The organism is Flavobacterium sp. CECT 9288, assembly GCF_918731615.1.
Lineage (GTDB): Bacteria > Bacteroidota > Bacteroidia > Flavobacteriales > Flavobacteriaceae > Flavobacterium.
In genome coordinates this window covers 2,047,501-2,105,171 of the sequence record NZ_OU957226.1, presented here as the reverse complement: position 1 = coordinate 2,105,171, position 57,671 = coordinate 2,047,501, and the positions used below count along the sequence as shown (strand labels likewise).

General features: G+C 34.1%; 46 protein-coding genes, 1 tRNA gene and 1 rRNA gene (1 of these 48 running past the window's edge). 18 read left to right on the top strand and 30 right to left on the bottom strand.

Annotated elements, in window-relative coordinates:
* On the bottom strand, positions 1-39 hold the 5' portion of the coding sequence (locus LQ189_RS09260) for a D-alanine--D-alanine ligase (RefSeq protein WP_230156074.1). Its footprint begins 930 nt before the window's first position; only the first 39 of its 969 coding nucleotides appear in the window; its start codon is at positions 37-39; its stop codon lies beyond the left edge, outside the window.
* A 241-nt stretch (positions 40-280) separates the two neighbouring features.
* Between LQ189_RS09260 and LQ189_RS09255 the strand changes: the two genes are divergently transcribed.
* Positions 281-904: a PASTA domain-containing protein gene (locus LQ189_RS09255; RefSeq protein WP_221917290.1), complete on the top strand. Its 624-nt coding sequence runs from the start codon at positions 281-283 to the stop codon at positions 902-904.
* A complete protein-coding gene (locus LQ189_RS09250; protein WP_230156072.1) occupies positions 894-1,937 on the top strand; it encodes an RluA family pseudouridine synthase in 1,044 nt (347 codons plus the stop codon). The genes LQ189_RS09255 and LQ189_RS09250 overlap by 11 nt, the downstream gene beginning before the upstream one ends.
* Positions 1,938-1,998: 61 nt before the next feature.
* On the opposite strand, the gene LQ189_RS09245 is transcribed toward LQ189_RS09250, so the two are convergent.
* The 3 genes from LQ189_RS09245 to LQ189_RS09235 form a co-directional block, all read right to left on the bottom strand.
* Positions 1,999-3,213, bottom strand: a complete 1,215-nt coding sequence (locus LQ189_RS09245) for an RsmB/NOP family class I SAM-dependent RNA methyltransferase (RefSeq protein ID WP_086453753.1) — start codon at positions 3,211-3,213, stop codon at positions 1,999-2,001.
* 132 nt (positions 3,214-3,345) lie between these two features.
* Positions 3,346-5,307 carry a KUP/HAK/KT family potassium transporter gene (locus tag LQ189_RS09240; protein WP_230156070.1) on the bottom strand — a complete coding sequence of 654 codons (1,962 nt, stop codon included), beginning with the start codon at positions 5,305-5,307 and terminating at the stop codon, positions 3,346-3,348.
* Between the two features lie 115 nt (positions 5,308-5,422).
* Complete coding sequence (locus tag LQ189_RS09235; RefSeq protein ID WP_230156067.1) at positions 5,423-6,694, bottom strand: hypothetical protein; 1,272 nt, start codon at positions 6,692-6,694, stop codon at positions 5,423-5,425.
* A 109-nt stretch (positions 6,695-6,803) separates the two neighbouring features.
* Between LQ189_RS09235 and LQ189_RS09230 the strand changes: the two genes are divergently transcribed.
* Complete coding sequence (locus LQ189_RS09230) at positions 6,804-7,868, top strand: oxidoreductase (protein WP_230156058.1); 1,065 nt, start codon at positions 6,804-6,806, stop codon at positions 7,866-7,868.
* A 63-nt stretch (positions 7,869-7,931) separates the two neighbouring features.
* Here LQ189_RS09230 and LQ189_RS09225 read toward each other — a convergent pair whose 3' ends face one another.
* From LQ189_RS09225 to LQ189_RS09210, 4 genes are all read right to left on the bottom strand, one after another.
* The gene (locus tag LQ189_RS09225; protein ID WP_230156055.1) at positions 7,932-8,393 is read right to left on the bottom strand and encodes a sensor of ECF-type sigma factor; all 462 of its coding nucleotides are present in this window, start codon (positions 8,391-8,393) and stop codon (positions 7,932-7,934) included.
* Positions 8,394-8,412: 19 nt separating this feature from the next.
* Positions 8,413-8,832, bottom strand: a complete 420-nt coding sequence (locus LQ189_RS09220; protein ID WP_230156053.1) for a hypothetical protein — start codon at positions 8,830-8,832, stop codon at positions 8,413-8,415.
* A 33-nt stretch (positions 8,833-8,865) separates the two neighbouring features.
* The gene (locus LQ189_RS09215; RefSeq protein ID WP_230156051.1) at positions 8,866-9,408 is read right to left on the bottom strand and encodes an RNA polymerase sigma factor; all 543 of its coding nucleotides are present in this window, start codon (positions 9,406-9,408) and stop codon (positions 8,866-8,868) included.
* A 62-nt stretch (positions 9,409-9,470) separates the two neighbouring features.
* Positions 9,471-10,547 (bottom strand): SRPBCC family protein, encoded by a 1,077-nt coding sequence (locus tag LQ189_RS09210; RefSeq protein WP_230156049.1) that lies wholly within the window; start codon positions 10,545-10,547, stop codon positions 9,471-9,473.
* 529 nt (positions 10,548-11,076) lie between these two features.
* Between LQ189_RS09210 and LQ189_RS09200 the strand changes: the two genes are divergently transcribed.
* Entirely contained in the window at positions 11,077-11,466 is a 390-nt protein-coding gene (locus LQ189_RS09200; protein WP_230156045.1) for a nucleoside triphosphate pyrophosphohydrolase family protein, read from the top strand.
* A 55-nt stretch (positions 11,467-11,521) separates the two neighbouring features.
* On the opposite strand, the gene LQ189_RS09195 is transcribed toward LQ189_RS09200, so the two are convergent.
* Positions 11,522-12,589 carry a branched-chain amino acid aminotransferase gene (locus LQ189_RS09195; protein ID WP_230156043.1) on the bottom strand — a complete coding sequence of 356 codons (1,068 nt, stop codon included), beginning with the start codon at positions 12,587-12,589 and terminating at the stop codon, positions 11,522-11,524.
* Between the two features lie 301 nt (positions 12,590-12,890).
* Between LQ189_RS09195 and mnmD the strand changes: the two genes are divergently transcribed.
* On the top strand, positions 12,891-13,553 hold the full coding sequence (gene mnmD, locus LQ189_RS09190; protein WP_230156040.1) for a tRNA (5-methylaminomethyl-2-thiouridine)(34)-methyltransferase MnmD: 663 nt from the start codon (positions 12,891-12,893) through the stop codon (positions 13,551-13,553).
* Positions 13,554-13,677: 124 nt separating this feature from the next.
* A complete protein-coding gene (locus LQ189_RS09185; protein ID WP_086455287.1) occupies positions 13,678-13,875 on the top strand; it encodes a hypothetical protein in 198 nt (65 codons plus the stop codon).
* A 25-nt stretch (positions 13,876-13,900) separates the two neighbouring features.
* Here the strand turns inward: LQ189_RS09185 and LQ189_RS09180 are convergent, their stop codons facing one another.
* Positions 13,901-14,842 carry a LysR substrate-binding domain-containing protein gene (locus LQ189_RS09180; protein WP_230156037.1) on the bottom strand — a complete coding sequence of 314 codons (942 nt, stop codon included), beginning with the start codon at positions 14,840-14,842 and terminating at the stop codon, positions 13,901-13,903.
* Between the two features lie 139 nt (positions 14,843-14,981).
* Between LQ189_RS09180 and LQ189_RS09175 the strand changes: the two genes are divergently transcribed.
* The 3 genes from LQ189_RS09175 to can all read left to right on the top strand — a co-directional run bounded on the left by LQ189_RS09175 (position 14,982) and on the right by can (position 17,944).
* Positions 14,982-15,353 carry a hypothetical protein gene (locus tag LQ189_RS09175; protein ID WP_086455102.1) on the top strand — a complete coding sequence of 124 codons (372 nt, stop codon included), beginning with the start codon at positions 14,982-14,984 and terminating at the stop codon, positions 15,351-15,353.
* Between the two features lie 73 nt (positions 15,354-15,426).
* Positions 15,427-17,253, top strand: a complete 1,827-nt coding sequence (locus tag LQ189_RS09170; protein WP_230156034.1) for a SulP family inorganic anion transporter — start codon at positions 15,427-15,429, stop codon at positions 17,251-17,253.
* Between the two features lie 55 nt (positions 17,254-17,308).
* Positions 17,309-17,944: a carbonate dehydratase gene (gene can / locus LQ189_RS09165; protein ID WP_086455101.1), complete on the top strand. Its 636-nt coding sequence runs from the start codon at positions 17,309-17,311 to the stop codon at positions 17,942-17,944.
* A 41-nt stretch (positions 17,945-17,985) separates the two neighbouring features.
* On the opposite strand, the gene LQ189_RS09160 is transcribed toward can, so the two are convergent.
* Together LQ189_RS09160 and LQ189_RS09155 are read right to left on the bottom strand one after the other, a co-directional pair.
* Positions 17,986-19,185, bottom strand: coding sequence for an LETM1-related biofilm-associated protein (locus LQ189_RS09160; RefSeq protein WP_230156031.1), 1,200 nt, complete (start codon positions 19,183-19,185; stop codon positions 17,986-17,988).
* A 341-nt stretch (positions 19,186-19,526) separates the two neighbouring features.
* Positions 19,527-20,168: a superoxide dismutase gene (locus LQ189_RS09155; protein WP_230158653.1), complete on the bottom strand. Its 642-nt coding sequence runs from the start codon at positions 20,166-20,168 to the stop codon at positions 19,527-19,529.
* A 394-nt stretch (positions 20,169-20,562) separates the two neighbouring features.
* On the opposite strand from LQ189_RS09155, the gene LQ189_RS09150 reads away from it, so the two are divergent.
* Positions 20,563-21,483: a YihY/virulence factor BrkB family protein gene (locus LQ189_RS09150; protein ID WP_230156029.1), complete on the top strand. Its 921-nt coding sequence runs from the start codon at positions 20,563-20,565 to the stop codon at positions 21,481-21,483.
* A gap of 147 nt (positions 21,484-21,630) precedes the next feature.
* Here the strand turns inward: LQ189_RS09150 and LQ189_RS09145 are convergent, their stop codons facing one another.
* The 5 genes from LQ189_RS09145 to LQ189_RS09125 form a co-directional block, all read right to left on the bottom strand.
* Complete coding sequence (locus LQ189_RS09145; RefSeq protein WP_158729445.1) at positions 21,631-23,436, bottom strand: acyl-CoA dehydrogenase family protein; 1,806 nt, start codon at positions 23,434-23,436, stop codon at positions 21,631-21,633.
* 40 nt (positions 23,437-23,476) lie between these two features.
* Complete coding sequence (locus LQ189_RS09140; protein ID WP_230156027.1) at positions 23,477-24,658, bottom strand: acetyl-CoA C-acyltransferase; 1,182 nt, start codon at positions 24,656-24,658, stop codon at positions 23,477-23,479.
* An 81-nt stretch (positions 24,659-24,739) separates the two neighbouring features.
* Positions 24,740-27,130 carry a 3-hydroxyacyl-CoA dehydrogenase/enoyl-CoA hydratase family protein gene (locus LQ189_RS09135; RefSeq protein WP_230156025.1) on the bottom strand — a complete coding sequence of 797 codons (2,391 nt, stop codon included), beginning with the start codon at positions 27,128-27,130 and terminating at the stop codon, positions 24,740-24,742.
* A gap of 48 nt (positions 27,131-27,178) precedes the next feature.
* Positions 27,179-27,685 (bottom strand): MarR family winged helix-turn-helix transcriptional regulator, encoded by a 507-nt coding sequence (locus LQ189_RS09130; protein WP_230156015.1) that lies wholly within the window; start codon positions 27,683-27,685, stop codon positions 27,179-27,181.
* Positions 27,686-27,964: 279 nt separating this feature from the next.
* A complete protein-coding gene (locus tag LQ189_RS09125; RefSeq protein WP_230156012.1) occupies positions 27,965-29,740 on the bottom strand; it encodes a long-chain fatty acid--CoA ligase in 1,776 nt (591 codons plus the stop codon).
* 478 nt (positions 29,741-30,218) lie between these two features.
* Here LQ189_RS09125 and LQ189_RS09120 point away from each other — a divergent pair, with 478 nt between their 5' ends.
* Positions 30,219-31,142: a LysR family transcriptional regulator gene (locus LQ189_RS09120; RefSeq protein WP_230156011.1), complete on the top strand. Its 924-nt coding sequence runs from the start codon at positions 30,219-30,221 to the stop codon at positions 31,140-31,142.
* An 83-nt stretch (positions 31,143-31,225) separates the two neighbouring features.
* Here the strand turns inward: LQ189_RS09120 and LQ189_RS09115 are convergent, their stop codons facing one another.
* The 6 genes from LQ189_RS09115 to LQ189_RS09090 all read right to left on the bottom strand — a co-directional run bounded on the left by LQ189_RS09115 (position 31,226) and on the right by LQ189_RS09090 (position 42,951).
* Positions 31,226-32,185, bottom strand: coding sequence for a fasciclin domain-containing protein (locus tag LQ189_RS09115; RefSeq protein ID WP_144892562.1), 960 nt, complete (start codon positions 32,183-32,185; stop codon positions 31,226-31,228).
* 18 nt (positions 32,186-32,203) lie between these two features.
* On the bottom strand, positions 32,204-33,088 hold the full coding sequence (locus LQ189_RS09110) for a hypothetical protein (protein WP_230156009.1): 885 nt from the start codon (positions 33,086-33,088) through the stop codon (positions 32,204-32,206).
* A 376-nt stretch (positions 33,089-33,464) separates the two neighbouring features.
* On the bottom strand, positions 33,465-37,127 hold the full coding sequence (gene purL, locus LQ189_RS09105; protein ID WP_230156007.1) for a phosphoribosylformylglycinamidine synthase: 3,663 nt from the start codon (positions 37,125-37,127) through the stop codon (positions 33,465-33,467).
* 92 nt (positions 37,128-37,219) lie between these two features.
* Positions 37,220-39,061 (bottom strand): endonuclease, encoded by a 1,842-nt coding sequence (locus tag LQ189_RS09100; protein WP_230156005.1) that lies wholly within the window; start codon positions 39,059-39,061, stop codon positions 37,220-37,222.
* Between the two features lie 386 nt (positions 39,062-39,447).
* On the bottom strand, positions 39,448-41,286 hold the full coding sequence (locus LQ189_RS09095) for an endonuclease (RefSeq protein ID WP_230156002.1): 1,839 nt from the start codon (positions 41,284-41,286) through the stop codon (positions 39,448-39,450).
* A 138-nt stretch (positions 41,287-41,424) separates the two neighbouring features.
* Positions 41,425-42,951: a hypothetical protein gene (locus LQ189_RS09090; RefSeq protein WP_230156000.1), complete on the bottom strand. Its 1,527-nt coding sequence runs from the start codon at positions 42,949-42,951 to the stop codon at positions 41,425-41,427.
* Positions 42,952-43,063: 112 nt separating this feature from the next.
* On the opposite strand from LQ189_RS09090, the gene LQ189_RS09085 reads away from it, so the two are divergent.
* The 4 genes from LQ189_RS09085 to LQ189_RS09070 all read left to right on the top strand — a co-directional run bounded on the left by LQ189_RS09085 (position 43,064) and on the right by LQ189_RS09070 (position 45,503).
* A complete protein-coding gene (locus tag LQ189_RS09085) occupies positions 43,064-43,501 on the top strand; it encodes a PaaI family thioesterase (RefSeq protein WP_230155998.1) in 438 nt (145 codons plus the stop codon).
* Positions 43,502-43,509: 8 nt separating this feature from the next.
* Complete coding sequence (locus LQ189_RS09080; protein ID WP_230155996.1) at positions 43,510-44,592, top strand: chorismate-binding protein; 1,083 nt, start codon at positions 43,510-43,512, stop codon at positions 44,590-44,592.
* Between the two features lie 34 nt (positions 44,593-44,626).
* Positions 44,627-45,343, top strand: a complete 717-nt coding sequence (bshB1, locus tag LQ189_RS09075) for a bacillithiol biosynthesis deacetylase BshB1 (protein WP_230155994.1) — start codon at positions 44,627-44,629, stop codon at positions 45,341-45,343.
* A gap of 86 nt (positions 45,344-45,429) precedes the next feature.
* Positions 45,430-45,503, top strand: a tRNA-His gene (locus LQ189_RS09070).
* A 418-nt stretch (positions 45,504-45,921) separates the two neighbouring features.
* Here LQ189_RS09070 and LQ189_RS09065 read toward each other — a convergent pair.
* From LQ189_RS09065 to LQ189_RS09050, 4 genes are all read right to left on the bottom strand, one after another.
* Positions 45,922-46,935: a M28 family metallopeptidase gene (locus LQ189_RS09065; RefSeq protein ID WP_230155992.1), complete on the bottom strand. Its 1,014-nt coding sequence runs from the start codon at positions 46,933-46,935 to the stop codon at positions 45,922-45,924.
* A 303-nt stretch (positions 46,936-47,238) separates the two neighbouring features.
* Entirely contained in the window at positions 47,239-48,009 is a 771-nt protein-coding gene (locus LQ189_RS09060; protein WP_230155991.1) for a dienelactone hydrolase family protein, read from the bottom strand.
* Positions 48,010-48,123: 114 nt separating this feature from the next.
* On the bottom strand, positions 48,124-50,322 hold the full coding sequence (locus tag LQ189_RS09055) for a penicillin acylase family protein (protein WP_230155989.1): 2,199 nt from the start codon (positions 50,320-50,322) through the stop codon (positions 48,124-48,126).
* 11 nt (positions 50,323-50,333) lie between these two features.
* Positions 50,334-50,786: an Lrp/AsnC family transcriptional regulator gene (locus LQ189_RS09050; RefSeq protein WP_086453832.1), complete on the bottom strand. Its 453-nt coding sequence runs from the start codon at positions 50,784-50,786 to the stop codon at positions 50,334-50,336.
* A gap of 231 nt (positions 50,787-51,017) precedes the next feature.
* Between LQ189_RS09050 and rocD the strand changes: the two genes are divergently transcribed.
* Both rocD and LQ189_RS09040 read left to right on the top strand, forming a co-directional pair.
* On the top strand, positions 51,018-52,301 hold the full coding sequence (gene rocD, locus LQ189_RS09045) for an ornithine--oxo-acid transaminase (protein ID WP_230155986.1): 1,284 nt from the start codon (positions 51,018-51,020) through the stop codon (positions 52,299-52,301).
* A gap of 11 nt (positions 52,302-52,312) precedes the next feature.
* Positions 52,313-53,275, top strand: a complete 963-nt coding sequence (locus LQ189_RS09040) for an arginase (protein WP_230155979.1) — start codon at positions 52,313-52,315, stop codon at positions 53,273-53,275.
* 222 nt (positions 53,276-53,497) lie between these two features.
* Here the strand turns inward: LQ189_RS09040 and LQ189_RS09035 are convergent, their stop codons facing one another.
* Genes LQ189_RS09035 through LQ189_RS09025 form a run of 3 tightly spaced genes read right to left on the bottom strand, consistent with a single transcriptional unit; the run spans position 53,498 to position 54,965 of the window.
* The gene (locus LQ189_RS09035; RefSeq protein WP_230155976.1) at positions 53,498-54,130 is read right to left on the bottom strand and encodes a low molecular weight phosphatase family protein; all 633 of its coding nucleotides are present in this window, start codon (positions 54,128-54,130) and stop codon (positions 53,498-53,500) included.
* A gap of 15 nt (positions 54,131-54,145) precedes the next feature.
* A complete protein-coding gene (locus LQ189_RS09030; RefSeq protein ID WP_230155974.1) occupies positions 54,146-54,616 on the bottom strand; it encodes a DUF6428 family protein in 471 nt (156 codons plus the stop codon).
* A gap of 16 nt (positions 54,617-54,632) precedes the next feature.
* Positions 54,633-54,965 (bottom strand): helix-turn-helix transcriptional regulator, encoded by a 333-nt coding sequence (locus LQ189_RS09025; protein WP_086455458.1) that lies wholly within the window; start codon positions 54,963-54,965, stop codon positions 54,633-54,635.
* Between the two features lie 1,149 nt (positions 54,966-56,114).
* Here LQ189_RS09025 and LQ189_RS09020 point away from each other — a divergent pair.
* Positions 56,115-57,628: ribosomal RNA gene (locus LQ189_RS09020) — 16S ribosomal RNA — on the top strand.
* Positions 57,629-57,671: the final 43 nt, after the last annotated feature.

Here is a 57,671-nt window from a genome sequence, read left to right as displayed (position 1 = left end):
ACTAGAATATCCGCCCATGATGATGGCAATATTTTTCATTTTATTCAGTTTTAAGTGATGTTTTTTTTGTTTAAAAAAGGTAAGGCAGCTTATGATTTGTTTTAGCCCCGATAGCAGCGGTATCCTTTGTTTTTTTTCTTTAAAAAAGCAAAGATACAAGCGGATAGCGGGAATAAGCTCCAAAAAATTAACGCGTATAATTCCTAAAAACGATTAAACAAAATTATCATTTTTTTTGAAACGAAATAGCTTTATCTTTGCCACAATTAAAAATTATTTTATGAGTTTACGTAAGTATCTTACCAGTCGTGTTTTTGTAGTTCAAGTAATTTTAGCACTTGGGATTATTGTTGCTTTAGTGTATTTATTCATGCATTGGCTTACATTTACCACAGATCACGGTAATGAAATTTCGGTTCCAGATTTAAGAAAATTAACAGAGGAGCAAGTAGAAGAAAAACTCGATGAGCTTGATCTAGACTATGAACTATTAGACAGTGTTGATTATAGAAGTGATTTTCCTCAGTTTAGTGTTGTAGAACAAGATCCTACACCAGGTACTAAGGTGAAAGTAGGTAGAAAAATTTATATAAAAATAAATACCTCAGGATATTCATCTGTACGAATTCCTGATTTAGTTAATAAAACGTACCGCGAAGCTGTTCCTACTTTAAAAGCACTTGGACTTGATGAAGGAACTGTTACTTATGTGCCAAACTTAGGGAAAGATATGGTGCTAGAGATGCGTTATAAAGGAAGGAATTTAAAAGCAGGTGATAGAGTGCTTAAATCGTCCAAAATTGACTTGGTCTTGGGAGATGGAAAAATGAGTTTTGAAGAAGAAGAAAGCGCTGCAGATACCCTTGCGGCACCAATAGAAGAAATACCAGTTGATGAACAATAATATAGATACAATAGATTTAGAAGACGAATTATTTGAACATTTTAGGTTTGAAGTTCCTAAAGGGCAAGCCTCTTTAAGAATTGACAAATACTTGATGGGTTTAATACAAAATGCAACCCGAAATAAAATTCAAACTGCAGCCAGTGAAGGGAATATTTTTGTAAATGATGCCACGGTTAAGTCAAATTACAAAGTTAAGGCACATGATATAGTGCGAGTTATGCTTTCACATCCTCCGTATGAAAATCATATTATTCCAGAGGATATTCCGCTTGATATTGTTTATGAAGATGATACTTTATTGTTGATCAATAAATTACCTGGAATGGTAGTGCATCCTGGTCATGGGAATTATACTGGAACCTTAGTTCATGCGTTAGCCCATCATTTTGATAATTTGCCTATGAATAGTAGTGAACGTCCTGGACTTGTTCACCGAATTGATAAAGACACATCAGGCTTGTTAGTCATTGCAAAGACCGAGGCTGCCATGACGCATCTTGCCAAACAATTTGAAGCAAAAACATCAGAAAGAGAGTATGTTGCTCTTGTTTGGGGCAATGTGGCAGAGGATAGCGGTACTATAGAAGGAAATTTAGCTAGACATTTGAAAGATCGAATGCAAATGGCTGTTTTTGCTGATCCTGAAATAGGGAAACCTGCTGTAACACATTATAAAGTTTTAGAACGTTTTGGGTATGTTACTTTAATATCGTGTCAGCTAGAGACTGGACGAACACATCAAATTCGGGCCCATATGAAACACATTGGGCATCCTTTATTTAATGATGAGCGTTATGGAGGTCACTTGATCTTGAAAGGAACTACATTTACAAAATACAAACAGTTTATTGACAACTGTTTTAAAGCGTTACCAAGGCAAGCACTTCACGCAAAAACACTCGGATTCATACATCCTACTACTGGTGAAATGATGCGTTTTGATACTGAGTTGCCTCAAGATTTTCAAGATTGTATTGAAAAATGGCGTGGTTACTCTAAATCACACATGACTGACGAAGAGAATCAATAAAAAAAAAACTCCAATTTCTAATTTAGAAATTGGAGTTTTTTTTTGTAGTTACCTTTTAATCTTATTCTTTACGTTCTAAAAGTGCCATGTAAAAGCCATCAAAGCCTGACTCTGACGCTAGGATTTTATGATCTTTAACGAAAGTAAATTGTTTTCCAATTTCGGTAGTTAAAAAACGTTTCACTTGATCTTGGTTTTCAGATGGTAAAATAGAGCAAGTTGCATACACTAATTTTCCTCCTGGTTTTACAATTTTTGAATAACTTTCAAGTACTTCAGATTGTACTTTACGAATGTTATCAATAAACTCTGGTTTTAATTTCCATTTAGCATCAGGATTTCTTTTTAAAACTCCTAAACCACTACATGGAGCATCAATTAAAACTCTGTCAGCTCTCTCGTGTAATTTTTTTATAACTTTAGTAGAGTCGATAATACGGTACTCAATATTGAAAGCACCATCTCTTTTGGCTCTAATTTTTAATTGCTTTAATTTACTTTCATATAAATCCATTGCAATTAATTGTCCTTTATTTTCCATCAAAGAGGCAATGTGCAATGTTTTTCCGCCTGCACCTGCACACGTATCAACTACTCTCATTCCTGGTTTTACGTCTAAAAATGCTGCAACTAGTTGAGAATTTGCATCTTGAACCTCAAAAAAGCCTTGTTTAAAAGCATCTGTCAAGAAAACATTAGCTCTTTCTCTTAAAACAAGTGCATCTGGTTGGTCTTTTAAAACGTCTGTTTCAATGTTTAAATCCATTAAAATAGCACGCAAAGCTTCTCGAGTTGTTTTTAAGGTATTTACTCTAAGGATTACTTTTGCAGGTTGGTTTTGGGCTGTGATTTCTTTAGACCAAACTTTTTCACCAAGTTCGCTTACGCCAAGTTCATCCATCCAATCAGGTATAGATTCTTTCAGAGCTCTTACTTTTGATAATTCATCAAAACGACCTTTTATTTTTCGTTCAGGAGTACCTTCAAGCTGGCGCCAATCAGGGATTGGGTAGCCTCTTAAAACAGCCCATACAGAGAACATTCTCCATAAATTATCTCTATCATATGGCTCTTTAACCTCTGCAATTTCAGAGTATAATCGTTTCCAGCGCACAATTTCATAAATGGTTTCGGCTACAAACTTCCTGTCTGAACTTCCCCAGCGTTTGTCTTTTTTTAAGGATCTTGCTACTACTTTATCGGCATATTCACCTTCATTAAAAATAGCATTTAAAGCATCTATTGTTGTGTAAACTAAATTTCTGTGTAATCTCATTTTAAATAATTGAGGTGCAAAGGTACTATTAATTGATTTGAATGTTAAATTTTAGTACTGAATGTTGTTTAAAAATTTTTCATAAAAAAAAGCACTGTATTGCTACAATGCTTTTTTTAAAGGATTCTTAATTTATTTTACTCGCGTGAGCCCTATGTTTTCTGGTGCATGAAGTACCATTGGGAATTTTTCAATTTTAACAGAACTACTGTCTAAACCAAAAGCGCGTTCTTCGGAAAGACTTAGTTTTTTGATAAAGAAGTATGAATTCATGATTAATTTTTCATGCCATCTTAAATCACTATCGTTTGAAAGGAATTTTTCGGATAATACAAATTTAAAATCTCCAATGATATTGTTTTTGTTTAGAGATTCATATCTACTAGTAATATCTACTTCACCTTTTTTCACCATGTCACGAATTACTTCACGGAACATGAGATTGATTTTAGTAGGTTCTCTAAAACCTAGGTTAAAGTCAACACGGTATAAATCGTCTTTTACAATTTCGGTAACTTTGTATTCAGTTTTGTATGGTTCTGTAAGTATGTTTACATGAACAAACCAGTATATATCAGCTCTTTTAGGTCTTTTTTGTAAGATAGAGTACATTACCTTTTCCTCAATTTCATCAACTCGTCCAGCATTAGTCATGTATACTAAGTGAGTGGCGTATTTTGGTATAGATAAATCGGCACTTAATTCAACAAGTACTTTTTTATAGTCTTCAATTTTAACCAATTTGGTGTAACTTTTATTAATTTTCTTAGCCAAATACCAAATAGTCATTACTGATATTAACGATATTGCAATTAAAAGTGTTACGTATCCTCCTTCGGCAAATTTTGTAATATTAGCAGCTAAAAAACTGAATTCAATTCCTAGATAAATGGTTATTAAAGGAATTATAAAGTACAATTTAACCCTTTTCATAATCAAGTAATAATTCAATAAAATGGTAGTCATGATCATACAAAGTATAATAGCTAGTCCGTAAGCATGCTCCATGTTGCTGGACTCTTCAAAATGCAATACAATACCAACACACCCTATAAACAACAACCAGTTGATTGACGGAATGTACAATTGTCCCTTTAATTCTGTAGGATATTTGATTTTAACTTTTGGCCAAAAGTTAAGCCTCATAGCTTCATTTATTAAGGTAAAAGAACCACTAATCAAAGCTTGAGAGGCAATAACAGCAGCAAGTGTAGCTATTACAATTCCTATTGGTTGAAACCAATCAGGCATGATTAAGTAAAACGGATTTCCATTTTTTCCACCAATACTTTGTAATGTTTCACCTTCATGTTTTAAAAGGTATGCGGCTTGTCCAAAATAGTTTAGTACCAATGCTAGTTTTACAAATACCCAACTAATTCGGATATTTTTACGCCCGCAATGTCCCATGTCAGAGTACAATGCCTCAGCACCAGTTGTACACAAGAAAACAAAACCTAATACAAAAAATCCTTCAGGATGTATAGATAATAAGTGGTAAGCATAGTAAGGGTTTACAGCTTTTAAAACTTCGGTATTTTGAGTAATTTGTGATATACCTAGGATAGCAAGCATTGCAAACCAAATAAGCATCATGGGAGCAAAGAATTTACCCACAAGTTTTGTCCCAAATTGTTGGATCATAAACAATATGAAAAGTATTGTTATTACAATTGGAATGGTATTAATTTCAGGGTAGTATGTCCTTATTCCCTCAACAGCTGAAGAAACCGATATAGGAGGCGTAATGATACCATCAGCTAATAAAGCGCTTCCTCCAATAATTGCGGGTACAATTAGCCATTGAATTTTAGTTTTCTTGACTAGTGCGTACAATGCAAATATTCCGCCTTCACCGTGATTGTCTGCACTAAGTGTGATAATCACATATTTAATGGTTGTTTGTAGTGTAAGCGTCCAAAATACACAAGAGATGCCACCTAAAACGATATCAGCTTCTATAAAATGAGTGCCTAAAATGGCTTTCATCACATACAAAGGTGAGGTACCTATATCTCCGTAAATGATTCCTAATGAAATTAATAACCCGCCTAATGTCCATTTAGTATGGAGGTCTTTGTGTGAAGCGTTCATGAAATTTTTTTTAAAAACGTTTCAAATTTACACTTTTAAAATATATTAGAAGCTTTTTGTCTAAAAAAAAACACGACTATTAATGTCGTGTTTTTCTGTTATTTTTAAATTTTAATTAAGATCTTCTATTTTCTGATCTTTCAGAACTTCCTCTTTGATTGCTATTGCTTCTTGTTTCAGAACCTCTTCCAGAATTACCTCTAGAACTTGATTCTTGTCTTTGTGGCGCAGCTTGTGGTGCTGAACTTGATCTGTTTTGCGAATAATCTCTAGGTGTACTTTCTCTTCTTGAAGGTAAACTGTTTTCAGAATTTGATCTGCTTGAGCTATTAGCACGAGGGGATTCACTTCTTTGCGATTCTCTTTCGGTAGTTGTTGTACCTCTATTTTGCGAGTAGCTTCTATCAGATCGTCCGTTAGCAGTGGTTGTCTCTCCACTAGTTCTTGTACTGTATCTGTTATTTTCAGTTCTTGTAGCTGTTCTATTTGAGTTAGTAGCATTTTCTGAACGAGTTCTGCCTTGCGATTCATATCTGCCAGAATTAGAGGTTTGCGCTGTACGACTTCCTCTTGTGTTATCTGTAGCAGATCGGTTATTGCCATCTGAAGTACGTCTTCCAGCACTGGTTTCAACTCTAGAGCTTGTTCTTCTTTGTTCTAGTTCATATCGGTTTGATACTGCAACATTACGTCTTGAAAAAGCATAATCAGGATATAATCTTTCATAACCGTTGCTGCGTCTTGAATTGTAAAGGACAACTGCTCTATTACTTCGTCTTAAGTTTACATAGTTGTAACTGTTGTAACTATTTAAACAGATAGAGATATTATTTCTATATCTAAACACAGGGAAAGGATTCCAGGTATAGTAGTATGATGGGTAGTATCCCCAGTTCCATCTAGAGGTATACGCACGGTATGAAGGTCTCCAAAAAGAGGCATAAATCACAGGAGTAGTATAGTAAACAGGCTCATAAATATAATTATCGCCATACATAAACACATCACCAATAACTTGTACTTGAACATTATTATTTCGGTCTCTTTCTACATCAATTGTAGCTACGTCTTGATATACGTCTCTGTCCAGTACAGCTTGAACAACAATTAGGTGTGTGTTGCTCTCTACCGATTCTACAACTCTTAAATAATCAACCTGATTGTCGTTGTTTAAATCTAGATTAGATATTTGCGCTTTTGGGTCGTTTAATCTTCTTTCAAAATCTTCAAGATCTCTGGAATCACCAAAAATAGATGCAATTGCTCTTAAATCTAGATTATCACTTATTTCTGAATTCATAGCGCTCACAGAGGTTCTATCTTGTGCCTGCGTTGTGGTGACTAATAGGGTAGTCATTACGCTGAATAGTAGTAGTTTAGTTTTCATATTATTTCGATTTAGTTTCACACGAAAGTTATATCCAATTACTGTGCCAGTATTTTTTTAGTGAATAACTGTTGATTTATAATTGTATATTAGCATAAATTATTTGTGTATGAATTGTCGTTTTTCCTTTATTTTATGGGTGCTTTTTATCGTTTCTTGTAAAAGTCAAGTTAATGCTAATAAAACGGGGATAGAAAGCTCTGTTTTTAAGAATGTAAGTATTGATACCTTATTTGAAGATAAAATAAGCATTAGATCTTTAGTGATTGATGGAACTAAAATTTGGTATGTAGCTGATAAAAATCGATATGGCTACTTTGATTTGGTAACCAATAAAAAAACCGAACGCAAGATTATCAAGGATACGTTGCAACTAGAGTTTAGAAGTAATGCACAAACTAGAGAATATGTTTATGCTTTAAGTGTATCGAATCCTGCTTTGTTATATCAAATTTCAAAAAAAGATTTAACTGCTAAATTGGTCTATCAAGAAAATCATGAAAAGGTTTTTTTTGATAGTATGCAATTTTGGAATAATAAAGAAGGTATAGCCATGGGAGACCCTGTTTCTACTGGTTTAAATGTTATCATTACTCGTGATGGCGGAGCTTCATGGAAAAAAGTTCCTGACATGCTCATGCCTACAACAAGTGCTGGAGAGGCTGCTTTTGCAGCAAGCAACACTAATATTATAGTAAAAGGTTCTTCTACTTGGATTGTTTCTGGGGGAGTTAAGTCAAGAGTTTTTTATTCGCCAAATAAAGGAAAGTCTTGGACAGTTTATGAAACGCCTATTGTACAGGGTAAAAGTATGACAGGAATATTTACTGCCGATTTTTATGATGAAAAAATAGGGTTTGTATCTGGTGGAGATTATGAAAATAGAAATCAAAATCATTCTAATAAAGCCATAACTGTAGATGGAGGAAAAACTTGGAACCTAGTAGCTGAGAATACGGCTTTTGGTTATGCATCTTGTGCGCAATACGTGCCTAATAGTAAAGGGAAAGGTATCGTTACGGTGGGTTACTCTGGAATATTTTATTCTGGGGATGGTTGCGTTTCTTGGAAGCAATTAGCAACAGATTCAAAACTGAATACCATTCGCTTTATTAATGAAACTACGGCTATTGCTGCTGGTCAAAACAAAATGATTCGGTTGCAATTTAATTAAAAGAAAAAATACCCTCAGTATGCTAGACTCTGAGGGTAGTTCTTGAATTAATAAAAAAGGAAATTAATTTTTTTGTCCGTTATTACGGTATTGTTGGAGTAATTTTTTATTGAAATCTTCTTCAGCCTTTTTTAATTTTACAATCTTTACAGCAGGTAAAAACGTTCTCAAATTTTGTAAAAAGCGTTTGCGAACTAAGAATAATTCTTCTTCTGTGCCCTCAATTTGAGCTAAAAAAAGTTTAGCTTCTTTCTCGTTAATTTTATCAAGAGAGCCATCGCTCATTCGTTTTACATAGGATTTCATTTTTTGATGTCTTAACTCAAATTGTTTATCATCATAAGTATTGTAAACAGGCCAAAACTTTTCGGCTTCGGTGGTTGTAAATCCTATTTCTGTGGTGAAAAAAGCAGCTTTCAAAACTTTTATTTGCTCTCTTTTTTCTTTCATGCTTTCGCCTTGAGCGTAAAAATTAAAAGAAACAAATAATAAAGCAAGGAGGAGTATTATTTTTGAATTATTCATTGTATTTTTTTTTAATCTATTATTCTAAAATTAAATTTTCTAGGTTGGTATTTGTTGAAAAATGTTCTTCAATTGCCTCATCTTCTAGAGCAATTGGAGTTTTCATATTTTCAATTTCTTCATAATTCAAACCATTAATTAAATCGTATTGATTTACATTTGTTTGATAAGTAATATAATTTTCTAATGCAGCTGTTTCTAGCTCATTTTCTTTATTGTTTTGTTGTTGTACCACTAAAGGAACCATCAGTGCTAAAACTAATAGGGCAGCTACAGCAGAGAATATTAAAGTTTTCTTTCGTTGAAAAATAGAAATAACGGGCGGCTCATTTTGCTCTAATTGCTGCATCATCTTTGCAGAAAAAGTGTCAAAATAATGGTCTGGAACTTTAAATCCAGATTCTATTTTTGGTTCGTTATCTAATTTAAATGTCTTCATAATAGTGTTTAGACAATGTTATTACTAAAAGGTTTAAGTGGAAGAAACAAAAGCTTCAATTTTTTTTACGGCTAGGTGATAGGAGGCTTTTAACCCGCCTACTGTGGTGCCTAAAATTTCTGATATTTCTTCATATTTAAGTTCTTGAAAGTATTTCATTTTAAAAACTAGTTGCTGTTTTTCTGGTAAAGCGGCTATTGCGCGTTGCAGTTTTAATTGCATTTCATTTCCGTCAAAAAAAACATCGGCTTCTAGATTGTCAAGTGTTTTATTTTGTAAAGCTTCAGATGAGATATTATTAGCACGGGCTTTTTGTTTTAAGAAAGTCAAGGCCTCATTTGTGGCAATACGGTACATCCAAGAAAAAAGTTTGCTGTCTCCTTTAAAACCTTTAAGATGTTGAAAAATTTTAATGAAACAATTTTGCAAAACATCATCTGTATCATCATGATTTAAAACAATGGTACGAATGTGGTTGTATAAAGGTTTTTGATATTCCAATAGCAACCTCTGAAACGCTTGATTCTGCGTTTTGGGGTTTAATAATTGGTTTATAAATTCCTGTTCTTCCTGCACAATGTTTTTTTAGTCTAAGATGATTTTTGAATAATAAGGTTTAATACCAGAAGGTATTTTTTTTAAAATTCAGAATCTTCTTCTTTGATTTCTGTTGGAGCGGGTGGGTTGCTAGTCGTTACAGGCGCAATTGTAGCAGGTTTTACAGGAGCAGTTACGGGAATCACTTTTGGCGGAAGCGGCACATAAACCTCAGTTTCCCATTTTGATGGATTTTTAATGTCGATTTTATTAATTTTAAAAACTTCTAAATGGCTAAAATTAGGACTTACAACTACTTTATTTTTAGCTATGTAGGCGTTGGACTGTTGTATAGCCTTGCTTATGTGAGTATAATCGCCTGTTAAAGTTGTTTTTATGGCTTCAAATGGCTCTAATGTACCTGATAAAATATCACTACCTGAACTGGTCAAAATTCGGTTTTTAGTAGGAATACAAAAAGAAATTTGTGCTAATCCTGTTGTTGCATTGTAATTGTGAAACAATAAAAATGGTTTTCCATTTGTTTCTACGCCATTATTGGTACAAAAAGCAGTTAATTTATTAAATACGATATTAGCATTTTTAGAAACGCTAGTAAGCTTGCTTGTAAAGGTTTGTTTTAAGTAATTTGTTCCTGATTTTGTGCTTAGACCAATGACTTTTATATTGAAAGTATTGGTTTCAAAAACCAATGTTTTTTCGAGTTTCTCTAAACTTTTTTCGTAAACGCGACCCATTATTTTATCTATTCCGCCTTGCATTGCAGCCATTACTTTCATGGTAAAGCTCATTTTTCCTTGAGATTTCCAAGTCACTTTAGTTCCATTTAAAGTGTCTTTAAAACGCAATACTACTGATGATTCACTGCCATCAAAATCCATTTTTTGTGAAATACTATCGTTTTCTTGTGTTGAAAGTGTTGCAATTGATCCTGAACTTGTTTGGTTATCCCAAGTCATTGTAGCTCCGTTGCCTATTGATTTTTCTGAAAAAGCAAGGTTTGAAGCTGCATCTTTAGATATCCAAGTTGCAAAATCTTCCCAGTTTCTTAAATCATTAACAAATTGGTATACAGTATTCTTAGGCGCTTTGATAATATGGCTTCTTTCTACAGTGAAATCTCCTTTTTGAGTGGCAATAAATATAGTCAAAGCCACAAGGCTTAGTAGAAGTAGAAGGAAAATATATTTTAAAATTCGCATAACGGGTTAGTTTCTTGATTTTGTAAAGTTATAGATTTTATTTAAAAGTTTTTCAATGCTCAAATTTTTATAAATTGTTCTTGAAATCCTGTATTGTAAAATTGTAAATAACTGATTAGTATTGATGTTGTTTTTTGTGATTGTTTTATTTACCGCGTGTACGGATATAAAAGCAAATAAAAAAGCCCACAAGAAGTGGACTAATAATCAGTTAAAAACTACCTTTTGAAAAAAACTTTTATCAAAAAAAGAATAGCAATAAAACCAATAAATCCCAGTAGGATTTTATAATTGCCCTTATAAAATGTTTTATGAATTTGAATGTCTTTTCTATAGGAGTATACTGCGGCTATAACAAAAGCGATAAAAAATAAGATACCAAAAATGATTTGACCTTGACTAAACATGTTTTACAATTTTTTGTAAATTTAATCAATTGTTTAGAAATAGTTGCTATTTTGGTGTCTCAATTAAAAAAAAGAATATGAAGAAACAAATTGACGCTGTAAAGCAATTTCATTCTGCTTTTAACTTAGGATTTCATGATGCGCCTGTTGTTAATCTGGGCGAAAAGAAGCACCTGCTTCGTTATAATTTGATGAAAGAGGAAAATGAAGAATATCTTGAAGCAGTGCAAAATAATGATTTGGTTGAAATAGCAGATGCACTTGGCGATATGATGTATATCTTGTGTGGAACCATAATAGCGCATGGTTTACAAGATAAGATGGAAGCTGTATTTGATGCTATACAGCTTAGTAACATGAGTAAATTAAATACTGATGGGACACCTATTTATAGAGAAGATGGTAAAGTTATGAAGGGACCTAATTATTTTAAACCCGATTTTTCAAACATATTTAACGAAAAATAAAAAAAGTGATTTTCTCAGTAGAAAATCACTTTTTAAAATTCAGGTTTTGAAAAAATTATACTTTAACTGTCCAGCCAAAAGTATCTTCATCAAGTTTATTTTGAATGTTTGTTAATTTTTCTTTTAATTGAATGGCAATTGAATGATCAACCTTTGGAAGATCATAATATACATCTTGGAAAGAAAATCCTGAAATAGGACTAATTACAGCAGCTGTTCCGGCACCAAATATTTCTTTTAGAGTACCATTTTTTGCTGCTTCAACTAATTCTGAAACCAATACAGGACGAACTTCAACTGCAATACCTTCGCTTTTTGCCAAGTCAATAAGTGTTTTTCTAGTTACACCATCAAGAATACGTTCACTCACAGGAGCTGTGAATAAGGTATCGTTGATTCTAAAAAACACATTCATAGTTCCCGCTTCTTCAAGTTTAGTGTGGGTAGCATCGTCTGTCCAAATAACTTGTTGAAAACCTTCTTTATTTGCTAAAGTTGTAGGGTAAAATTGTGCAGCATAGTTACCTGCAGCTTTTGCAGCACCTATACCTCCATTTGCAGCTCTACTGTAGTGTTCAGCAATAAGAACCTTAACATCTCCAGCATAATAAGAGGTAACTGGAGATAAGATAATCATGAATTTATATTCGTTAGAAGGGTTTGCAATCACACCCGTTCCAGTAGCAATCATAAAGGGTCTTATGTACATCGAGTTTCCATTCCCTTTTTTAATCCAAGCTTCGTCTAGTTGTAATAATTGGTGTAATCCAGACATAAAAATAGCTTCTGGAACCTCTGGCATTGCCATACGAACCGCTGATTTATTAAATCGGTTGTAATTTTCATCAGGTCTAAAGAGCCAAATATCATCATTTGTATCTTTGTAAGCCTTCATTCCTTCAAATATTGCTTGGCCGTAATGGAATACTCTTGTTGATGGATCAATTAAAAAAGGCGCGTATGGTTTGATGGTTGGAGTTTGCCATTCACCGTCTTTAAAATCACATTCAAATAAATGATCTGTAAAAACAGAACCAAAGCTTAAGTTTTCAAAATCTACATCTTGTATTTTTGATGTAGTGGCTTTTATGGTTTCAATCTTGGTAGTTAGAGTATTACTCATAATAGTGTACTGTTTGTTGATTTTTTGGTTCAAACAAAATGTAATTCCTGAAAATCAAGACTTATTTTTTGTTTAATGCGTGCAAAATTAAATAAAAAACAATGAATACTTTTATTCATTTCGTTTAATTGTGTTTTTAATGTGTTATTTGTTGGTAATTTAAAAAAATACCCTTCAGATGTTTGATTTTGATACTAAAAATCAAAAAAATACTTGTTGATGCTCTGTGAAAATTGTGTTTTTCACTATTTTTGGTTCAAATCTAAAAATTAAAATTAATTTATAACGACTTATACCAATTGTGAAAAGAGAAATAATTCAAACTCTAGATGGTTCTACAACGATTCATTTACCAGAATGGGATGAGTGTTACCATTCTAAACACGGTGCCATACAAGAGGCTGAACATGTTTTTATAAAAAATGGTCTAGCACTTTTTCCAAATACTAATGTTTCTATTTTAGAAATTGGTTTTGGAACAGGGCTTAATGCATTCATTACTTTTTTAGAGTCTATCAAAAGAAGTCAAACTATTAATTATGTAGGAGTAGAGGCATACCCAGTATCTGCGCTGGAAGTGTTGGCTATGAATTATGTAGCTGAACTTGATGCAGAACAACACAAAGCTATTTTTGAGACGATGCACACCAGCAATTGGGAAGAAAAAATAATTCTTGCTCCCCATTTTGAAATCACAAAAAGGAAACAGTTTTTTGAACAAATTGAGGATGTTGACGCCTTTGATTTGATTTATTTTGACGCTTTTGGATATAGGGTGCAACCTGATTTGTGGAGTACAGAAATTTTCGAAAGAATGTATAAAGCTCTTAAAAAAGATGGTGTTTTAGTAACTTATGCCGCAAGAGGCGTTGTTAAACGTAGTATGATTGAAGTTGGTTTTACAGTAGAAAAATTAGCCGGGCCACCAGGAAAACGAGAAATGTTTAGAGCCTTTAAAAAATAATTTTTTTAATAGTCTTTCAACCCTTTGTTTTGGTTTGAAAACAAAAAACTAAGTTAAATAATAGTGAAACATTTTTATTTTTATTTTAAATTTACAGTGTTCCAAACAAAAAATAAATTGCACTATGTCGAAAATAATGTATGACTATACCAAATCAATTTTAGAGAGGGTAAGTTTTGATCCGGCTTTGTTCTGTAAAGAGTTAGAAAAAGCTTTAAAAACATTGTTGCCATACGAAATGGAGCTTTTAAGAGAATGGCTTTTGAATTATACCGTAAGCAAGCCAGAGCTAAAACAATGTTTAATATTAGTAAATTCATAAAAAAAATAAGGAACCTAAGTGTTCCTTATTTTTTTGATATAGAACTAATAATTTGAACGTTTTGAAATACTATTGCTCCTTTAATTACTCCTGCAATTGTAGTTCTTAGTGCATCTATAATTTGAATTTTTAATTCACTTTTAGGGAAAATTAAGCTTACCTCTCTGGCAGGTTTTGGTTCCTTAAAGTGTCTAAGTTTTAGAGCATCACTTTCTTTAAGGTCTAAGGTGTGTAGGTAAGGCAACAAGGTTGTCCCGAGACCTTCATCTGCTAGTTTTATTAGGGTTTCAAAACTCCCACTTTCTATTTGAAAATGGCTCGCTTCATTTCTATCGCCACTTTTACAAAGGTTCAAGATCCCATCTCTAAAGCAGTGTCCATCTTGAAGTAATAAAATTTCATCTAAATTTAAATCAGATACTTCAATTTCATTTTTTTGAAAATGATGATGACTCTCCGGGATATAAGCTACAAAAGGTTCGTAATACAATACAATCTCTTTTATTTTTTCTTCTAATAAAGGTGTAGCAGCAATTCCTGCATCAAGATGACCATTATTAAGTTTTGTGATGATTTCATTCGTGTTCAGTTCTTCTATGATGAGCTTAACTTTTGGATATTTTTTTATAAAATTGTTAAGGAACATTGGCAATAGCGTAGGCATGATAGTTGGAATGATTCCTAGTCTAAATTCACCACCAATAAATCCTTTTTGTTGCTCTACAATATCTTGAATACGGTCTGCTTCAACTACAATATTTTTTGCTTGGTTTACAATCTTCTGACCAATATCAGTGAGTTGAATGGGTTTTTTTGTTCGATCAAAAATTTGGATACTCAACTCCTCTTCAATTTTTTGAATTTGCATACTCAAGGTAGGTTGAGTTACAAAACATTTCTCGGCAGCAAGTGTAAAGTTTTTATGTTCAGCTACAGCTAAAACATATTTTAATTGAGTGATTGTCATCTATAGTATTTTATGATACAAAGATAAAAACAATCAATTTGTTTTATGATCAATTTGTAAATTTTATGAAAAACATTAATACTTATTTTTTTTGCATAAATAAATTATATGGAAGCAATATAAAATATTTATTACCTTTATGCCATTATTGCATATAGATCATTTTGTGTTTTTATCATTTGAACAATTAAAAATTCTATTTGCTGAATTTATTATATTATCAATGAAAGTGTTAGCGCGTTTTTTTTTATTTTTATTTCTAGCTTTTTTAGCTGCGCCCACTATTGTTATCCTCATTAAAAAAAGTTCTGACATTACGGTTTTTTTTGATTTTGCCGAAGAGGAAGAAGACTCTCAAAAAGAAATAAAGAATTTTGTTCATCAAGAATTGGTAAATATTGAGCTGATTAATGTTTATTTTAAAGAAATTAATTTTCTTTTTTCAAACAAGACAGCTAAACATGACAATGTAATTACTTTTATTTTTGCACCCCCTCCAAACTTAGGATAGTATTATTTTCAAAAAAAATAGTCTATATCTTTTTGATATGGATTAAGGTTTATGTACATATAATTATTATCTTATGAAAAATAGAGTCAATCTTTTTGCTCACCTCAAGTCTGATTTTGCCGCTGGTCTTGTAGTTTTTTTAGTGGCTTTGCCACTTTGTTTAGGTATTGCTCTGGCTAGTGGAGCACCTTTGTTTTCAGGTATTATTTCAGGTGTTGTAGGAGGAATAGTAGTAGGTTATTTGAGTCAATCACATTTAAGTGTTTCTGGTCCAGCAGCAGGATTGACTGCAATTGTCTTAACAGCAATTACTGATTTGGGTTCGTTTAATTCGTTTCTATTAGCAGTTTTAATTGCAGGTATTATTCAATTAATATTAGGTTTTGTTAAAGCTGGAACAATTTCAAATTATTTTCCAAATAATGTTATTGAGGGAATGCTGGCAGGAATAGGTGTAATTATAATCTTAAAGCAAATTCCCCATGCATTTGGTTATGATCCAGATTTTGAAGGAGACGAATCTTTTTTTCAAATAGATGGGCAAAATTCTTTCTCAGAAATTTTTCAAGTGATTAATCATGTTCAACTAGGATCCATCATTATAGCGTTACTTTCACTTTCAATTTTAATACTTTGGAATAAAGTCGATTTTTTAAAGAAAATTAAGTTAGTACCGCCCGCATTAGTTGTAGTAATAGTGAGTATTTTGGTTAATGAGTTTTTCTTACAATCAGGGAGCGATTTAGCCATTGTTAAGGAACATTTAGTAAGCTTACCGGTTCCTACAACTTTAGCTGAATTTAAAAATATCATTGTCACTCCAGATTTTTCTGCCATTTCAAATTCAAAAGTTTGGATTGTAGCGATTACAATTGCTGTAGTTGCTTCAATTGAGACTTTATTATGCATTGAAGCATCTGATAGAATGGACGATTTAAAAAGATATACCAATACTAACGTAGAATTGAAAGCTCAAGGAATAGGTAATATTTTGAGTGCACTTTTAGGCGGATTACCAATGACATCTGTGGTAGTGCGAACCACTGCAAATAATAGTGCGGGTGCCAAATCAAAAATGTCTGCAATTATTCACGGTGTGCTTTTGTTAGTAAGTGTTTTAGCAATTCCATCATTATTAAATAAAATCCCATTAGCAACACTGGCAGCGGTTTTATTATTAGTAGGTTATAAATTAGCATTTACTAATATCAAGCATTTTATAAAGTATATGCCAAAAGTTGTTAACGTATTAATTATTTCACTCGTTTGTATTAAAATAGCCTATGATGCTGTGCATGATTTTAATATTGTAGTAATTGTTTTTACAATTGTATCTGTTATCATTTTAATCTATTGTTTATTAGAATTTAAAAAAAATAATGAATTTAGAAAAACAATTACACGGAATCAGTATTTGTATTTTCCTTTCTTTGCAACAACTATCGCAGTTATATTTACTGACTTGCTCAAAGGGGTTGCATTAGGGATTTTAATAAGTATCATTTTTGTACTAAAAGGCAATTTAAAACGTGCATATAATTTTAGAAAAGAGAATTATGAATCAGGTGATATAATTCACATAGATTTGGCTCAAGAGGTTTCGTTTTTAAATAAATCAGCTATTAAACAGACGTTGAATGACATTCCAGAAAATTCAAAAGTAATTATTGATGCAAAAGATACGGTGTATATTGCTCATGATATTTTAGATTTAATACATGAATTTAAAACGATTAAGGCTGCAGATAAAAAAATTAAAGTAAAACTAAAAGGATTTAAAGAGGCTTACGAATTAGAAAACTCAAATGATTCTAACAATCATGTAACTTTTGAACACTATTATGACGCAGCTAAACGGGTAATGGTTAAAAAGCCAATAGGAGACACAACAGATTTTTAAGGTTGAATGTGTTATAAAGAGATTGAAATAATTAACAAACATTAAATTAAATAAAATGAGTGATTTTTATAAAAAAATATTAGATAATAATAAAAAATGGGTTGAAACATCACTTGCGAGTGATCCTAATTTTTTTGCAGATTTAGCTAAAGGTCAAACACCGCCTTTATTGTGGATCGGTTGTTCTGACAGCCGTGTTCCTGCAAATGAAATTGTAGGAGCAAAGCCAGGTGAGGTTTTTGTACACCGTAATATTGCAAATATGGTGGTGCACACTGATATGAATATGCTTAGTGTTTTAGATTATGCTGTAAATGTTCTTAAAGTAAAGCATGTAATCGTGTGCGGACATTATGGTTGTGGTGGTGTTAAAGCGGCTATGGGCAATCAGTCTATTGGGGTTATTGACAACTGGATTCGTCATATTAAAAATGTTTACCGCTTGCACAATACCTATTTAGATAGTATTCAAGACGAAACAGAGCGTTTCAATACATTTGTAGAGCTCAATGTAAAGGAACAGGTTTTTGATTTAGCAAAAACATCTATTGTTCAGGGCGCATGGAGAAACAATCAGGATCTAACCTTACACGGATGGGTTTACGGTTTAAACTCTGGTTTTGTAACCGATTTAAACGTAAACATTAGCTCAGAAGATGACCTTGATGAAGTATATCAATTAAAATTCTAAATTATTAAAGGCCCAAAGAGCATATTGCTTTTTGGGTTTTTTTATTCTTCGTCCAGGTTTTCGTTGAATGCTGTTGGAAGTAGGGTAGGAATGAATTTGATCAAAATAGGCAGTAATAAACTACCTCCTGGGAGTAAAAAAATTGTAAGAGAAGGTATGGTTTTACAAATTTCTAACAATTGTTTTTTGACTTTTTTCTTTTCTTTTTCATCAAGATCTCTTCGGGTGGAATAAGCAAGCAAAACCATTAATTCCTTACTTTGATAGAGTTCTTTTAATAGCCGATTTTTATTTCGACTTATCAAGGTAACAACACTCTGTGTAGTTTGATCGTAAAAATGTTTTACTGGATTTGAATAATTAAAATATGGAATATCTTTTTTGTGTTGTGCAATAAATGTATTTGTACAGCTTAAGCTTTGAATTACAAATTCATCATTAATGTTTAGAATAGTGGCAAGTGAGTGTAAAAAATAATTTTCTTCATTTTCTATTTCTCCATCGCTCCATAACGCCATACAGGCTAGATCAATTAAGTAGTATTTTTCAAGATCATTTGTAAAATAATCTAGTTGCAGTGTATCTAAGTTTTGTGTTGTTCCTTTTGAAAACTTACTATATCGTATTGATGCTTCAAAAAGTTTAATTAAAAGATCATCATATTGTGATTTTTTAGTCTTTATTTTTAAAGCTAATGTGACTACGTTTACAATAGTTTCCTCAATTTTTTTTAAATACTTTTCTGGAATTTCTCCTCTAACAAGATATTGTTGAAATGCAATAATATCTATGAATAATAAAGCATTGGTAACCAAGTGTGAAAAATTTTTATTGATGATACTCTCGTTTGTTTGTACTCGATCATCAATAATTTTTTCAAGTGTAAGCGCTAGTGAATCTTTGGGTAATATTTTTTTAAACAAATTAAATCCTTGAGGATTCATTTGGTTATAAAAAGTTACCGTTTCTTTTATGAAAAGATCACTTTGATTTTCTCCTTTTGTCAAACAAAAAACATCATAGAGGAGTGTAAGTAATGCTACCTTTGATATTTCATCCTTAAACCAGCCTTTGGTTTGAATTTGAGTAGGAGTGTTAAAGGCAATGATATGACCATAAATAAAACCAGTTGCTCTTACTTTTTCATAAAAAGCATTAGTTGTAATGGCATTAGATTTTGTAGAAAAATCTTGCTCATTAAAAAATTTATCTATCCAACCTATAGCTGACGGGTTAATCATTGTTTTAATTTCAGAGTACAAAGCTATTCTTTTTTAGGTAAGTTTTTGAATCATAAAATTAGTTTAACAAAAGAATTACAAACACTTTAATTTTTGTTAAGAAAACGATGCGAGAAACATTCAACTAAGCTTTAGGCAGCACTACTATGAATTACGGGATTCGTGTTTTTTGTATTTAGTACAGATTAATTTTAGAAGTATATTCTATTTTTTTTAAACATGTTGATTTAGATTGCAGCATATGTTTTGGTGAAACAGGAGTTTTGTAAAAGCGTATAATTAAAACAGGCTTCGATTTTTGATTATCGAAGCCTGTTTTAATAAAAAATGATAAACTCATTTTAAGAATTAAAAAGTTGTTCAGCTTTTTCCCAGTTAACAACATTCCAAAAAGAGTTAATGTAATCAGCTCTTCGGTTTTGATTTTTGAGGTAATAAGCATGTTCCCAAACATCTAAGGCTATGATTGGTTTACCTTTAAGACCTTTTCCTTTCAAACGCATTAATGGATTGTCTTGATTGGCTGTGGAACCAATTACGAGTTGACCATCTTTAACTACTAACCATGCCCAACCTGAACCAAAACGTTTCATAGATGCGTCTGCAAATTGTTTTTTGAATTCATCAAATGAACCAAAACTACTAGTAATTGCTTCGGCTAGTTTCCCCTTGGGCAAACCACCTCCAGCAGGAGATAGTAACTCCCAAAATAAGGTGTGATTGTAATGGCCTCCAGCATTATTTCGGATTGAATCAGGAAACTGTGACATTTTTTCAAATATAGTTTCGAGTGAGCTAGAAGATTCAACAAATTTTTTATCAAGAGTTTCAATTGCCTTATTCAAGTTGGTTACGTAGGCTTGATGGTGCTTTCCATAATGAATTTCCATTGTGACTTTATCTATATGAGGCTCAAGAGCATCAGTAGAATAAGGTAATTTTGGCAATACAAATGGTCCTCCTTCAAGGCTATTAGTTAACATATCGCTCCCAGTTTCTTCGAGTAGGGGCTGAGTAGTATTTGCAAAAGCGTCCTGTAATAAAGTACTCCCTATCAAGGTTCCTGTTGAAAGTATTGCTGTTTGCTTTAAAAAACTTCTTCTGCTAGTATTATTTTTCATTAGTTTTTTTGTTTTGACATGCCTTAACATTTAATTTATAAAATTATGTAAATACATTTCAAATGGGGTTAAGAAAGACTTAAATTTTAGAATGTTTTATTTTTATTGGTCTTTTGAATATATTTTAGATTAAATTATATAAAATTCTTTTCAATTTGGTGTATATCTTCTTTGTAATTTTGAAAATTCATTTTTAGTTGAAACCAAATATTTGATTTGGATTCAAATGGAGTACCTATAACTATATTTTATTTTAATGAAAAAGAGAAAGTTAGCTAAAGATGGCTGGAGCCTTTTGAAACGAACCTATGAAGAGTTTGAAAATGATAACGCAATCAAATTGAGTGCCTCATTGTCGTATTTTACTATTTTTTCATTACCTCCATTATTAATAATTATACTGTCTATTTTTAGCTTTTTCTTTGGAAGAGAGGCTGTTACTGGGCGGTTTTTTGGTCAAATAAACGGTATGGTAGGCAATCAAGCTGCTTTGCAAATTCAAGAGACTATTAAGAATATTGAACTTTCAGATAGTAATACTTTTGCAGCCATCTTTGGTGGAATCATGCTTCTTATTGGAGCCTCGGGAGTTTTTGCTGAAATTCAAAGTTCTATCAATTTTATTTGGGGTTTAAGGGCAAAACCTAATAAAGGTATCATGAAGTTTGTTAAGAACAGATTAATGTCTTTTTCAATGATTGCATCTGTGGGATTCTTACTAATGGTAAGTTTAATGCTCAATACAGTTATGGATGTTATAAATGCACGTTTGATAGTTTATTTTCCTGATACAACGGTATACATTTTTTATGTACTCAATATTATATTGCTTTTTATTACAACAACTGTTTTGTTTTCAGTGATTTTTAAAACATTACCAGATGGAGAAATAGTGTGGAAAGATGCCTTAATTGGATCTAGTTTTACCTCTTTCTTTTTTATGATAGGGAAATTTGCAATAGGTTTTTACCTAGGAAGTTCAACGGTTGCCACTGTTTATGGTGCAGCAGGCTCTATTGTAATTATTTTAGTTTGGGTTTATTATTCGGCAATCATATTATATTTTGGAGCTGAGTTTACCAAAGTATACGCCAATGCTCATGGCAATAAAATTGTCCCAAACGACTATGCAGTAGCTATTAAAGTAGAAGTATTAGAGGTAAAAGAAGTGAAATAATTTTTTTGAAATATTTATTGGATCTTATTTTATTTAAATATCATTTTTAAGTAGTGGAAGATTTTTTAAAAATAGTTTACATAAAAAAACCGCCTTGTTTTTTTCAGGTACAAGGCGGTTAAAAAAAAAACTAAAAACTAACTTTTATTAGAAACAATATTCATTTTCTGCTACTAGTTTAGCAGTAATTATTTCTCTTAATGCCACTACATTTGGCATGTTTGTGTATTTTGTAAAACGACGTAATCCCATTAACATCATACGTTGCTCATCACCTTCAGCAAAAGAAATAATGCTTTCTTTTCCTTTTTGGTTTACAATATCAACGGCTTTGTACAAGTAAAGTTTAGCCATTGCAATTTGCTCTTGAACTTTATCTTCTCCTTCTTTTTTAGCTAATTTCTCAGTTCTTAAGATAGTACTTTCTGCCATGTAAACTTCAATCAGCATATCCGAAGCAGCCATTAATAATTGTTGGTGTGCATCTAAGTCAGCTCCAAATTTTTGAACAGCACTACCAGCAACCATCAAGAAAGATTTCTTTAAGTTTTTGATGATTTCTTTTTCTTCGGCAAATAATTCAGAATAATCTGGTGTGTCAAATGATGGAATTCCCATCAACTCTTCAGATACTTTCATAGCAGGTCCTAATAAATCAACATGCCCTTTCATTGCTTTTTTAATTAACATACCTACTGAAAGCATTCTGTTAATCTCATTTGTACCTTCATAAATACGAGCAATTCTTGCATCTCTCCAAGCACTTTCCATTGGTGTATCTTCAGAGAATCCCATACCTCCAAAAATTTGAATTCCTTCATCAGAACAGTTTTGAACATCTTCTGATACAGCAACTTTCAAGATTGAACATTCTATTGCATATTCTTCAACCCCTTTTAATTCAGCTTCTTGATGAGAAGTTCCTTCTGCTTCACGAGCAATGATTCTGTCTTCAATATCTTTTGCTGCACGGTAAGAAGCACTTTCTCCTGCGTAGCAAGAAGTTGCCATCTCAGCTAATTTTGAACGAATTGCACCAAATTGAGAAATAGCTGTATTAAATTGGATTCTTTCATTAGCATATTTTACAGATCCTGTAATTACTCTACGTTGTGCATCAAGACAAGCAGCTGCTAATTTGATACGACCTACGTTAAGTGCGTTCATCGCTATTTTAAAACCATTACCTCTTTCAGATAACATGTTTTCAACAGGAACTTTAGTTTCGTTAAAGAAAACTTGACGAGTAGATGAAGCACGAATTCCTAGTTTATGCTCTTCTTCACCCATTGAAATTCCGTTGTTATCCGTATTTTCAACTATGAAACCTGTAATGTTTTTATCATCACCAATTCTAGCAAAAACAATAAACAAGCTACAGAAACCTGCATTTGAAATCCACATTTTTTGACCAGTGATAGAATAATGTGTTCCATCTTCAGATAAAACTGCTTTAGTTTTTCCTGAATTTGCATCAGATCCAGCTCCTGGCTCCGTTAGGCAATAAGCACCAAACCACTCTCCAGAAGCAAGTTTAGGAACGTATTTTAATTTTTGCTCCTCAGATCCATACAATGTGATTGGCATAGTACCAATTCCTGTATGAGCTCCAAAAGCAGTTGAGAATGAACCAGTTGCTCCAGAAATGTAATCACATACTAACATAGTTGATACAAACCCCATTCCTAATCCACCATAAGCTTCAGGTACTGCAACTCCTAAAAGTCCTAGCTCACCAGCTTTTCTCATGGATTCTTCCGTATAAGCATAATCCTTTTTTTCAAAACGATCTTTGTGTGCCCATAACTCTTTGTCTACAAATTCTTTTACAGAGTCACGCATCATTAATTGCTCTTCTGTAAAATCTTCAGGTGTGAAAATATCTTCACATTTTGTTTCTTTAACTAAAAACTGACCACCACGGGTTACGTTTTTTTCAATTGTATCTGCCATTTTTTTATTTTTTTAATATGTTTTTATGTTAAATCTAAGCTTACAAAAGTTCGTAAATACCTGCAGAACCTTGACCAGTCCCTACACACATACTTACAATTCCGTACTTGCTTCCTCTGCGTTTCATTTCATCAAACAGTTGTACTGATAATTTTGCTCCAGTACATCCTAGTGGATGACCTAATGCAATGGCACCTCCATTTACATTAATGATTTCTGGATTTAAGTCTAATTCACGGGTTACAGCTAATGCTTGAGAGGCAAAAGCTTCGTTTAACTCTATTAAATCAATGTCATTAATTGTTAGACCTGCTTGTTTTAATACCTTTGGGATTGCTTTTACAGGTCCTATTCCCATGATTCTTGGTTCAACTCCTGCCGAAGCGAAATTTACCAAACGAGCAATTGGCTCTAAGTTGTACTCTTTTACCATTTCTTCGCTCATGATCAATACAAAAGCGGCACCATCACTCATTTGTGATGAGTTTCCTGCAGTTACACTACCATTTGCTTCAAAAACAGGACGTAATCCAGCCAAAGCTTCTTTTGATGTACCAGCTCTTGGACCTTCGTCTTTATTTACAACGTATGATTTGGTTTCTTTTTTTCCGTTTTCATTAAGGAATGTTTGTTCCACCGTAATAGGAACAATTTGCTTGTCAAATTTACCTTCGGCTTGTGCTTGCAAAGCTTTCATGTGAGAGTGGTATGCAAATTCATCTTGATCCTCACGAGATACTTTAAATTGTTGTGCTACTGCCTCAGCAGTAAGACCCATTCCCCAGTAGTAATCCTCGTTTCCAGCTTTTGCAACAGCATAATCCGGAGTTGGTTTGTAACCTCCCATTGGGATAAAACTCATGCTTTCAGCTCCACCTGCAATAATACAATGTGCCATACCTGATTGAATTTTAGCAGTAGCCATACCAATAGTTTCCAAACCAGAAGCACAATATCTGTTTACAGTAACACCAGGAACATCTTCTACTTTTAAACCCATTAACGAAATAAGTCTCGCAACGTTTAGTCCTTGTTCTGCCTCTGGCATTGCATTTCCTACCATTACGTCATCAATGCGTGTTTTATCAAAACTTGGCAACTCATTCATCATAAATTCGATGGTTTCTGCTGCTAATTCATCAGGACGTTTAAATCTGAACACTCCTTTTGGGGCTTTCCCCACGGCTGTTCTGTATGCTTTTACTATATAGGCTGTTTTCATAACTAGTATTTTGAATTTTGACTCGTAAATTTTTAAACGATAATAAGTTTTAATTTATAAGTCTTAATTTATTGTTTAAAATTAATTTCTCAACGGTTTCCCTTTGGTCAACATAAATTGGATTCTTTCTAATGTTTTTCTCTCTGTACATAATGATAAGAAAGCTTCTCTTTCGATATCCAATAAATATTGTTCGCTTACTAGTGTTGGCTCAGATAAATCACCACCTGCCATTACGTAAGCTAGTTTATTAGCTATTTTTTTATCATGTTCAGAGATGTATTTTCCAGCTTCCATTTGATCTGTACCTACTAAGAACATCCCGAGAGCTTGTTTTCCTAGTACTTTTACATCCTTTCTACGTATTGGTTGTGTGTAACCAGCTTCGGCCATCAAGAGTGCATGTTTTTTTGCTTCTGCAATCTGTCTGTCCTTATTTATTACAATGATATCTTTACCATGTTGAAGTAATCCAGTGTCAAATGCTTCATATCCTGATGTAGATACTTTTGCCATTGCAATAGTCAAGAAATATTCTTGCAGTACATTTAACTCCACATCATTTTTATGGAATAAATCAGAGGCACGCATAGCCAATTCTTTAGATCCACCACCGCCAGGTATAACCCCAACACCAAATTCAACTAATCCCATATAGGTTTCTGCTGCAGCAACAACTTTGTCAGCATGCAAACTCATTTCGCAACCACCACCAAAAGTCATTCCGTGTGGTGCTACTACAACTGGAATTCCAGAGTAACGTACGCGCATCATCGTGTCTTGGAACATTTTGATAGCCATATTCAACTCATCATACTCTTGCTCCACAGCCATCATGAAAATCATTCCAATATTGGCACCTACAGAGAAGTTTGCTGCCTGATTACCAATAACCAATCCTTGATATTCTTTCTCAGATAAATCAATTGCTTTATTGATAGCTTGTAAAACATCACCACCAATAGTATTCATTTTAGATTGGAATTCTAAATTTAATATTCCGTCTCCTAAATCTTGGATGATTGCACCGCTATTACTCCATACTTTTTTGCTTTCGCGAATGTTATTTAGGATAATAAAGGCGTCTTGTCCCGGAACTTTTGTTTGTGTTTTACTTGGAATATTGTAGAAAAACGTTGCACCTTCTTTTACTGAATAAAAACTAGTATTTCCAGAAGCTAACATATCATTTACCCATGCAGCAGGAGCTAAACCTTCTGCCTTCATGATTTCAATTCCTTTTTCAACACCTATGGCATCCCAAATTTCAAATGGTCCATTTTCCCATCCAAAACCGGCTTTCATGGCATCGTCTATCTTGTAAAATTCATCTGAAATTTCAGGAACTCTATTTGACACATAAGCAAATAACCCAGCAAAACTTTTTCTGTAAAATTCACCAGCTTTATCTTTCCCTTTTACAAGTACTTTAAAACGGTTGATCGGTTTATCAATAGTTTTGGTAAGTTCAAGTGTTGCAAAAGATGCTTTTTTTGCAGCTCTATATTCTAATGTATCTAGATCTAAGGTTAAGATGTCTTTACCTTCTTTTTTATAAAATCCTTGTCCTGTTTTGCTACCCAACCATTTGTTTTCCATCATGGTGTTTACAAACCCAGGAAGTTTAAACAAGTCGTGTTGCTCATCATATGGACAGTTTTCATAAATACCATTGGCAACATGAACTAAAGTATCCAAACCTACAACATCAACAGTTCTAAAAGTAGCCGATTTTGGACGACCAATAACAGGCCCAGTCAATTTATCTACTTCTTCAATAGTAAGTCCCATTTCTTTTACCAAGTGAAACAAACTTTGAATTCCATAAATTCCAATTCGGTTTCCAATAAACGCTGGAGTATCTTTGGCCAAAACCGAAGTTTTTCCTAAAAACTTCTCTCCATAAACCGTAAGAAAATCTAAAACCTCTGTGCTTGTTTGTGGCCCAGGAATGATTTCAAATAATTTCAAGTAACGCGCTGGGTTAAAAAAGTGGGTTCCACAAAAATGTTTTTGAAAATCTTCACTTCTTCCTTCACTCATAAAATAAATAGGAATACCAGAAGTGTTAGAAGTTACTAGTGTACCTGGTTTTCTAAATTTCTCAATTTGTTCAAAAACTAATTTTTTAATATCAAGTCTTTCTACAACAACCTCAATAATCCAATCTACACCAGCAATTTTTGCCATGTCATCTGTTGTATTACCAGTTGAGATGCGATTTGCAAATTTTTGACTGTAAATAGGAGATGGCTTTGATTTTAAAGCTGTAGCTAAACTATCATTTACCAATCGATTTCTAACAATTTTACTCTCTAGTGTGAGTCCTTTTTTTGCTTCGGCATCCGTCAATTCTCTTGGGATAATATCCAAAAGCAATACTTCAACTCCAATGTTAGCAAAATGACAAGCAATTCCAGATCCCATAATTCCGGATCCTATTACTGCAACTTTTTTGATGGTGCGTTTCATACTTCGTTTATGTTTGTTTTTTTAATTTGTAATGTTTTATCTGTCTGCTTATATATTTGATTCTAATTGAACTGTTTCCTTAATTTCTAATTTTTCAACAGTTGTGTCAAGTGTGTGGGTGTTGTTAAAAATGTTTTTTTCTACAATTAATTCGTTAATTACATCCGCAACTTCAACAAAATGTTGTAGTTTTTCTTCAGAAATTGATTTGCGTACAGCATCATTAAATTTCAGAACTGTATTTTTTGAAAGTTCTCTTTTTTCTTTTCCAAATTCTGTTAAGTAAATCAATACTCCACGTCCATCCTCGGGATTTTTCTTGCGTATAATTAATCCCTTTTCCTCCATTGATTTAAGAGTTCTTGTTAAGCTTGTGGCTTCCATTCCCATTTTAGGTCCTAAAGAAGTTGATGGAGTTCCACCTTCTTTATCAATACTCAACAATGCAAAACCTGTTGCCATACTTGCATCATATTTTGATGCTTCTTCGTTATACATTCTGGCTACTGCTTGCCATGTTGCTCTTAATATGTAATCTATTGTTTTATCTTTCATGGGAAACTATATCGATTTCAAATATAATAAAAAAAATACTATGCACGCATAATAAAAGTGTTTTTTTTATTAAAAATTTATTAAATATAAAAAAACATTCTTGAATATGAGAACTTTATAAGGTAAAGTGTCTTGTGATGGGTTGTAGTCTATATGTTGTTATAACCAGACAAAGCCTCATTTTTAGACCCAAAAAAAGCCACAAGTAAAACTTATGGCTGATAATGGGTAACATTATATTTTAATTTAAAATCCTTGAGAAGGTTTTAAGACATTATATTAATTGTAAATTTTATTAAATAAGTCAGCATATTTTTGTAAAACTATTTTTCGTTTTAATTTTAGAGTAGGTGTGAGTTCTCCTCCTTCTATAGACCAAATATTTGGAGTAAGTTCAAAACGTTTTATTTTTTCCCAATTTCCAAACTTTTCATTCAAAGTATCAACTTCTTGTTGAATACGTTCTATTACTTTTTCATTGGCTACAATAGCTTCATTGCTGTTACCTAATTCAATTTTATGAATTAAAGCCCATTCTTTAATAAAATCAAAACTAGGTTGAATAAAGGCACCTGGCATTTTTTGTCCGTCACCTATTACCATGATTTGCTCGATAAAACGGGATTGTTTCATGGTGTTTTCAATAAGTTGTGGGGCAATGTATTTTCCGCCTGAGGTTTTAAACATTTCTTTTTTACGATCTGTTATTTTCAAGAATCCGTCTTTGTCAAATTCCCCTATATCACCCGTATGAAAGTAGTTATCAGTAATAACTTCGCTTGTTAGTTGTGGGTCTTTGTAATAGCCCATCATCACATTAGGGCCTTTACATAAAATTTCACCATCTTCAGCAATCACTACTGATACGTTGTCAATAACTTTTCCTACTGTACCAACTCTAAAACCTTTATTTCTTAAATCATTTACAGAAATTACAGGAGAAGTTTCAGTTAAGCCATATCCTTCCATAACAGGGATTTCTGCTGCTGCAAAAATTCTGGCTAATCTTGGTTGTAATGCTGCACTACCAGATACCATTAAGTCAAGTTTTCCACCTAAACCTTCTTTCCATTTGCTAAAAATTAGTTTACGTGCAATTTTAAGTTGAAACTCATACCAAAATCCATTTTTGCCGTAAGGCTCATAAACAAGACCTAAATCAATAGCCCAGAAAAAAAGTTTTTTCTTAATTCCTGTGAGTTCTGTTCCTTTGGCATAAATTTTATCATATACTTTTTCAAGAAGTCTAGGAACGGCAGTAATTACAGTAGGTTGCACCTCTTTGATGTTATCACTGATGCGCTCAATAGATTCTCCAAAATAGATGGATACACCATAATATTGGTATAAATAAAGGATCATTCTTTCAAAAATATGACAAATAGGAAGGAAGCTCAATGCTCTACTTTTTCCTGCTTCAAAAGGAATTCTTTTTGCACTGTCTAACACATTTGAAACTATGTTTTGGTGTGATAGCATTACGCCTTTAGGCCTTCCTGTTGTTCCAGATGTGTAGATAATTGTGGCTAAATCCTCTGTTTTAACATCGTTTTTGCGTTGCTCTACTGTATCTTGAAGACTCATGTTCTGACCTAGAACTAGCAATTCTTTCCAGTTTGCACATCCTTCTATTTCATTAAAAGAGTAAACACCTTTTAAAGTTGGAACGTTTTTTTGAATCAAACGTAATTTTCTTAAAACTTCTGTATCAGATACAAAACAGTAAATAGATTCAGAGTGGTTTAAGATATATTCGTAATCATCTTCGGCAATAGTAGGATAAATGGGCACAGTTTGAGCACCTGTTTGCAACACTCCTATATCCATAGTGTTCCATTCAGTTCTATTATTGGTAGAAATGATAGCAATTTTATCATTTTTTTGTACCCCTAACTGAATTAATGCACGTGATATGGCATTTGCATTAGCAATGTATTGTTGAGTAGAGGTTTTAATCCATTCTCCATTTTGTTTGGTAACCAACGCATCTGGAATAGATGTATATTTTTCTTGTTGGTAGTAAGGGAAATCAAAGAGGCGGGTGATATTTATCATTATGGAAATATTGTTTTGAATTGCAAATTAAAAAAAAATTAGTGATAAATTTTTAAAATTAGAAATTTTATAGTGAAAATTAATAATTATCGATGTTTTCAACTTAGATATTCAAGTTTTCTACTACTTTGTTTATTTGTTTTGAATGCAGAAAAGTAATGGTTATATCTTTTTGATATTAAATATAAGTATTAAAAAAAAGTAGTTTGAATTGTATAACCTTTATAAAGGAATTATTTCGCTTAATTATCATGTACATAATAATTAAGCGAAAATAATTTAAACAAGAAATAATGACGTTACCGTATTTGAGTACTAATTCAAAATATCAGAAATCGAACGACAACATTTTATTTAACTTCGTTAAAGAATTAATTCCCCAAAAAAAGAGCTTCTTAAATATTTTTTTTTGCTAAAGTAATATTTAATATACATTAATTTTTATTTATATTTGTAATGATAATCATAATTTAAGTAAATGAATTATACGCTCCATCAACTTCAAATTTTTCTAAAAGTTGTTCAAACAAAAAGTGTAACCAAAGCTGCCGAGGAACTGCACCTCACACAACCTGCTGTATCTATACAATTAAAAAATTTTCAAGATCAATTTGATATTCCACTTTCAGAAGTGGTGGGTAGGCGTTTGTATATCACTGATTTTGGTCAGGAAATTGCAGATGTAGCTCAAAATATTATCAACCAAGTGGAGACTATAAACTACAAAACAATGGCCTTCAAGGGACAGTTGAGTGGTAGATTAAAAGTGTCAGTAGTATCTACCGGTAAATATGTTATGCCTTATTTTTTGTCTAACTTCATGAAACTTAATTCTAGTATTGAACTGCAAATGGATGTAACCAATAAAAGTAAAGTTTTGAGTAGTTTAGAGAAAAATGAAATTGATTTTGCATTGGTCTCAGTGTTGCCTACAAATTTAAATGTGGAACAATTGGACTTGTTACAAAATAAATTATATCTGGTGGCCAACTCCAATTTGGATCCCCAAAAACTTCAAAATTCAGAGGTTATTTTTGACAAAGTCCCTCTTATTTTTAGAGAAAAAGGATCAGGCACACGCCAATTGATGGAAAATTTTATAAATAAAAATGCTGTAACGATTCCTAAAAAAATGGAATTAACATCAAATGAAGCGGTAAAACAAGCTGTAATTGCAGGACTAGGTTGTTCAATAATGCCGTTAATTGGTATCAAAAATGAATTGGCTAATAAAGAACTTCAGATTATCCCTTTCAAAGGATTGCCTATTACCACAACTTGGAGTATTATTTGGTTAAAAGGTAAAAAACACGCGCCTGTTGCGGCTGCATTTTTAGCGCATTTGGATCAAGAAAAAGCAACCATTATTAAAGAAAAATTCAATTGGTCTGAAGGATATTAATGTAGATTTTCTTGACTACAGCCAAAAAAAAATAGTCTTACCATTAAGTAAGACTATTTTTTTTATAAATTAATTCTGAATTTTTATGGTAGTAAAACTCTATCAATGATATGTACCACACCATTACTACATTGGATATCAGGAATAACCATGTTAGCAGGAATAGTATTACCATTACTTTTTACTGTAAATACTCCATTTAAGAACGGGCTGTATGTTAATGTACCACCACCAGCTGTTGTAGCCGTTGTTGCAGTTTGCTCAGAAGTAAATTTACCACCACTAATAGCATGGTTTAATAGAACTTGTTGTAAAACTGCTTGAGGAGCGTTAGCTACATCTTGAATCGTTGCAAAACCAGCGGCTTTAAATGCAGCATCTGTTGGCGCATAAATTGTGAAATTGTTTGCAGGATTTGATAAAGTAGGTGCTAGTCCAGATGAAATAACGGCTTGTACTAAAAATGTAAGTTCTGGTGATTTAAAAACTTTAGAATCTTTAAGTAATATTGCTGAGTCTACAATGTTTACTCCGGTAGCAATCATTACTTTATCTATAGCGTGAACTGTTCCGTTACTTGCTGCTACATCAGTAAGAATTATTTTAGATCCGTTAATATACAAATCACTTCCTCTACTAATAAAACGTCTGTTTATGCTTAATGCAGATGCAGATGTTCCTCCAGCCATTATTTGGTTTGCCATAAGACTTCCGTTAGAAACGTGATACAATAAAGTATTCGTTAAAAAACTGTTTTGCAAAACGCCAAGGCTTCCACTATTTACAAGTCCTAATTTTGCGAAAGCATCATTAGTAGGAGCAAATACTGTATATTTTCCTGATGGATCGTTTGGATTACTATTACTCAGTACTCCTGCAACTCCTCCTTGAATAGCGGCTCCTTCAAGAGTGCTAAAATTTGCGTTTGCAACAGCAATTGCTGCAATACTTGGTTTCTCATCTTGGTAATCATTCTCACATGATGACAATGTAGCTAGTAATGATAGCGCTACTACTACGCTTTTTATGTTTACGTTTTTCATTTTGTTGTCTGTTTTTTATTAAAATTTGTATACTAAACCACCGTATAAACCAGTTGCTTTACCAACGTTTCTTCCTTCAATTACGGTGCTTGCACCTGCTGAAATACCTACTTCTTTTGTAATAGGTGTGTATAAATTCAAACCTATTTTAGTATAATTTACTTGTGTACTTGGGAAAAAACCTGTGAAACCTTCTCCAAGAATATCAACTCCGCTTGTAGATGTTTGGTTGGCAATAAAAGCATCTGCATAAAATAAAGAGGCTGCATATCCTAATTTTACTTCACTAGTGTATGAATTAGGTACTTCATCTGAGGCAAAGTTTCCTGCAAATTGCGCCGAAGCAAATATTCCTGAATTCATTTTATACATGGCCATACCGGTTGTGCTTACTGTTGTAGCGCGGTTACCTATAGCAATGATAGATTGTAAACCTTCATTTACCTTGTAGTCGCCAACTGGAGTTTTAAGTCCTAAAGCTCCTATAAGACGAAGTGATGAGTTGCCGAAATCAAAATAAAACGGACTGTACTTTACAAAAACTGAAACATCTTGAAGACCTTTTCTTTCGTTTTCAAAGTTATTGTTTGTCAATACTTCTTGTGATGCATTACCAGTTGCTGTGATGTATGGTAAAACCATCACAACATCAACTTGGTCCGAAATTCCGTAAACCCCATAAATAGATGCGCTAGTGATTTTTACGTCATTAAAAACAGGAACGCTCTCAACTTCTTGTGGAACAAGAAAAACATTTTCATATTTCTCAAAACTATAAGAAAGTGCAACATTTCCCTTTCCCTTTCCTTGCATAAAACCGCTAATTGGGCTTTGTGAAAATGCAGTGGTTACACATCCTAGTGTAGTTACTGCAAGCAATAATACTATTTGTTTTTTAATCATAATGGTTATTGTTTATTGTTTAACTTTGTTTTTGTCATTTACGGAGATACTTCTCTTTTGGTTTTGTTTTTTTGAAAAAAAAATGAAATTATTCTTAAATTTCAATTTTTCAACAAGTTATAGTGCTAAATTAAGGGTTATGCACTTTCTCATAAAGTCTCTTTCTTAATTTTTATTTATTTTAAATAAATCCATTAGGGTTTGTTTTGAGTAATTAAATTCAATCAAATCCTCTACTAAGCCTTGTTTGGTTCATATTTATTACTATTTGAGTTTAAAATAAAATATTAACGAACAACAAAGTATTAAATAAAAAAAAAGGCGCTTTTGTAAAAAAGCGCCTTTTAAAAAGTTAGTTTAACTAAAATAATATAACTTATTTTTTATTTTCTACCCATTTTCTGGCGTTTACAAAGGCTTCTAACCAAGGAGAAACTTCGTCTTTTTGATCTCTGTCTGGATAATTAGCCCAATTCCATGGGAAAGTAGAACGTTCTATGTGTGGCATCATTACTAAATGTCTTCCAGTAGTGTCACACATCATAGCCGTGTTGTAGTCCGATCCATTTGGATTAGCTGGATAGCCTTCATACCCATATTTGGCTACGATATTATAATTTTCTTCAGCCATCGGTAGGTTGAATTTTCCCTCACCATGAGAAATCCAAACCCCTAAAGTTGTACCTTCTAAAGTAGAAAGCATTACCGAATTGTTTTTCTGAATTTTCACAGAAGTAAAGCCACTTTCATGTTTGTGCGAATCGTTATGTTTCATTTTTCCATGAACTTCATGTTCTGGCGTAATCAATTCTAATTCCATCATTAACTGACAACCATTGCAAATTCCAACAGAAAGTGTGTCTTCTCTTTTGAAGAAGTTTTTTAAGGCCGTATTCGCTTTTTCATTATATAAAAAAGCTCCAGCCCAACCTTTTGCCGAACCTAAAACATCTGAATTTGAAAAACCACCTACAGCTCCAATAAATTGAATGTCTTCTAACGTTTCTCTTCCCGAAATTAAATCGGTCATGTGAACATCTTTTACATCAAAACCAGCCAGATACATCGCATTCGCCATTTCACGCTCTGAATTACTCCCTTTTTCGCGAATAATTGCTGCTTTTGGTCGGTTAGTGTTGGAAACTACAGGTAATTTTCCATCAAAATGAGATGGGAAAGTAAACGATAAAGGTTGATTCGCGAAATTTTCAAAACGCTCTAATGATTTACCGTTTTTAGTTTGTTTCTGGTCTAATAAGAAAGACGTTTCAAACCAAATTTCTCTATATTTTTTTGAAGAAAATTCAAATGTATCTTCATGATTTACAATAGAAATAGTATCCGAATTCGTAACCGTTCCAATATTAAAAATTTCAACCCCATTTGCTTTAAATGTGGCTTCAACTTCTGCATCAGCTTGGAAAACTACTGCAATATTTTCTGAAAATAATAATTTAGTAGAATCGATTTCATTGATAGAAGTTAAATCGAAATTCGCACCTAAATTCACATCAGCAAAACACATTTCTAATAAAGTTGTGATTAAACCACCGCTTCCAATATCATGTCCGGCTTTGATTTTTCTATCTTTAATTAAATCTTGTAACGTATTAAATGCTTTTTTGAAGAAAGCTGCATTTTTAATTGTAGGCGTTTCATTTCCTACTTTATTTTGTGTTTGATTAAATGAAGAACCTCCTAATTTAAAACTATCTTGTGATAAATTTAGGTAGTAAATATTTCCACCATTGCGTTGTAAAACAGGTTCAACTACTTTTGTAATATTCGAACAATTTCCAGCTGCTGAAATAATCACCGTTCCTGGTGCAATGACTTCATCATTCGGATATTTTTGTTTCATCGAAAGCGAATCTTTTCCAGTTGGAATATTAATTCCTAATTCGATAGCAAAATCAGAACAACCTTTTACGGCTTCGTACAAACGTGCATCTTCTCCTTCATTTTTACAAGCCCACATCCAGTTGGCTGATAAAGAAACTGAATCTAAACCATCTTTTAACGGCGCCCAAACTAAGTTAGAAAGCGATTCTGCAATAGCATTTCTGCTTCCAGCAACAGGATCAATTAACGCCGAAATAGGAGCGTGGCCAATGGATGTGGCAATTCCTTCTTTTCCTTTAAAGTCCAAAGCCATTACGCCGACATTGTTTAAAGGTAATTGTAACGGTCCAGTACATTGTTGTTTGGCTACTTTCCCACCAACACAACGGTCAACTTTATTCGTTAACCAATCTTTACAAGCTACAGCTTCTAATTGTAAAACTTGCTCTAAATAGCTTGGAATTTCGGTTGAGTTATATTCAGAATTACTATAATTTCTAGCAATTGTTGTATCTGTCATGATGGTTTTTGGCGAACTTCCGAAAAAGTCTTCCAAAGCGTAATCCATAGGTTTTAAGCCTGTAGTTTTCGATTCGAATGTAAATCTGTGATCGTTGGTAACATCACCTACTTGATACATAGGTGAACGTTCTCTATCGGCAATTCGCTGTAAAATATCGATATCTTTCTCGCCAATTACTAATCCCATTCTTTCCTGAGATTCGTTTCCGATGATTTCTTTAGCAGAAAGCGTTGGATCACCAACCGGTAATTTATCTAAATCGATTAATCCACCGGTTTCTTCAACTAATTCGGATAAACAATTTAAATGTCCACCTGCACCATGATCATGAATGGATACAATCGGATTGTGATCACTTTCCACTAAACCACGAATAGCATTAGCGGCACGTTTTTGCATTTCTGGATTAGAACGTTGTATCGCATTTAATTCAATTCCCGAACCAAAAGCACCTGTGTCTGCTGATGAAACCGCAGCTCCACCCATTCCAATTCTATAATTTTCTCCACCAAGAATGACAATTTTATCGCCTTCTTGTGGTTTCTTTTTAATGGCTTGATCTAATTTTCCGTACCCAATTCCACCCGCTTGCATGATTACTTTATCGTAACCAATTTTACGATTTTCTTCTTCATGTTCGAATGTTAAAACCGAACCTGTAATTAACGGTTGCCCAAATTTATTTCCAAAATCTGAAGCTCCATTTGAAGCCTTAATCAAAATATCCATTGGTGTTTGATACAACCAAGGACGTTCTTCCATGGCGCCTTCATACTTGCGATTGTTTGTTAATCTTGAATAAGAAGTCATGTAGACAGCGGTTCCTGCCAAAGGTAATGAACCTTGTCCACCAGCTAAACGGTCGCGAATTTCTCCTCCAGAACCTGTTGCCGCTCCGTTGAAAGGTTCAACTGTTGTTGGGAAATTGTGTGTTTCTGCTTTTAAAGACAATACAGAATCAAATTCCTTTTCTTCATAAAAATCAGGTTTGTCTGCACTTTTTGGTGCGAATTGAGTCACTTTCGGACCTTTAACAAAAGCCACGTTATCTTTATATGCTGAAACGATATCGTTAGGGTTTTCTTGAGATGTTTTTTTGATTAACTTAAATAGGGAAGTTGGTTTTTCTTCGCCATCCACCACAAAAGTTCCATTGAAAATTTTATGACGACAGTGTTCTGAATTGGCTTGTGAGAAAGCAAAAATTTCAGAATCCGTTAATTTTCTTCCTAGTTTAGTAACTAAATTATTTAAGTATTCTACTTCTTCTGCACTTAAAGCTAAACCTTCTTGTTTGTTATAAGCATCAATGTCATCAATCTCTAAAATAGCTTCTGGTTGAATAGCAATTATAAAAATATCTTGATTTAATTCGGTGTATTTTTGAAGTAACATCGGATCAAAATCAGTGAATTCAGCAGCTACTTTTTCGAATTCTTCAATTCTAATAATTCCAGAAATTCCCATGTTTTGGGTGATTTCCACAGCGTTGGTACTCCATGGCGTAACCATAGCGGCACGTGGTCCAACAAAAAAATCCGTAAGTACGGATTTTTCTAGGATATGTGCGTCGGCAAAAAGCCAATTGAGTTTTGAAATGTCTTGAGCTGAGATTTCGTTTTGCGTTTGTACGGCAAAAACGGTTTTACTTTGGTTTTCAAAGAAATGAATCATTGTTGTGTAGTTTGTTGTATTGCGATGCAAATTTAGGTAATTAAGATTAAATTCTAAGCATAAAAAAAGCGGCAATTTTGCCGCTTTTAGTATTATTGAATAATGAGTTTTTTTACAATTTCGTTTGAGTCAATTTGTAATCGTACGAGATAAGTTCCTGGTGTGCTATTTGGAATCGTTATTTCAGATTGTGTGGTGTTTTCTAAGCTGTAGATTTTTTGACCAAGAATAGAATACACTTCAATGGAATAAATAGTATTAGCATTGGTAACACTAAATGTGCCTCGTGATGGATTCGGATAAATCTCTACCGTATTTGTTGCTATATTGATGCTATTTTTTGGAGTTTTACTTGTAGTTCTACTGCCTAAGTTAGAGCAGGTGTCTAATGCAAAGACATCCCATTGAGTAGCTTTGTTAAAAGTTGTTGAAGGCGCTGTTACAGTTGCTTTTCTGCGGATGGTTTCATCTATAGAGAAATTGGCAGTTCCACCATTAAAAGTTCCAATGATATCAATAAGAACACCGTTTTTAAACAAACCTACAGCGTCATTTCCGTTAAAAGTCATTTCGGTTGCGGACGTAGACATGTTAGCTGAACTCGTAGGGTAACAACTAGAAGCCATTAAACTATTTACGATAGTGTATTTTCCACCACTGCTGATGGTTCCTGATAATGCTAAACCAGCACTCCATGCTCCAGCACCGTTAGTTTGTCTTTTAATGCTGTATGCCGAAAGGTTAATGGAAGCACTTGTTTTATTAGCAATTTCTAAAGCTTTGTTATTGGATGATCCTTCAATATATTCAGAGAACATTAACTCTGTTGAAGTACTGTTTGAATTGGTAACAACAGTTAAAGCATTACTAGTTGCCGATAAGTTTCCGACTGCATCTCTAGCTCTTACAGTAAAAGTGTAACTAGTAGCTGCTGTTAAGCTACTAACCACCGTGCTTAATGTTGTTACTGTGGTTCTTAAAACACCATTAACATATACATTATAACCTGTTACTCCCACGTTATCAGTTGAGGCATTCCAAGCCAAAGTAACTGAAGTTGTAGTTTTAGCTGTTGATGTTAGCGATGTTGGTGTGCTAGGAGCAGTTGTGTCTGTAGTTCCGCCACCAGTAGTTCCGCCCCAAATAGCGTTAACATAAGATGGATTATCTATAAAAGGATTTCTATTGCCTTGGCGAGCATAAATAGCATTGTTTCTCTCGATTTCTCTTGAGCTTACAGGATCATTAGCGTGCCAAGAAAGTAACAAGTTCAAGAAAGCTGTTGTAAATACTTGGTTACTGGTTCCATTGAACATAGCGTAAGGATAACCAGCTACCGTGTTTTCATAACGAGTAGCAAAGTAAAAATACATTCTAGCAATATCTCCTTTGAAAGCCGCTGCAGGTTCAAAAACAGTTCCTGTAAATCCTGAAACAGCACTTGTACCAAGTTTACTTCCGTTAAGTGTAGTTGTCGATGCTGTTGCAACGTTACCATGCGGAAAACTTGAACGTAAGCCATTTACTTTTCCATCAGTTGGTGGGATAAAATGCGCATCAGAAACCATAGGTGCTGCAGAGTTAAATGTAGATTGTGGAATTATGTGCTCTCTATTGTAGCAATCACCTTCTACAGCATACGTTCCGCACTGGTTTGTTGTTAGCGTATAATTGTAAGGATCTGGTCCGTTTTGAATTTCAGAATACAAATCGAAAATAGTGTTGTCATTTTCATTTTGACGATCTCTGTCAGATGTAGCGTAGGTTGTCCATAATCCAGAGTAACCTTGATCAGTATGACCTTTAATAATGTTGTAAAGCTGAGTTTTCAGGGTGTAGCCAGAACCTGTTGCCGTGCTATAGTAACCGCTAGGAGCTTGCGCAGACATAACCGTTATAAAGAAGAATAATAATACAGAGTAGATGTGCTTCATAAAAGTGTTTTAAAGTAGTTTGATTTGTATTTGTTATAAATACCTTACAAGTTGTTTATGAGGTGTTTAAGACGGTGCAAAATTATAATTTAAAACTGTTGTAATGTTAAGTAATTGTAAATAAATTTAATATGTTGATAGAAAAATAAATAAATAATTGTCAAAAGTAAATTCAATCTTACTTTAATGTGCGAATTTTGTATTTTTAATTCACTAGAATATTTAATTGACTTTATTTAGATTTTTTACTAATAATGTATTTCTTACATGCTATATTTTTTTAAATGTTATATGATATTATATTAATATTTTAAATCTTGTTAAATTAAAAATATGGATATAAAAAAAGCGGCACTCAGTGCCGCTTGGTATCTTCTTGATTGCTCTTAATTTACAATCAATTTTTTTGTAAATGTTTTACTTGAAGTACTAATTTTAACAATGTAAATTCCTCTTTCGAGGCCATTTAAAAGAGCTGTATTGTTGTTGTCATAGTGCTCTTCAAATACTTTTTGACCTATTACTGAAAATACTTGTACCGTGTATTTATCATCAGCATTAGGGAAATTGATTTTTACAATTCCGTTCGATGGATTTGGGTATAAAATAATTCCGTTACTTTCAAAATCTTCGCTTGATAATGTTGTTACTGTGTGAGTACCGATTCCGTCACACGTATTACTTGCGAAAGAATCCCACTCTGCGGTTTTATCAAAAGTGGTATTAGGAGCAGTGATGCTTGGTTTTCTGCGTAGGGTAACATTTTCACCAAATTTTGCGGTACCACCATTAAAAGTTCCAATAATATCAATTAATACTCCGTTTTTGAATAATCCCATAGGATCATCACCGTTAAAGGGTTCTTGTGCTGATGATAAATTAGCGTTAGCAACTGGATAACATGTTGTTCCCATTTGTGGATCAACTAAAACAAATACTGCACCCGAGTTTAAGGTCCCTGTTAAATTTAATCCTGTTGTCCATGCTCCAGCTCCGTTTGATTGTTTACGAATAGAATATCCAGTTAAATCAACTGCAGCTCCTGTAAAGTTGGCAATTTCTAATGCTTTGTTAAAACTACTTCCTTCAACGTACTCAGAAAAGAAAAGTTCTGTTGCTCCTGCACCGCCTGTTGGTGCAGCAGTAGTTGTACCTGTTACTGATCCACTTGCCGCAGATGAGTTTCTAGCATCATCTCTTGCTATGATATAAAAAACATAACCAGTTGATGGTAATAAGCCTGTTACTGTAGTTGTTAATCCTGTAGTATTAGTTTTTAATGAACCATTCAAATAAATATCATATCCTGTTACAGCAACATTGTCTGTGGCTGCAGACCAAGTTAAGGTTATTGTATTTGAAGTGGTAGTGGTTACAGTTAAATTGGTTGCAGCTGTTGGCGCCTGTGTATCTGCAGGCTCTGTTGTCCAAACTGCAGCCACATAACTCGGATTATCTATAAAAGGATTACGGTTGTTTTGACGTGCGTAAATAGCATTGTTTCTTTCTATTTCACGAGGACTTACTGGATCTAGATTGTGCCAAGAAATAAGTTGTGCTAAGAAAGCATCTGTAAATACTTTTCCAGTTGAGTTATTAAACATTGGAAAGTTATAACCAGCAACTGTATTTTCATAACGTGTAGCAAAATAGAAATACATACGTGCAATATCTCCTTTGAATTCATCAATAGGTTCAAATACTAGTCCGCTGTATCCTGAAATTAAACCTGTGCCTAGTTTACTTCCGTTCAAAGTTGTTTCTGAAGCAACCGTAACATTAGCATGAGGGTAATTGGAACGTATACCATTTACTTTTCCATCTGTTGGAGTAATAAAATGTGCATCAGATACCATAGGCGACTGTTCGTTGAATACCGATTGTGGTATAATATGTTCTCTGTTATAGCAATCTCCTTCTTTGGCGTAATTTCCACATCTTTGTGTTGATGCAATGCTATATGTATAAGGGTCATTTCCTGCAGGGTTTTCTGAGTACATGTCTAATACTGTTCCGTCTTTTTCAAAAAAATTATCTATATCAGATGTAGAATAAGTTACATATAATTCTCCATATGATAATGTAGTATGCCCTTTAATGATGTTATGTAACTGTGTTTTGAGGGTGTACCCTGATCCGGTAGCAGTGCTGTAGTATCCTGCAGGTGCTTGTGCAAATCCTAATGCGCATAGCATTATAAATAATAAAGTGTAATTTTGTTTCATAGTGTTAAAAAGTGTGGTATGTGTTTTTGATTTTGAAAATTTTGCCAAAACTACTATTTATTTTCTAAATATCGGGTTATGAAATGTTTATTAAAGTAATAGTTTATTGGGTATATAGGAAATATTTTTTTTAGGTGTTTATTTCGGGAAAACTTTGTTTTGAAATGCTCCTAAATCTGGCGGAAGTGTTCGCGTATTACCAATAATATCTTGATTTATAAGATAAGAAGTATTTCCTTTGGCGAAAGCCGCCGAAGTATCATCAATATTCAATTTGTTTTTTGATACGCTCAAAAATTTAGGGTCTTTATTGAGTAGTATGGCTTTGTAATGTAAAAGATCAGTCTCAAATTGATACAAAGGATTCGTGCTTACATTAGCAGAGCGGTTATCAAACTTAATCAAGCAGTTGTTAAATTGGTATTCAAATGCAGCTGTTGTTTTTTTACTCAATGTCATTTCAGTTGCATACGATCCGTAAATAATACAATTATTAAATTGAGCTTTAACAAGGTCTTTTGCCTCTGGAACAGCGCCTGTAATAAAATTGCTTACAATCAAAGCTTGTTGCTGTGAACTATTCCAATTGTTGTTAAAAGTACAATGTGTAAAAATGTAACTACCTCCATAAGTACAAGCAAGGGTTGTTTGTCCTGCTGCATTTATTACAATGTTTTGACCTTCAATTTTTGCGGTCTGCGCCAATATTCCGTAGTTGCTGCTGTTGTAAATTTGGGTATTCTTAATATGAACTGTGGATCCGTCATTATTTTGAATCAACAAGCCTATGCTGGCATTTTTTATGGTTAAGTTTTCAAAGCTGTTGTTGGTACTGCCACTGCTAAGCCACACAGTTCCCCATTGTCCAGGTACATCTTCGAAAGCGGGTTCTAATCGGTCGCCTTCAAAAACAACCTCGTTTTCCATTTTTGGAGTTAAGGATTGTTTTCCTTTAACTTGAATAGATCCTTTATTGGCCACCACAATTCCCGAATTTGCATGAAAATAAACACGAGCGCCAGCTTCAAAAATGGCTGTCTTTTCTGGAGGCACTGCCGCGTAACCATAAATCACGTAGGGTTTTGTTTTGGTGAAAACCAATTCGTTGCCATGTACAGGATCATTTTCGTTGAGGTAAAAACCATTTATTTTTTGGTCACCCACAGGAAGTGTTTCGGTTGTTCCATCAGCAAAGCGTTCGGGATATAAAAAAATAGCATCTTGAACAAGTGTAACTAGTTCTACGTTTTGTTGATTGCTTCCACTGTCAAATTCAATTTGATCAGTATATAAAAACGTATCCGAACTCACATCAGTACTCGCTGCGGTAGTTTCTATAAAAATAAATAAGCTGTCGCGCGCAAGTATGGGAACATTACTAAAAATTTTCCCATTGTTTCCTTGCAAACCGTCAACTGTCATTCGGTATTTAGAATTCAAACCTTTACCAAGTTTTATAGTAGGGATTGAAATATCATTTTTACTTCGGTTGTATACCTTTAGCATATAGGTGCTTGAGCTGATATTTGAAAAAACAGTATCCAGATAAACGGTATCTTTTGAAAATTTTAAATCACCAGTACTCGCTACTGTTTCAAAATCAGATCGGCAAGAACTGAAAGCAATTGTTAGTACACCAAGTAGGATAAGTATTTTAAAACGCATGGTAATTTTTTTGTAAAAATAACAAAAATCTATTTTGTAAAACATATTAACAATTGTATTTGCGCATTGCTATTGTTACTTTATTTATTTTTACATTTTTAAACCAACAATTATGACATTCGATAAAGATAAAATTTTAAACTACTGCAATCATGTTTCTAAAAACACTTTAATGCAAACATTGCAGATTGAGTATGTGGATGCTGGTGAAGATTTCTTAGTAGCTACCATGCCAGTTAATGCTACTGTTCATCAGCCTATGGGATTGTTGCATGGAGGTGCATCTGTTGCATTAGCAGAAAGCGTTGGGAGTGCTGCATCTATGATCTATGTTAATTCGGATGTTAGCGAAGTACGCGGAATTGAAATATCAGCCAATCATCTTAAAGCTAAAAAAGAGGGAATTGTTACCGCAACAGCCCGAATCATTCACCGCGGAAAGAGCATTCACTTGTGGGAAATTAAAATTACGGATGAAAATAACGCTCTTATTTCACTTTGTAAATTAACTAATATGGTGCTCCCTAAACGTAAAACTACCGATAAGTAATGAAGGAAATGATTCAGAAAGTACAAGATCATTTGCTTGACAAGCTGCCCTTTGTTTTGTACCGAAAACCCAATCAAAAAGAAATTACGGGTTATTTACAACTAGAGGATACTTTATTTTCTATTAATGATTTTAAAGAAAAAGGATTCGTTATTTCTCCGTTTGATGGAGTACATACGTACTATATCCCTGAAGAAAAAGCTGAAAAATTCCAATGGAAGTACCAAGAATCATTTATTCAAAAGGAAGAAAAAAGCCTTCCTTTTTTTGAAAGTAAAGATAAGGAAGTATTTGTAAGCTTGGTTAGTAAAGGGGTTCAAGCTATTAATAATAAGGAGTTTGAAAAAGTAGTATTGTCTCGAAATGAAATTGTAGCTCTAGAAAATAAAAGTGTATTTGAGATTTATGAATCCTTGGTGTATAGCTATCCTACCGCTTTTGTCTATTGTTTTTATCACCCAAAAATAGGCACTTGGCTGGGTGCTACACCAGAATTACTGCTAAATGTAAAAGCGGATGTTTTTAAAACCATTTCGCTGGCAGGAACTCAAAAAGATGTTGGTACTCCAGCTGTTTATTGGCAAAACAAAGAAATTGAGGAGCAGCAATTTGTCACTGATTTTATTGTTTCAAAATTGCAGAACGAGTTGGAATCAGTTTCAGTGTCTAAACCCTACAGTTATCAAGCGGGTTCTTTATGGCATATTAGGACAGATATCTCAGGTAGAATTACACCTGAAACATCATTTAAAAAGATAATTCAAGTCTTGCATCCTACACCAGCTGTATGTGGCTTACCAAAGGAAAGTGCCAAAAAATTTATTATTGAAAACGAAAATTACGATAGGGAATTTTATACGGGTTTTTTAGGTGAGTTGAATTGTGATGTGGATAGCGGTCAACAAAACGCTGATTTATATGTAAATCTGAGATGCATGCAAATTAAAGCTAATGAACAGGATATGGTAATTAAACAGAGTTTAAAACAAGTACATTTGTATATGGGTTGCGGTGTAACAAAAGACAGTATTCCTGAAAAAGAGTGGGAGGAAAGTGTTAATAAATCCATGACCATGAAAAAAGTGTTGTAAATATTATCATATCAATTAATAATAATAAAAAAGTATGAAGCTAGACATATTAGCCTTTGGTGCACATCCAGATGATGTAGAGTTAGGATGTGCAGGAACTATTTTAAAAGAGATTTCACTGGGTAAAAAAGTAGGTATTGTTGACTTAACTCGTGGAGAGTTAGGTACGCGTGGCTCTGCAAGTATTAGAGATCAAGAAGCTGCTGCTGCTGCAAAAATACTAGGCGTAACTGTACGAGAAAACTTGGGGATGCGTGATGGTTTTTTTGTAAATGACGAAACACACCAACTAGAGGTAATTAAGATGATTCGGAAATACAAACCTGAAATAGTGTTATGTAATGCTGTAGACGACCGTCATATTGATCATGCTAAAGGAAGTAAGCTGGTGTCTGATGCTTGTTTTTTATCTGGGTTAGTTAAAATTGAAACTGCTCTAGATGGAGAAGTACAAACGGCTTGGCGCCCAAAACTTGTATATCATTACATTCAATGGAAAAATAGCGTTCCAGATTTTGTGGTGGATATTACAGGTTTTACAGATTTAAAAGTTGCATCTATTTTGGCATATAGTTCTCAATTTTACGATCCTAATTCAACAGAACCGGAGTCGCCAATATCAAGTAAAAACTTCCTAGAAAGCTTAAATTACCGTTCTAGAGATTTGGGAAGGCTCACGGGTGTAGATCATGCTGAAGGTTTTACGGTAGAAAGATATTTGGCTGTCAATAGTTTAGGTGATTTGATCTAAAAAGGATGTAAATTTTTTTAAAAAAGTTTTAAAAAACGTTTGCAAAAGTAAACTTTAGTTGTATCTTTGCCACCGCTAAGCAAATGGTGGTTGTAGCTCAGCTGGTTAGAGCATCGGTTTGTGGTACCGAGGGTCGCCGGTTCGAACCCGGTCATCCACCCAAAAAAGCAAAAGCCTCGAAGAAATTCGAGGCTTTTTTTGTATCTATAATTCAACAAGCTTTGGTGCGTTTTGGAAAGATTATAAAGCCTATTTTTTTGATGTCTTGATGTGTTGCGTCGTTTGTTTTTTTAATGGCTTAAAACAGGAATTAAACCGCATTTAGTAGTTCTGAATAGTTAAGCTTGCTTTGGAAGAAAAGCAAGCTGTTTTATAAATGCTTAGGAAGTACGGTTTGTACTGCTAGATTGTTTTTTGGGTTTTAAACAAAAAAAATACGCCTCAAAGTACTTTGAGGCGTATTTTTTTTGCACAAGGGATAGTAGTGAAAATCCTCCCGATTTTTTTTCGGGAGATTGTAACGTATAGCCCGACCTTGCTGTAACGCTAGTGAAAGCAAGGTTGTGCCCTAGAGATTATTATTTTTTATCTACTACGGGTCTGTTTTCTCTATTTGCAAGTTCCCATGCTATTGCAAATGCATATTGAGCTCTTTTAGTAAGTGCATCATATTCAATTTTGTCAGGACTATCTGTAGGTTGGTGGTAATCTGCGTGTACTCCATTAAATAAGAAAACGGAAGGAATTCCAAATTTTGCAAAATTATAATGATCAGAACGCTCGTAAAAATGATTAGGATCTTTAGGGTCGTTGTATTTATAATCTAAATTTAGGTTTGTGTATTTAGTATTTGCGGCAGCGCAAATGTTGTCTAAATCTGTCGAAAGTCGGTTTGCTCCTATAACATACACATAATTATTGCTGTCTGCGTGGTCCTTATCTCTGCGGCCAATCATGTCGATATTGATGTTGGCAATAGTATTTGCAATAGGGAAAAGTGGATTTTCGGAGTAGTATCTGGATCCATGTAATCCGTGTTCTTCGCCAGTAACATGTAAGAACATAATAGAGCGTTTAGGACCGTGGCCGTCTTTTTTTGCTTTTTGAAAGGCTTGAGCAATTTCAAGTAATGCTACAGTTCCAGAACCATCATCATCGGCACCATTGTAAATTTCTCCGTTTTTTGTACCTACGTGGTCGTAATGTGCAGATATGACCAATACTTCATTTGGTTTCTCTGAACCTTCAATGTAGGCCCAAATGTTTTCAGAGTCTGGTAGGTTTTCATTGTATTGCGCGTTCAAGAAAGCAGCTGGAACTTTTTGATAAAAATCTGTTGCTCCTTTTGGATAACCAATTTTATCTTTTTTGTACTGATCAATAAGGTAATTACCTGCTTTTTTTTGACCTACCGATCCAGTTTCTCTACCTTCCATTTCATCTGAAGCTACAATGTACAAATGAGTTTTTAGCTCTTTTTCGGTTATGGTTTTTAAATAAGTGGTGGGCTCCACGGGCGTGGTGATGTTTTGCTGACTGGAGCAACTAAGTGTAAAAGTGGTAATGATACCAAGAATAGCAATTTTTTTCATTTTAATGTTAATTATAAAGTATACATAGCAATAAAGTCATTATAAAAATGACGTGCACGAAGTTACTGTAAAATAACAAATACTTTTTTGATAAATTAGTGAAGCAATTAAATTATTATTTAAGTCTAGAGAGTTTATGGATTTTATTTTTTTTTCTAACAAGCCATACTAGTGGTAGATTCTTTTTGAAAGAATATTTAAGGCATAAAAAAACAGTATAAATTCAACTTTTATATTTTACATCTGATATAAATGTAAAAAAAACGGAATTTATACTGTTTTTTAAACAGATTATTCTTTAGATTATTTCAAAACGTCTTTTAAGAAAACGTTCATCCGCTCCCAAGAGCGCTTATCTGCTTTTTCATTGTATGCAGCTCCTTTTGAATTGTCATTGCCAGCTTCAGGATCTGAAAAGGCGTGCACCGAATCAGCGTAGTAGATCATTTCCCAATCTGCTTTTGCGGTTCTCATTTCTTGTTGAAAAGCAGCTACTTCAGAGACTGGTACATAAGGGTCATCAGCACCGTGTAGTACTAGGACTCTTGTTTTGATAGGAGTACTGGTCCTAGCAGCATCGCGACCTAAGCCACCGTGAAACGAAACAGCACCTTGAAATTTCATTCCAGCTCTGGCAGCTTCAAGAACGCCTGTACCTCCAAAACAGTACCCTATAACAACAATATTATCAGGATTTGCGCCTGCTTTTACTAATTGGTCTAGTGCTAACTGAATGCGTCTTTGATAATCGCCTACATTGTTTTTGTAAAAACCAGCTTGTTTTCCTGCTTCTTCGGTATTTTTAGGATAATTGCCTTCGCCGTAAATATCAGCAACAAAGGAATAATAGCCCATTTTTGATAATTTTTCAGCAGATTGTTTGGCATGGGTATCAATACCTTTCCAAGCAGGTAGGATTAAAACTCCTGGTTTTGTTTTTGTTGCTTTTTGAGGTGCAACCGCAAGGCCATTTAGTTTTTGAGCACCATCAGCATACGCTATGGGCTTTAATTGAGCCTGAGCGCCAGTGGAAGATATTAGTACGCCAATAAGGGCTAAAAAGATGTTTTTCATAGTAGTATTTATTAAGGTTAGCAAATTTCTGATTTAATTATGCTAGTCTGCTTTATCTAATATCCTATTATCTTATATCTGTATTTTAAAATCTTATAGTAGTTAATCTAGGGCTTATTCCCCAGGATGATACGTTTTTTCAGCATGTTTCAATACGTCTTCTTTGTAAAACAAAACCTCTTTGAATTGTCCCTCTTGATATCTTTTGGCTTGATCAAAGAAATGTTTTGAGTTAGGATTGCCGCTATTTCCTCCTGCAAGTAATGATTTTGCTTTGATTTTTGTGCCAAATTCGACCGCACATACAAAACTATTGCCGTTACTACCATAACGTTTTTGGGTATCTTTTTGATAACTACTTTTGAATGCTGGTAAGCTCCCCCAAACTGCAGGTCCAAAACCAATAGGCAAACTTTCTTGCGCATCGTCATAGTCTAATGCTATAGCGCCAGAGGTTCTTTGAAAACGGTTGATCTGTCCCCAATGGATTTCCCAAGAACCAAATTTAGTTTTTAATTCACTAAGAACTTTTTGTAATGGCGGTAGCAAATCATTTAGTTGTGCGTTTTTCAAAAATTGAATAGTGTTTTGCACCTGATCTAATTCGCCTTCGTTAGTATATACTTTTTGAATTATTGGTTCTAATTGATAAGCCCATTCTACGGCAAGTGTTGTTGCTACTGAATTTTCATGAGCATAATAATCCCAATTTTTCAAAACAGTTATGGGTGCAATGAGTTCATCATAAAGTGGTGTATTGGTTTTGATGTTCTTTTCAAAACTGGAAATCAATGCTGGAATCAAAAATTCGAATACGGTTAATTTAGTGTCATAACCATCTGCAATTACACGGTCTAAAGTATACTTATTCCCTTTGTCTAACAATCGTACGGCATTGAGTCCTCTAAAATTTTCACCATCAGGAGCCATGTAAGGTGGGTAATTTTCGGGATTAGGACTGTTTGTTCCAGCAACGGTAAAAGGTGTAGAGTTGCAGTTTTGCAACCATCCGTTTTCAGGATTGTAAGAGTGTACAATTTCTGAAACTTCGTGCAGTCCTTTCCATTGCGTTGCGGCTGTTGTTCCATCTACTACTTTTGACCAATTCAATTTAGGATCTCTTATTGGGACAAAATTACCATGCCAGTAGGCTATATTTCCTTCTTTGTCGGCATAAACCGTATTGTTCGAAGTGTTGGCTTTTATATCCATTGCCTTTTTATAGTCAACAAAACTTTTGGATTTAGTTCGAATCCAACTTTGTTCTAAACTTTTTACAGAGCGATTGAATGATTTCAAGCTGATCCATTTTCCGTCTCTTTTAGCCATGATTGGGCCGTGATTTGTGAAATAGGAGGTAAATGTTTTAGGAATTAATTTGCCGTTTTCAAGGTACTTGATGGTTATTTTTTTTTCGACAACTGGTAGGAGTTGGGTGTTATATTCATAAAATAGTTTTTTATTTTTAGTTACGATGTTTTCAGCATACAAATCGGCTACATCCACATTTGACGATGTGTGCATCCAGCCGCAATTTTCATTAAACCCTTGGTAAATAAAAAATTGTCCCCACGTAACCGCACCATAGGCCTGCAAACCTTCGTCACTACTGATTTGTATTTCGGGTCTAAAGTAAAAGGTAGTATGCGGATTAATGTATAAAATGGCATTTCCAGCTACTGTTTTTGATGGTGCAATAGCAAAACCGTTTGATCCAGTTTGCACATTAATTTCACGTTCTACATACGCGATTTTGTCACCTGCAGAGCCGTAAAAAGATTTAAGTTCACTTGTAGTAAGCCCTGCCGTGCTAATTGCTCCAATACTTCCATCAGTCCAAAGTAAAGGAAACCATGGCTCAAAATGATTTAATAAAGCCGGTTGTACTTCAGGATGTTTGTATAGGTAGTAGTTGATCCCGTCTGCATAACTGTTCAGTAATTTTTGTAGCCAAGGCGCCGCTTTTTTATAGTCAGCTTTTGCTTCATCAATGTCTATGAGTAATTTGATTTCTAGATCATTGTAGAGAAATTCTTGTCCTTTTACTTCGGAAAGTTGTCCTAATTTTTCGATGTAATTCATCTCTACACGTTTAAAATCATCTTCGCATTGGGCATACAACATTCCAAAAACGGCATCGGCATCAGTCTTGCCATATACGTGCGCAATTCCCCAATTGTCTCTAATGATAGTTACTTGTTGCGATTGCTTTTGGAGTCGTGCTAGTTCGGACGTAGTCATTTTTTGAGCAAAAAGCATACTAGAACTTAAAAAGCATAGCGTAACTGTACTGTAAATATTGAAATACTTCATTTTTTTTATTTTTAAAGACTTACATTACGTTTGAATGCGCAACCCAATTCAATTATAGAATCTGTCTTGGCAATTCCAGGTATTGTATCGATTTTTTCATAGAGTACGCGTCGCATGTGCTCATGATCTTTTGCAATAATTTTAATGTATAATGTAAAAGAGCCAGTAATAAAGTAGCACTCTGTAATTTCAGGAATTTTTTTGAGTTCTTCAATTATGCGATCTGAATCTTGGTCCTTATTTAAGGTAATACCAGTAAAGGAACCCCAATCATACCCAATTTTCTTTTCATTAATGATAGGTTTTATCCCCGTTATGATTCCGTGATCAATCAGCCTATTAATGCGCTGATGTACCATTGTATTTGATATTTTCAAAGTAGTAGCAATGGCAGAATAAGCCATACGTCCGTCTTTTTCTAGTTCTTTAATAATATTGATATCAAACTCGTCTAATATATCCATGTTGTTAAAAATTATAATTGATGCAGTTGTATTGGTATAAAAGTACTTCTTTTTATTGACTTCAAAAAAAGCTTAAAATTGATTTCTAGTACTTCAAAATGACTTATTTTTGGTCTAAATTAAATAAATATTTACAATTAGCAGCTTTTTTAAAGTCAAAAAATTTAATTTCGTTGGTAAATTAAAAAATAATGCTAGTTTTGTACTCTTAAAATGTAAATCCTTAACATCATGGCACATACAGAACAAAACCTTTCATCAAAATCGGAAGCTTTAATTGCTAAAGAAAATCAATATGGAGCACACAATTACCATCCTTTACCAGTAGTTTTAGAAAGAGGCGAAGGCGTTCATGTTTGGGATGTTGATGGTAAACAATATTATGATTTTTTATCTGCTTATTCAGCGGTGAATCAAGGTCATTGTCATCCAAAAATTGTAGGAGCAATGGTCAAACAAGCACAAACGCTAACGTTGACTTCACGTGCTTTTCATAACGATCAATTAGGTCCTTTTGAAGAATATGTAACAAAGTATTTTGGTTTTGATAAAGTATTACCAATGAATACTGGTGCCGAGGCGGTTGAAACAGCTGTAAAACTGTGCAGAAAATGGGCTTATGAAGTAAAAGGAATTCCAGAAAATCAAGCACAAATTATTGTTTGCGAAAATAATTTTCATGGTCGTACCACTACAATTGTATCGTTTTCTAATGATGAAAATGCACGCAAAAGCTTCGGACCTTTTACCGCTGGATTCATCAAAATTCCTTACGATGATGTTGATGCGTTAGAAGCTGTCTTGAAATCAACAACAACAATTGCTGGATTTCTTGTGGAGCCTATTCAAGGTGAGGCTGGTGTTTATGTTCCTAGTGAAGGGTATTTGGCAAAAGCCAAAGCTTTATGTGCAGCACACAATGTATTGTTTATTGCTGATGAAGTACAAACAGGAATTGCACGTACAGGAAGATTGCTAGCTACTTGTGGTAATTGCGATTGTAAAAAAGGTTGTGAAAATACACCAGAAGTAAAACCAGATATATTGATTTTAGGAAAAGCAATTTCAGGTGGGGTTTATCCAGTTTCGGCAGTTTTGGCAAATGATGCTATCATGAACGTGATTCAACCAGGACAGCACGGGTCTACTTTTGGAGGAAATCCTATTGCTGCAGCGGTTGCCATTGCTGCACTTGAAGTGGTAAAAGATGAAAATTTAGCGCAAAATGCGGCTTATCTTGGTGAAGTTTTAAGAAATGGATTAAATGAAATTGCTGCACGAAATCCTATCATTACCTTAGTGAGAGGAAAAGGACTATTGAATGCTATTGTTGTAAATTGTGACGAGGAGTCTGATCTTGCTTGGAATATTTGCATGAAGTTTAGTGAATACGGTTTATTGGCTAAGCCAACACATGGAAATAAAATTCGTTTTGCACCACCATTAGTGATTACAGAAACACAAATTCACGAATGCTTAGCGATTATCGAACGAGCATTAAATGATTTTAGATAACACACAGAACCATGGGGAAAACAATAAAATTAATAAAGAACAGATCTGATATAGGTGCCGGAACGCGCGGGTCTGATTTGGGTATTGATGCCATAGAAATTGCTGCTATAAATCAAAACAGTGATTATTTCAACCGCTTTATGTTTGAAGATGTTAAAACGCACAATGAAACTATATATGATAAAGACCGTAGCTCTAGTGCCAAGCGTATTGAACATGTTTTAGAACAGTGTATTAGAGTAAACAATGTAGTAAAACAAAGTATTGTTGAGAATTACTTTCCAATTGTTTTGTCAGGAGATCACTCGTCAGCTTTGGGAACATTAAGCGGAATAAAAGCGGCTTATCCAGAGCAAAATATAGGGGTTTTTTGGATTGATGCGCATGCTGATTTGCATTCTCCTTATACATCACCTTCTGGAAATATTCACGGAATGCCTTTGTCAGCGGCACTCGGAGATGATAATTTGAGTTGTCAAAATAACGAAGTAACTCCCGAAACACATCAGGACTGGGAGGAAATGAAAAACATTGGTCATCAAGGGCCAAAAGTTTTACCTGAAAATCTAATCTATTTTGGGGTTCGTGATACTGAGGAAGAGGAGGACAAGCAAATCGAGAAATTAAAAATCAAGAATTATAAAGTTGACGAAGTCAGGTATCGAGGTTTGCAAACTTGCGTTACTGAAGCTTTAGCAAAAGTAGCTCATTGCGAGGTTTTGTATATTTCCTTTGACGTTGATTCTATGGATTGTGATATGATTTCTTATGGTACTGGTACACCAGTTGCTAAAGGTTTTGATCAGTACGAAATAATCGCAATCATAAATCAAATCATCCAAACGAAGAAAGTGGTTTGCGTTGAATTTGTTGAGGTCAACCCTTTATTGGATACAAAAGGAAATAAAATGGCCGAAACTGCTTTTGAAGTTTTAGAAGCAATTACTCCAAATTTAATGAGCGTAAATCTATAGTTCAACAAACATAAATTTTAAAGTATCTTTTTTAAATGGGATGCTTATCGTTTTTCTACATGATATAAAAAGGCTTGATTTCAAATTATATTGAAGTCAAGCCTTTGTTTTTGATTGTTATTTTAGATAATTTGACAAATTTAATTATTTCGAAAATAAAACTTCTAAGTTTTCTGTGAGTACTCAATAGTAGATTACATTAATCTTTTCCTAGAGGTTACACTACGATTTTATTCTTGAAAAAACATAAAATAATTCAGTTGCAATTTGTAAACTACGTTCCTCATATTTTTCTTCTTGTTGTGGTGTTTGATCAAATGCTTTAGGATCTTCATACGTAATCGGAATTCGTTTTTCAGCACCAGCAATAAAAGGGCAGTCGCCATCTGCTTGGGAACAAGTCATAATGGCTGCAAATTCGCTTATTGGATTAAAGTCGGCATCATAAGTTTTAGAAAAACCAATAATCGGATGTTCATTTTCCCCATATTTTATAGCATAAATAGGGTTGTTTCCATCTGCAATTTTTTTAACTTCAAAACCAGATTTCTCTAATGTCTTGGTCACCATCGGAAATAAAGCCGTTGCTTCAGTGCCACCAGAATAGCAATCTACATTTTGTATCTTAAAATGTGCTGCAGCAGTTTGCGCCCAAACCTGTGACAAATGGCTTCTTCTGGAATTATGAGTACAAATAAAGTTCAGCCTAATTTCTTGGTGATTACTAACTCTTGTTTGAATATAATCAATAAGTGGCTGCAAAACACTTTTTCGATCAGTCAAAATGTTTTCGAAATCAAAAGTATGTATTATTTTTTCTAGTTCTGGAAATAGGATGGTTTTAATGGGTTCCATTTTACACTTTTAAATTTAGCAACAACCTCCTCCTGGAGAGCAGCTAGTGGTTTGACTTTGAATCTCAGATAATTTTACTTTTTGTTTGTACTCAGGAATTCCACATTGATCTTCAGCCAAACAAGCCGTTAATTTGTTTACTAATGTAAAAGCAGTTCCGTTAAAACCCATATCGTATTTCCCTATAGTTTCAGCTTGATATTCTACTTCCACTTCAAAATCCTGGATTCCGAGAACCTTTTCTGAAAGGGTGATGATATCCAAAAGTTTTTTGGGTTTTAAACGGTGTTCAAAGTCATTAGCGTCCCATAATTGAAAATTAACAACGGTTTCATTTCGAAGCTTCCCGCCGCAGTCAATAAATTTCTTAGTAATCAAACCTACTTCGGTTACATGAAAATGTTCTGGAACATAAGTACCGTTTGGTAATACAAAAGCAACATTTTCTAACGTGCTTAACTCATTTTTTACTTCTGATAATTTCATTTTTCTAATAATTAAATTAACAACATTGATTTTTCTTATTTTCTAAATAGGTATTGATCTGATCAAAAAAACTTTTTATTGGATTAAACCCTTCTTCATTGAGACAATAGCAAATCGCATTCCCTTCAATATTACCTTTAATAAGACCAGCATTTTTGAGTTCTTTTAAATGTTGCGAAACGGTAGGTTGGGCCAGAGGGAGTTCATTTACAATGTCACCGCATATACAGCTATTCACTTTTAGGAGATGTTGCACAATAGCAATTCTCGCAGGATGCCCTAAGGCTTTCGCCAATGTTGCTAATTCGTTTTGTTCGTCTGTAAAATGTTCTGACTTGGTAATACCCATGGCTATATATTTATATTGCAATATTACGATATTAATTAATACAAACCCTTTAAACGGGTAGTTTTTTTGCTAAGTAGTTATTTCATTAGGGCGTTACCCTTTTTGCAATCCCTTTCGCAGTAGCTTCAGGAATTGCAAAAGGGTCGGGCTTTACGCAGCAAGTCCTCGTTCCTTCCTTGCAGGTCGTCACTGTGGGCTTTTCGCTGCTATCCCTAACGCGGTTAATCAAGTAAGAAGGCGTTTTTTTTGTTAGAGAAGCATAAGAACTACTTATATCTAATGGTGTATGATGTTATAATCGTGACCATAGTAAAGGTAGTAGCTACATATATTAGTGTATGATGTTAATGTTGTTACCGTAGTAATAGTATCTATATATAATGGTATATAATTTTATAATTGTTACAGCAGTAAACGATAGTACCTATATATAATAGTACCTTTTTTTTATAGTAGTAAACGATACTACCTATATATAATAGAGTAGGATTTACTAATATCAACACTAGATAAACCAGGAGTAATTGTAGAAAGAATGGTATGAACTGCTCAATAATGTTATGATTTCACTGTACATTTATCAAAATTCAAAATAACTTAAAAAAAGTTTAGGTTTTAAGAGTCGTTTAATCAGGGTTTTAGTTTAAAAGTTAAGAAAAGAATAAAAAAAGGTTCAAAAAAAGCTTGTAAAAGCGAATAAAGGTTGTAGTTTTGCACCCGCAATAGCGCAGACGTTCTTTAGATGATTGACAAGAAAAACAAAGTAAATAGAGATTTACTCTTTAAAAAAAACTTTAAAAAAAGCTTGTGAGATTTAAAAACGAAAGTTATCTTTGCACCCCGCAAAACAATGGAAGTTCCTTGAGAGATTGATAAGAGAAGTAGAAGGAAATGAGATAAAAATTATCTCAAAAAAACTTCACATTTTTCTTGCCAGTTAAAAAAAGAATAACTACTTTTGCACCCGCTTTGAGAAACAAACGAAAGGCGAAAAAATAGTAAGAATACGTTCCTAGACATATTGAATTGACAGCCGTTTTGTTCGCAAGAACAGAACATAAAGAATAAGAGTAATAGAATCGGAAGATTTGAAAAAACCACTAGAACAGAGTCGAATAACAATAGTTCGCCACGGCGAACAAACAATATACGATGAAGAGTTTGATCCTGGCTCAGGATGAACGCTAGCGGCAGGCTTAACACATGCAAGTCGAGGGGTATAGGTTTTCGGACCTAGAGACCGGCGCACGGGTGCGTAACGCGTATGCAATCTACCTTTCACAGAGGGATAGCCCAGAGAAATTTGGATTAATACCTCATAGTATAGCAGTTTCGCATGAAACCACTATTAAAGTCACAACGGTGAAAGATGAGCATGCGTCCCATTAGCTAGATGGTAAGGTAACGGCTTACCATGGCAACGATGGGTAGGGGTCCTGAGAGGGAGATCCCCCACACTGGTACTGAGACACGGACCAGACTCCTACGGGAGGCAGCAGTGAGGAATATTGGACAATGGGCGCAAGCCTGATCCAGCCATGCCGCGTGCAGGATGACGGTCCTATGGATTGTAAACTGCTTTTGTACAGGAAGAAACACTCCCTCGTGAGGGAGCTTGACGGTACTGTAAGAATAAGGATCGGCTAACTCCGTGCCAGCAGCCGCGGTAATACGGAGGATCCAAGCGTTATCCGGAATCATTGGGTTTAAAGGGTCCGTAGGCGGTTTAGTAAGTCAGTGGTGAAAGCCCATCGCTCAACGGTGGAACGGCCATTGATACTGCTAAACTTGAATTATTAGGAAGTAACTAGAATATGTAGTGTAGCGGTGAAATGCTTAGAGATTACATGGAATACCAATTGCGAAGGCAGGTTACTACTAATGGATTGACGCTGATGGACGAAAGCGTGGGTAGCGAACAGGATTAGATACCCTGGTAGTCCACGCCGTAAACGATGGATACTAGCTGTTGGGAGCAATTTCAGTGGCTAAGCGAAAGTGATAAGTATCCCACCTGGGGAGTACGTTCGCAAGAATGAAACTCAAAGGAATTGACGGGGGCCCGCACAAGCGGTGGAGCATGTGGTTTAATTCGATGATACGCGAGGAACCTTACCAAGGCTTAAATGTAGATTGACCGGTTTGGAAACAGACTTTTCGCAAGACAATTTACAAGGTGCTGCATGGTTGTCGTCAGCTCGTGCCGTGAGGTGTCAGGTTAAGTCCTATAACGAGCGCAACCCCTGTTGTTAGTTGCCAGCGAGTCAAGTCGGGAACTCTAACAAGACTGCCAGTGCAAACTGTGAGGAAGGTGGGGATGACGTCAAATCATCACGGCCCTTACGCCTTGGGCTACACACGTGCTACAATGGCCGGTACAGAGAGCAGCCACTGGGCGACCAGGAGCGAATCTATAAAACCGGTCACAGTTCGGATCGGAGTCTGCAACTCGACTCCGTGAAGCTGGAATCGCTAGTAATCGGATATCAGCCATGATCCGGTGAATACGTTCCCGGGCCTTGTACACACCGCCCGTCAAGCCATGGAAGCTGGGGGTGCCTGAAGTCGGTGACCGCAAGGAGCTGCCTAGGGTAAAACTGGTAACTAGGGCTAAGTCGTAACAAGGTAGCCGTACCGGAAGGTGCGGCTGGAACACCTCCTTTCTAGAGCCTTAGTGTTAGTAGTAATACACGCTAGGGAAAGAAG

Excerpts from the sequence above, each read along its gene's own strand:
- LQ189_RS09255 (WP_221917290.1), top strand. The coding sequence starts at position 281 with ATGAGTTTACGTAAGTATCTTACCAGTCGTGTTTTTGTAGTTCAAGTA.
- LQ189_RS09250 (WP_230156072.1), top strand. The coding sequence starts at position 894 with ATGAACAATAATATAGATACAATAGATTTAGAAGACGAATTATTTGAA.
- LQ189_RS09245 (WP_086453753.1), bottom strand. The coding sequence starts at position 3,213 with ATGAGATTACACAGAAATTTAGTTTACACAACAATAGATGCTTTAAAT.
- LQ189_RS09240 (WP_230156070.1), bottom strand. The coding sequence starts at position 5,307 with ATGAACGCTTCACACAAAGACCTCCATACTAAATGGACATTAGGCGGG.
- LQ189_RS09235 (WP_230156067.1), bottom strand. The coding sequence starts at position 6,694 with ATGAAAACTAAACTACTACTATTCAGCGTAATGACTACCCTATTAGTC.
- LQ189_RS09230 (WP_230156058.1), top strand. The coding sequence starts at position 6,804 with ATGAATTGTCGTTTTTCCTTTATTTTATGGGTGCTTTTTATCGTTTCT.
- LQ189_RS09225 (WP_230156055.1), bottom strand. The coding sequence starts at position 8,393 with ATGAATAATTCAAAAATAATACTCCTCCTTGCTTTATTATTTGTTTCT.
- LQ189_RS09220 (WP_230156053.1), bottom strand. The coding sequence starts at position 8,832 with ATGAAGACATTTAAATTAGATAACGAACCAAAAATAGAATCTGGATTT.
- LQ189_RS09200 (WP_230156045.1), top strand. The coding sequence starts at position 11,077 with ATGAAGAAACAAATTGACGCTGTAAAGCAATTTCATTCTGCTTTTAAC.
- LQ189_RS09195 (WP_230156043.1), bottom strand. The coding sequence starts at position 12,589 with ATGAGTAATACTCTAACTACCAAGATTGAAACCATAAAAGCCACTACA.
- LQ189_RS09185 (WP_086455287.1), top strand. The coding sequence starts at position 13,678 with ATGTCGAAAATAATGTATGACTATACCAAATCAATTTTAGAGAGGGTA.
- LQ189_RS09180 (WP_230156037.1), bottom strand. The coding sequence starts at position 14,842 with ATGACAATCACTCAATTAAAATATGTTTTAGCTGTAGCTGAACATAAA.
- LQ189_RS09175 (WP_086455102.1), top strand. The coding sequence starts at position 14,982 with ATGCCATTATTGCATATAGATCATTTTGTGTTTTTATCATTTGAACAA.
- LQ189_RS09170 (WP_230156034.1), top strand. The coding sequence starts at position 15,427 with ATGAAAAATAGAGTCAATCTTTTTGCTCACCTCAAGTCTGATTTTGCC.
- can (WP_086455101.1), top strand. The coding sequence starts at position 17,309 with ATGAGTGATTTTTATAAAAAAATATTAGATAATAATAAAAAATGGGTT.
- LQ189_RS09160 (WP_230156031.1), bottom strand. The coding sequence starts at position 19,185 with ATGATTAACCCGTCAGCTATAGGTTGGATAGATAAATTTTTTAATGAG.
- LQ189_RS09155 (WP_230158653.1), bottom strand. The coding sequence starts at position 20,168 with ATGTTAACTAATAGCCTTGAAGGAGGACCATTTGTATTGCCAAAATTA.
- LQ189_RS09150 (WP_230156029.1), top strand. The coding sequence starts at position 20,563 with ATGAAAAAGAGAAAGTTAGCTAAAGATGGCTGGAGCCTTTTGAAACGA.
- LQ189_RS09145 (WP_158729445.1), bottom strand. The coding sequence starts at position 23,436 with ATGGCAGATACAATTGAAAAAAACGTAACCCGTGGTGGTCAGTTTTTA.
- LQ189_RS09140 (WP_230156027.1), bottom strand. The coding sequence starts at position 24,658 with ATGAAAACAGCCTATATAGTAAAAGCATACAGAACAGCCGTGGGGAAA.
- LQ189_RS09135 (WP_230156025.1), bottom strand. The coding sequence starts at position 27,130 with ATGAAACGCACCATCAAAAAAGTTGCAGTAATAGGATCCGGAATTATG.
- LQ189_RS09130 (WP_230156015.1), bottom strand. The coding sequence starts at position 27,685 with ATGAAAGATAAAACAATAGATTACATATTAAGAGCAACATGGCAAGCA.
- LQ189_RS09125 (WP_230156012.1), bottom strand. The coding sequence starts at position 29,740 with ATGATAAATATCACCCGCCTCTTTGATTTCCCTTACTACCAACAAGAA.
- LQ189_RS09120 (WP_230156011.1), top strand. The coding sequence starts at position 30,219 with ATGAATTATACGCTCCATCAACTTCAAATTTTTCTAAAAGTTGTTCAA.
- LQ189_RS09115 (WP_144892562.1), bottom strand. The coding sequence starts at position 32,185 with ATGAAAAACGTAAACATAAAAAGCGTAGTAGTAGCGCTATCATTACTA.
- LQ189_RS09110 (WP_230156009.1), bottom strand. The coding sequence starts at position 33,088 with ATGATTAAAAAACAAATAGTATTATTGCTTGCAGTAACTACACTAGGA.
- purL (WP_230156007.1), bottom strand. The coding sequence starts at position 37,127 with ATGATTCATTTCTTTGAAAACCAAAGTAAAACCGTTTTTGCCGTACAA.
- LQ189_RS09100 (WP_230156005.1), bottom strand. The coding sequence starts at position 39,061 with ATGAAGCACATCTACTCTGTATTATTATTCTTCTTTATAACGGTTATG.
- LQ189_RS09095 (WP_230156002.1), bottom strand. The coding sequence starts at position 41,286 with ATGAAACAAAATTACACTTTATTATTTATAATGCTATGCGCATTAGGA.
- LQ189_RS09090 (WP_230156000.1), bottom strand. The coding sequence starts at position 42,951 with ATGCGTTTTAAAATACTTATCCTACTTGGTGTACTAACAATTGCTTTC.
- LQ189_RS09085 (WP_230155998.1), top strand. The coding sequence starts at position 43,064 with ATGACATTCGATAAAGATAAAATTTTAAACTACTGCAATCATGTTTCT.
- LQ189_RS09080 (WP_230155996.1), top strand. The coding sequence starts at position 43,510 with ATGATTCAGAAAGTACAAGATCATTTGCTTGACAAGCTGCCCTTTGTT.
- bshB1 (WP_230155994.1), top strand. The coding sequence starts at position 44,627 with ATGAAGCTAGACATATTAGCCTTTGGTGCACATCCAGATGATGTAGAG.
- LQ189_RS09065 (WP_230155992.1), bottom strand. The coding sequence starts at position 46,935 with ATGAAAAAAATTGCTATTCTTGGTATCATTACCACTTTTACACTTAGT.
- LQ189_RS09060 (WP_230155991.1), bottom strand. The coding sequence starts at position 48,009 with ATGAAAAACATCTTTTTAGCCCTTATTGGCGTACTAATATCTTCCACT.
- LQ189_RS09055 (WP_230155989.1), bottom strand. The coding sequence starts at position 50,322 with ATGAAGTATTTCAATATTTACAGTACAGTTACGCTATGCTTTTTAAGT.
- LQ189_RS09050 (WP_086453832.1), bottom strand. The coding sequence starts at position 50,786 with ATGGATATATTAGACGAGTTTGATATCAATATTATTAAAGAACTAGAA.
- rocD (WP_230155986.1), top strand. The coding sequence starts at position 51,018 with ATGGCACATACAGAACAAAACCTTTCATCAAAATCGGAAGCTTTAATT.
- LQ189_RS09040 (WP_230155979.1), top strand. The coding sequence starts at position 52,313 with ATGGGGAAAACAATAAAATTAATAAAGAACAGATCTGATATAGGTGCC.
- LQ189_RS09035 (WP_230155976.1), bottom strand. The coding sequence starts at position 54,130 with ATGGAACCCATTAAAACCATCCTATTTCCAGAACTAGAAAAAATAATA.
- LQ189_RS09030 (WP_230155974.1), bottom strand. The coding sequence starts at position 54,616 with ATGAAATTATCAGAAGTAAAAAATGAGTTAAGCACGTTAGAAAATGTT.
- LQ189_RS09025 (WP_086455458.1), bottom strand. The coding sequence starts at position 54,965 with ATGGGTATTACCAAGTCAGAACATTTTACAGACGAACAAAACGAATTA.